This window comes from Nonomuraea polychroma, from assembly GCF_004011505.1.
Lineage (GTDB): Bacteria > Actinomycetota > Actinomycetes > Streptosporangiales > Streptosporangiaceae > Nonomuraea > Nonomuraea polychroma.
In genome coordinates this window covers 9,886,156-9,942,962 of record NZ_SAUN01000001.1, presented here as the reverse complement: position 1 = coordinate 9,942,962, position 56,807 = coordinate 9,886,156, and the positions used below count along the sequence as shown (strand labels likewise).

The 56,807-nt window shown below is 69.6% G+C and carries 56 protein-coding genes and 1 tRNA gene (1 of these 57 running past the window's edge); 26 read left to right on the top strand and 31 right to left on the bottom strand.

Going from position 1 to position 56,807, the window contains the following annotated elements:
• Positions 1 to 74: 74 nt before the first annotated feature.
• Entirely contained in the window at positions 75 to 302 is a 228-nt protein-coding gene (locus tag EDD27_RS46050) for a DUF397 domain-containing protein (RefSeq protein ID WP_127938770.1), read from the bottom strand.
• A 53-nt stretch (positions 303 to 355) separates the two neighbouring features.
• Positions 356 to 1,219, bottom strand: coding sequence for a helix-turn-helix domain-containing protein (locus EDD27_RS46045; protein WP_127938768.1), 864 nt, complete (start codon positions 1,217 to 1,219; stop codon positions 356 to 358).
• 778 nt (positions 1,220 to 1,997) lie between these two features.
• Between EDD27_RS46045 and EDD27_RS58155 the strand changes: the two genes are divergently transcribed.
• The 6 genes from EDD27_RS58155 (at position 1,998) to EDD27_RS46020 (ending at position 7,509) form a co-directional block, all read left to right on the top strand.
• On the top strand, positions 1,998 to 2,129 hold the full coding sequence (locus tag EDD27_RS58155) for a hypothetical protein (RefSeq protein ID WP_277750807.1): 132 nt from the start codon (positions 1,998 to 2,000) through the stop codon (positions 2,127 to 2,129).
• 1 nt (position 2,130) lies between these two features.
• Positions 2,131 to 2,778, top strand: a complete 648-nt coding sequence (locus EDD27_RS46040) for a hypothetical protein (protein WP_127938766.1) — start codon at positions 2,131 to 2,133, stop codon at positions 2,776 to 2,778.
• A 123-nt stretch (positions 2,779 to 2,901) separates the two neighbouring features.
• Complete coding sequence (locus EDD27_RS46035; protein ID WP_127938764.1) at positions 2,902 to 5,082, top strand: molybdopterin-dependent oxidoreductase; 2,181 nt, start codon at positions 2,902 to 2,904, stop codon at positions 5,080 to 5,082.
• Position 5,083: 1 nt separating this feature from the next.
• Complete coding sequence (locus tag EDD27_RS46030; protein WP_127938762.1) at positions 5,084 to 5,695, top strand: HD domain-containing protein; 612 nt, start codon at positions 5,084 to 5,086, stop codon at positions 5,693 to 5,695.
• A gap of 145 nt (positions 5,696 to 5,840) precedes the next feature.
• The gene (locus tag EDD27_RS46025) at positions 5,841 to 6,662 is read left to right on the top strand and encodes a Rieske (2Fe-2S) protein (protein WP_241564614.1); all 822 of its coding nucleotides are present in this window, start codon (positions 5,841 to 5,843) and stop codon (positions 6,660 to 6,662) included.
• Positions 6,663 to 6,690: 28 nt separating this feature from the next.
• Positions 6,691 to 7,509: an NAD(P)H-binding protein gene (locus EDD27_RS46020; RefSeq protein ID WP_127938758.1), complete on the top strand. Its 819-nt coding sequence runs from the start codon at positions 6,691 to 6,693 to the stop codon at positions 7,507 to 7,509.
• Here the strand turns inward: EDD27_RS46020 and EDD27_RS46015 are convergent.
• From EDD27_RS46015 to EDD27_RS46000, 4 genes are all read right to left on the bottom strand, one after another.
• Positions 7,502 to 7,723: a hypothetical protein gene (locus tag EDD27_RS46015; protein ID WP_127938756.1), complete on the bottom strand. Its 222-nt coding sequence runs from the start codon at positions 7,721 to 7,723 to the stop codon at positions 7,502 to 7,504. The genes EDD27_RS46020 and EDD27_RS46015 overlap by 8 nt on opposite strands.
• Positions 7,724 to 7,745: 22 nt before the next feature.
• Positions 7,746 to 8,501 (bottom strand): sulfite exporter TauE/SafE family protein, encoded by a 756-nt coding sequence (locus EDD27_RS46010; RefSeq protein ID WP_127938754.1) that lies wholly within the window; start codon positions 8,499 to 8,501, stop codon positions 7,746 to 7,748.
• Between the two features lie 11 nt (positions 8,502 to 8,512).
• Entirely contained in the window at positions 8,513 to 9,433 is a 921-nt protein-coding gene (locus tag EDD27_RS46005) for an SPFH domain-containing protein (protein ID WP_127938752.1), read from the bottom strand.
• Positions 9,434 to 9,521: 88 nt separating this feature from the next.
• On the bottom strand, positions 9,522 to 10,310 hold the full coding sequence (locus EDD27_RS46000) for an ABC transporter ATP-binding protein (RefSeq protein ID WP_127938750.1): 789 nt from the start codon (positions 10,308 to 10,310) through the stop codon (positions 9,522 to 9,524).
• 68 nt (positions 10,311 to 10,378) lie between these two features.
• Here EDD27_RS46000 and EDD27_RS45995 point away from each other — a divergent pair, with 68 nt between their 5' ends.
• Positions 10,379 to 11,095, top strand: a complete 717-nt coding sequence (locus EDD27_RS45995; RefSeq protein ID WP_164904090.1) for a hypothetical protein — start codon at positions 10,379 to 10,381, stop codon at positions 11,093 to 11,095.
• Here EDD27_RS45995 and EDD27_RS45990 read toward each other — a convergent pair.
• On the bottom strand, positions 11,082 to 14,207 hold the full coding sequence (locus tag EDD27_RS45990) for a protein kinase domain-containing protein (protein ID WP_127938747.1): 3,126 nt from the start codon (positions 14,205 to 14,207) through the stop codon (positions 11,082 to 11,084). The two genes, EDD27_RS45995 and EDD27_RS45990, sit on opposite strands and share 14 nt — an antisense overlap.
• Before the next feature lie 170 nt (positions 14,208 to 14,377).
• Between EDD27_RS45990 and EDD27_RS45985 the strand changes: the two genes are divergently transcribed.
• The gene (locus EDD27_RS45985) at positions 14,378 to 15,037 is read left to right on the top strand and encodes a hypothetical protein (protein WP_127938745.1); all 660 of its coding nucleotides are present in this window, start codon (positions 14,378 to 14,380) and stop codon (positions 15,035 to 15,037) included.
• Positions 15,038 to 15,040: 3 nt separating this feature from the next.
• Here the strand turns inward: EDD27_RS45985 and EDD27_RS45980 are convergent, their stop codons facing one another.
• Together EDD27_RS45980 and EDD27_RS45975 are read right to left on the bottom strand one after the other, a co-directional pair.
• On the bottom strand, positions 15,041 to 15,661 hold the full coding sequence (locus EDD27_RS45980) for a response regulator (protein ID WP_127938743.1): 621 nt from the start codon (positions 15,659 to 15,661) through the stop codon (positions 15,041 to 15,043).
• Positions 15,658 to 16,776: a GAF domain-containing sensor histidine kinase gene (locus EDD27_RS45975; RefSeq protein ID WP_206641955.1), complete on the bottom strand. Its 1,119-nt coding sequence runs from the start codon at positions 16,774 to 16,776 to the stop codon at positions 15,658 to 15,660. Before EDD27_RS45975 ends, EDD27_RS45980 begins: the two co-directional genes overlap by 4 nt.
• A gap of 109 nt (positions 16,777 to 16,885) precedes the next feature.
• Between EDD27_RS45975 and EDD27_RS45970 the strand changes: the two genes are divergently transcribed.
• From EDD27_RS45970 to serB, 4 genes are all read left to right on the top strand, one after another.
• Complete coding sequence (locus EDD27_RS45970) at positions 16,886 to 17,545, top strand: SDR family oxidoreductase (RefSeq protein WP_127938741.1); 660 nt, start codon at positions 16,886 to 16,888, stop codon at positions 17,543 to 17,545.
• Positions 17,542 to 18,555, top strand: a complete 1,014-nt coding sequence (locus EDD27_RS45965) for an S-adenosylmethionine:tRNA ribosyltransferase-isomerase (RefSeq protein WP_127938739.1) — start codon at positions 17,542 to 17,544, stop codon at positions 18,553 to 18,555. The genes EDD27_RS45970 and EDD27_RS45965 overlap by 4 nt, the downstream gene beginning before the upstream one ends.
• A gap of 98 nt (positions 18,556 to 18,653) precedes the next feature.
• The gene (locus EDD27_RS45960; RefSeq protein ID WP_127938737.1) at positions 18,654 to 19,217 is read left to right on the top strand and encodes a DUF11 domain-containing protein; all 564 of its coding nucleotides are present in this window, start codon (positions 18,654 to 18,656) and stop codon (positions 19,215 to 19,217) included.
• A 68-nt stretch (positions 19,218 to 19,285) separates the two neighbouring features.
• Positions 19,286 to 20,506 carry a phosphoserine phosphatase SerB gene (serB, locus tag EDD27_RS45955; RefSeq protein WP_127938735.1) on the top strand — a complete coding sequence of 407 codons (1,221 nt, stop codon included), beginning with the start codon at positions 19,286 to 19,288 and terminating at the stop codon, positions 20,504 to 20,506.
• Between the two features lie 69 nt (positions 20,507 to 20,575).
• Here the strand turns inward: serB and EDD27_RS45950 are convergent, their stop codons facing one another.
• Positions 20,576 to 21,043, bottom strand: a complete 468-nt coding sequence (locus tag EDD27_RS45950) for a SixA phosphatase family protein (RefSeq protein ID WP_241564613.1) — start codon at positions 21,041 to 21,043, stop codon at positions 20,576 to 20,578.
• Positions 21,044 to 21,471: 428 nt separating this feature from the next.
• Here EDD27_RS45950 and EDD27_RS45940 point away from each other — a divergent pair, with 428 nt between their 5' ends.
• Positions 21,472 to 21,948 (top strand): pyridoxamine 5'-phosphate oxidase family protein, encoded by a 477-nt coding sequence (locus tag EDD27_RS45940; RefSeq protein ID WP_338324702.1) that lies wholly within the window; start codon positions 21,472 to 21,474, stop codon positions 21,946 to 21,948.
• Positions 21,949 to 22,064: 116 nt separating this feature from the next.
• On the opposite strand, the gene EDD27_RS45935 is transcribed toward EDD27_RS45940, so the two are convergent.
• The 3 genes from EDD27_RS45935 to EDD27_RS45925 all read right to left on the bottom strand — a co-directional run bounded on the left by EDD27_RS45935 (position 22,065) and on the right by EDD27_RS45925 (position 25,686).
• Positions 22,065 to 24,377: a sodium-translocating pyrophosphatase gene (locus EDD27_RS45935; protein WP_127938729.1), complete on the bottom strand. Its 2,313-nt coding sequence runs from the start codon at positions 24,375 to 24,377 to the stop codon at positions 22,065 to 22,067.
• Positions 24,378 to 24,905: 528 nt separating this feature from the next.
• The gene (locus EDD27_RS45930; RefSeq protein ID WP_127938727.1) at positions 24,906 to 25,334 is read right to left on the bottom strand and encodes an ATP-binding protein; all 429 of its coding nucleotides are present in this window, start codon (positions 25,332 to 25,334) and stop codon (positions 24,906 to 24,908) included.
• A gap of 1 nt (position 25,335) precedes the next feature.
• Entirely contained in the window at positions 25,336 to 25,686 is a 351-nt protein-coding gene (locus EDD27_RS45925; RefSeq protein ID WP_020542579.1) for an STAS domain-containing protein, read from the bottom strand.
• Positions 25,687 to 26,096: 410 nt separating this feature from the next.
• Here EDD27_RS45925 and EDD27_RS45920 point away from each other — a divergent pair, with 410 nt between their 5' ends.
• On the top strand, positions 26,097 to 28,397 hold the full coding sequence (locus tag EDD27_RS45920) for a DEAD/DEAH box helicase (RefSeq protein WP_241564612.1): 2,301 nt from the start codon (positions 26,097 to 26,099) through the stop codon (positions 28,395 to 28,397).
• A 97-nt stretch (positions 28,398 to 28,494) separates the two neighbouring features.
• Here the strand turns inward: EDD27_RS45920 and EDD27_RS45915 are convergent, their stop codons facing one another.
• The 9 genes from EDD27_RS45915 to EDD27_RS45875 form a co-directional block, all read right to left on the bottom strand.
• A complete protein-coding gene (locus EDD27_RS45915) occupies positions 28,495 to 30,339 on the bottom strand; it encodes a hypothetical protein (RefSeq protein WP_127938723.1) in 1,845 nt (614 codons plus the stop codon).
• 642 nt (positions 30,340 to 30,981) lie between these two features.
• Positions 30,982 to 31,509: an Rv3654c family TadE-like protein gene (locus tag EDD27_RS58150; RefSeq protein ID WP_277750806.1), complete on the bottom strand. Its 528-nt coding sequence runs from the start codon at positions 31,507 to 31,509 to the stop codon at positions 30,982 to 30,984.
• Positions 31,510 to 31,855: 346 nt separating this feature from the next.
• Positions 31,856 to 32,176, bottom strand: a complete 321-nt coding sequence (locus EDD27_RS58145) for a TadE family type IV pilus minor pilin (RefSeq protein ID WP_127941406.1) — start codon at positions 32,174 to 32,176, stop codon at positions 31,856 to 31,858.
• 95 nt (positions 32,177 to 32,271) lie between these two features.
• Entirely contained in the window at positions 32,272 to 32,409 is a 138-nt protein-coding gene (locus EDD27_RS59110) for a DUF4244 domain-containing protein (RefSeq protein ID WP_127938717.1), read from the bottom strand.
• A gap of 457 nt (positions 32,410 to 32,866) precedes the next feature.
• Positions 32,867 to 33,733 carry a type II secretion system F family protein gene (locus EDD27_RS45895; RefSeq protein WP_241564611.1) on the bottom strand — a complete coding sequence of 289 codons (867 nt, stop codon included), beginning with the start codon at positions 33,731 to 33,733 and terminating at the stop codon, positions 32,867 to 32,869.
• 12 nt (positions 33,734 to 33,745) lie between these two features.
• Complete coding sequence (locus EDD27_RS45890) at positions 33,746 to 34,462, bottom strand: type II secretion system F family protein (protein ID WP_241564610.1); 717 nt, start codon at positions 34,460 to 34,462, stop codon at positions 33,746 to 33,748.
• A gap of 85 nt (positions 34,463 to 34,547) precedes the next feature.
• Positions 34,548 to 35,711, bottom strand: coding sequence for a TadA family conjugal transfer-associated ATPase (locus EDD27_RS45885; protein ID WP_241564609.1), 1,164 nt, complete (start codon positions 35,709 to 35,711; stop codon positions 34,548 to 34,550).
• A gap of 187 nt (positions 35,712 to 35,898) precedes the next feature.
• Positions 35,899 to 37,137, bottom strand: coding sequence for a septum site-determining protein Ssd (gene ssd, locus EDD27_RS45880; protein WP_241564608.1), 1,239 nt, complete (start codon positions 37,135 to 37,137; stop codon positions 35,899 to 35,901).
• A 596-nt stretch (positions 37,138 to 37,733) separates the two neighbouring features.
• Entirely contained in the window at positions 37,734 to 38,513 is a 780-nt protein-coding gene (locus tag EDD27_RS45875; protein WP_206641954.1) for a Fic family protein, read from the bottom strand.
• Between the two features lie 406 nt (positions 38,514 to 38,919).
• On the opposite strand from EDD27_RS45875, the gene acs reads away from it, so the two are divergent.
• The 4 genes from acs to EDD27_RS45855 all read left to right on the top strand — a co-directional run bounded on the left by acs (position 38,920) and on the right by EDD27_RS45855 (position 43,039).
• Positions 38,920 to 40,893: an acetate--CoA ligase gene (gene acs, locus EDD27_RS45870; protein WP_127938708.1), complete on the top strand. Its 1,974-nt coding sequence runs from the start codon at positions 38,920 to 38,922 to the stop codon at positions 40,891 to 40,893.
• Positions 40,894 to 41,257: 364 nt separating this feature from the next.
• Positions 41,258 to 41,689, top strand: coding sequence for a phage holin family protein (locus EDD27_RS45865; protein ID WP_127938705.1), 432 nt, complete (start codon positions 41,258 to 41,260; stop codon positions 41,687 to 41,689).
• Complete coding sequence (locus EDD27_RS45860) at positions 41,679 to 42,599, top strand: alpha/beta fold hydrolase (protein ID WP_127938702.1); 921 nt, start codon at positions 41,679 to 41,681, stop codon at positions 42,597 to 42,599. The genes EDD27_RS45865 and EDD27_RS45860 overlap by 11 nt, the downstream gene beginning before the upstream one ends.
• Entirely contained in the window at positions 42,596 to 43,039 is a 444-nt protein-coding gene (locus EDD27_RS45855) for a DUF309 domain-containing protein (RefSeq protein ID WP_127938699.1), read from the top strand. Before EDD27_RS45860 ends, EDD27_RS45855 begins: the two co-directional genes overlap by 4 nt.
• Positions 43,040 to 43,068: 29 nt before the next feature.
• On the opposite strand, the gene EDD27_RS45850 is transcribed toward EDD27_RS45855, so the two are convergent.
• On the bottom strand, positions 43,069 to 44,259 hold the full coding sequence (locus tag EDD27_RS45850) for a MarP family serine protease (protein ID WP_127938696.1): 1,191 nt from the start codon (positions 44,257 to 44,259) through the stop codon (positions 43,069 to 43,071).
• Positions 44,260 to 44,339: 80 nt separating this feature from the next.
• Here EDD27_RS45850 and EDD27_RS45845 point away from each other — a divergent pair, with 80 nt between their 5' ends.
• Positions 44,340 to 44,852, top strand: a complete 513-nt coding sequence (locus tag EDD27_RS45845; protein ID WP_127938693.1) for a HEAT repeat domain-containing protein — start codon at positions 44,340 to 44,342, stop codon at positions 44,850 to 44,852.
• On the opposite strand, the gene EDD27_RS45840 is transcribed toward EDD27_RS45845, so the two are convergent.
• Both EDD27_RS45840 and nth read right to left on the bottom strand, forming a co-directional pair.
• The gene (locus tag EDD27_RS45840) at positions 44,841 to 45,482 is read right to left on the bottom strand and encodes an NUDIX hydrolase (protein WP_241564607.1); all 642 of its coding nucleotides are present in this window, start codon (positions 45,480 to 45,482) and stop codon (positions 44,841 to 44,843) included. The genes EDD27_RS45845 and EDD27_RS45840 overlap by 12 nt on opposite strands.
• A gap of 117 nt (positions 45,483 to 45,599) precedes the next feature.
• On the bottom strand, positions 45,600 to 46,322 hold the full coding sequence (gene nth / locus EDD27_RS45835; RefSeq protein WP_127938690.1) for an endonuclease III: 723 nt from the start codon (positions 46,320 to 46,322) through the stop codon (positions 45,600 to 45,602).
• A 43-nt stretch (positions 46,323 to 46,365) separates the two neighbouring features.
• On the opposite strand from nth, the gene EDD27_RS45830 reads away from it, so the two are divergent.
• Both EDD27_RS45830 and EDD27_RS45825 read left to right on the top strand, forming a co-directional pair.
• Positions 46,366 to 46,839, top strand: coding sequence for a hypothetical protein (locus tag EDD27_RS45830; RefSeq protein WP_127938687.1), 474 nt, complete (start codon positions 46,366 to 46,368; stop codon positions 46,837 to 46,839).
• 127 nt (positions 46,840 to 46,966) lie between these two features.
• Complete coding sequence (locus tag EDD27_RS45825) at positions 46,967 to 47,647, top strand: Crp/Fnr family transcriptional regulator (protein ID WP_127938685.1); 681 nt, start codon at positions 46,967 to 46,969, stop codon at positions 47,645 to 47,647.
• Here EDD27_RS45825 and EDD27_RS45820 read toward each other — a convergent pair.
• From EDD27_RS45820 to EDD27_RS55040, 4 genes are read right to left on the bottom strand one after another with little or no spacing between them, the layout of a single operon-like run.
• Positions 47,629 to 48,420, bottom strand: coding sequence for an MBL fold metallo-hydrolase (locus tag EDD27_RS45820; RefSeq protein ID WP_127938682.1), 792 nt, complete (start codon positions 48,418 to 48,420; stop codon positions 47,629 to 47,631). The two genes, EDD27_RS45825 and EDD27_RS45820, sit on opposite strands and share 19 nt — an antisense overlap.
• Positions 48,417 to 49,220 (bottom strand): NUDIX hydrolase, encoded by an 804-nt coding sequence (locus EDD27_RS45815; RefSeq protein WP_127938679.1) that lies wholly within the window; start codon positions 49,218 to 49,220, stop codon positions 48,417 to 48,419. The genes EDD27_RS45820 and EDD27_RS45815 overlap by 4 nt, the downstream gene beginning before the upstream one ends.
• A gap of 47 nt (positions 49,221 to 49,267) precedes the next feature.
• Positions 49,268 to 49,726 (bottom strand): RidA family protein, encoded by a 459-nt coding sequence (locus tag EDD27_RS45810; RefSeq protein ID WP_127938676.1) that lies wholly within the window; start codon positions 49,724 to 49,726, stop codon positions 49,268 to 49,270.
• A complete protein-coding gene (locus EDD27_RS55040; RefSeq protein WP_164904088.1) occupies positions 49,723 to 49,878 on the bottom strand; it encodes a Sp36 family protein in 156 nt (51 codons plus the stop codon). Before EDD27_RS55040 ends, EDD27_RS45810 begins: the two co-directional genes overlap by 4 nt.
• A gap of 77 nt (positions 49,879 to 49,955) precedes the next feature.
• Here EDD27_RS55040 and bagA point away from each other — a divergent pair, with 77 nt between their 5' ends.
• Positions 49,956 to 50,957: an ATPase BagA gene (gene bagA, locus EDD27_RS45805; protein ID WP_127938674.1), complete on the top strand. Its 1,002-nt coding sequence runs from the start codon at positions 49,956 to 49,958 to the stop codon at positions 50,955 to 50,957.
• Positions 50,954 to 52,081, top strand: coding sequence for an ATPase BagB (gene bagB, locus EDD27_RS45800; protein WP_127938671.1), 1,128 nt, complete (start codon positions 50,954 to 50,956; stop codon positions 52,079 to 52,081). The genes bagA and bagB overlap by 4 nt, the downstream gene beginning before the upstream one ends.
• A 61-nt stretch (positions 52,082 to 52,142) precedes the next feature.
• On the opposite strand, the gene EDD27_RS45795 is transcribed toward bagB, so the two are convergent.
• Positions 52,143 to 52,439, bottom strand: coding sequence for a WhiB family transcriptional regulator (locus EDD27_RS45795; protein WP_020542548.1), 297 nt, complete (start codon positions 52,437 to 52,439; stop codon positions 52,143 to 52,145).
• Positions 52,440 to 52,681: 242 nt separating this feature from the next.
• Between EDD27_RS45795 and EDD27_RS45790 the strand changes: the two genes are divergently transcribed.
• On the top strand, positions 52,682 to 54,955 hold the full coding sequence (locus tag EDD27_RS45790; RefSeq protein WP_241564606.1) for a transglycosylase domain-containing protein: 2,274 nt from the start codon (positions 52,682 to 52,684) through the stop codon (positions 54,953 to 54,955).
• 367 nt (positions 54,956 to 55,322) lie between these two features.
• Here the strand turns inward: EDD27_RS45790 and EDD27_RS45785 are convergent, their stop codons facing one another.
• Complete coding sequence (locus EDD27_RS45785; RefSeq protein WP_127938666.1) at positions 55,323 to 55,781, bottom strand: GatB/YqeY domain-containing protein; 459 nt, start codon at positions 55,779 to 55,781, stop codon at positions 55,323 to 55,325.
• Positions 55,782 to 55,870: 89 nt separating this feature from the next.
• Between EDD27_RS45785 and EDD27_RS45780 the strand changes: the two genes are divergently transcribed.
• Both EDD27_RS45780 and EDD27_RS45775 read left to right on the top strand, forming a co-directional pair.
• The gene (locus tag EDD27_RS45780) at positions 55,871 to 56,734 is read left to right on the top strand and encodes a metallophosphoesterase (protein WP_127941401.1); all 864 of its coding nucleotides are present in this window, start codon (positions 55,871 to 55,873) and stop codon (positions 56,732 to 56,734) included.
• A gap of 65 nt (positions 56,735 to 56,799) precedes the next feature.
• Positions 56,800 to 56,807, top strand: a tRNA-Pro gene (locus EDD27_RS45775); it runs 66 nt beyond the window's last position.

Here is a 56,807-nt window from a genome sequence, read left to right as displayed (position 1 = left end):
CAGCCATGGCCCTGACGGGCCTTGCGGGGAGCGGCCCTGCGATGTTGCGTCCTCAACGTCGCCGGGCCGTTTCTTTAGGCGCTCGTCGTCGCCAGTGTCGTCAGGTCGAATTCACCTTGGCGAACGCCGGAGGTGAACGCGGCCCACTCCGCAGGAGTGAACACGAGGACGGGACCGTCCTGCTCCTTGCTGTCACGCAGCGCGACGTTGCCGTCAGCGAGCGGGGCAACCTCGACACAGGCGTCTGCGCCATTGCAGAAGGTGCTCTTCCGCCACGCCGCCTTCAAAGGGTGGTTGTGCATTATCTCCCCAAATGGCTAAAGGGGCTCCATTGCCCCTTGTTGAGGTAAGGCGGCTATTGCCGCCACAGCATGGCCTTGCGCTGGATGAGGACCCGGGACTCGTCCTCGTCGAGCGCCTCCGATCTGATGTGATCGAAAGCGATTTCGTATCCGGCCACACGTTGGAGGTCTTCAACGAAGTTGGCAGTATACAACTGTTCCAGGTATACGACGTCGTCGAATTCCGCAAACTGCAGATGAATAAAGGTGCCGGTGTTCACCGGATGAAGTGAGTCCAGGGTGAGGACGTGGACGCCGACATGCGGGAGCAGGGAAATCTCCAGGAGATGCTCCATCTGCTCACGCATCACCGACGGTTCGCCGAAGCGGCGCATCAGCGCCGACTCGTCGAGCACGACCGTGAGCCGGCAGGGCTCCGGCCGGTGCAGCACGCGCCGCTGGCGGTCGAGGCGGGCCTCGACCCGGCTGCGGACACCGCTGTGCGTGATGCGCGCGATGCCCCGGGAAGCCAGGATGACTTCCCGCGCGTAGTCCTCGGTCTGCAGGAGGCCCGGCACGATCTGCGGCTCCCAGGATCGCTGGGAGACCGCCTCCGCCTCTAGCCCCAGGAATCTGGTGTATTCCTCGGGCAGAGCGTCCTCGTAATCTTCCCACCACCCTCGCTGCTCCGCATCCCGCAACAGGCCGATGAGTTCATCAAGTTTGTCCCCATCGACCCGATAGAGCTTCACCAGCGCCTTGATGTCGTCGGTGCTGGGCATGGTCCTCGCGGCCTCGATGCGGCTGACCTTGCTCGGCGACCAGCCGAGCTCACTGGCCGCCTTGGCCCCGGTGAGCTTTCGCCGCTCGCGCAGCAAACGCAGCTCCTGGCCGAGCCGGAGCCTGCGTACCGTCGGGCTGCCTTGCTGCCTTGGCACCGTCCGCTCTCCTGCTTGTCGGGAAGGAAGGTGTAACCGGAGGGAATCGTTTGGAAGCTCAGCTTTTGAGGGACTAGTCGGCCAATCTTACACTGCAAGTTGCATGAGTAGTCGCGTTCGGCCTTGCCAGAAGGCTGTCACGGAGAGAGCGTAGGAGCAAGACAAGCTCCGTGAAGCCTTCTCGGTCGGATCAGGGTTTCCGCCCCTATCCCCCGGCCAGGGAGTCCTCGACACTTCTCGTGCAAGTTGCAGGGCAAGCCATAGGGCAAGAAGCGAAGAAAATGAAATCTTCCTTGCTTAAGGTATTGCAGCAACGCGGACCTCGGAGGACGATCGGTAGCGACGAGGGTTTCTCGAGTGTGAGGGAGGCCGGGCATGACGACACCGCCGCACGCACCGGGCCTTTCCCCTGTGGTCGCGCGCCCCTGCCGGGGCCGCATCGCCGGCAACGTCGCCGTCCCGGAAATGAAGCTCATGCCCAGGGAGGCCGTTTGCCGGAAGGATCTCGCAATCGACTGAAGCAGCCGGCGCTGACGAATCCGCCGCACGTTGACTCACCCCTGCAAGAAAAAGCCGGTCCGAGACCCACGACCAATGTCCCCGCATATGGGCTGCCACCCTGCGAAAGACCTGGTCATGAGCCCTCGGACCGGCTAAGAAGCCACCTCTAGAAATGCCGCGAAAGGGGTCTTCTATGTACTCACAAGGTACCAAGGGACTCAGTCGAATCAAGTCCCGGATCCGGGAACTCGTCGCATGGGCCGACCGCGAAATCTGCATGGAGCCCGACGAATTCGCACACCACGTCGGCTGGACCGTGAGCAGGACGGGGTTCGGGGCCCGTCGTTATCGGGATCCACGTTTCGACCAGCTCCGCCTGCCGCGCCGGGTGCACGAGGAGGTGACCTGACGTGCCGAGGAACCCACGCAACCAGATTTTCCCCGCCAACGAGGATCTCCCCGCCGCCCGGGGCGGCGGGCCTCTCGTCAGGCTCTGGCGGGCACGGGCCGAATTGCTGGTGGCCGCCACGCTGACGCTGGCCACGCTGACCTTGCTCGACGCGACGCGGGAGGGCCGGTGGGTGCCCTTCCTCCTGCTGACGAGCGCGATCTCGGCGCCGGCCGCCACCCGGACCGGGCGCAACTGGATCGCCGCCCACTTCTGGTGCGTGTTCTCCAGGCACCGCCTGCAGCGGGTTTGCCTGGAGACGACGATGCACACCAGGGCCGGGCGCATCCCGCTGGTGCTCTGGATCACTCCGACGACGACCGGCGAGAAGGCACTGATCCTGACGCGGGCCGGGATCAGCGCCGAGGAGTTCGAGGCGTACAGCGAGGAGATCGCGGCGGCCTGCTGGGCCAGGAGCGTGAACGTCTACCGGCACCGCACGCGGGCGCAGCTGCTGATCGTGGAGGTCGTCCGGCGTGACGAGGCCCCCGGGGCCGCCTCGCCGGGGCTGGACCGGCTCTACGGCAGGCGCGCCTGGGTCTCGCTCAGACCCGAACTCGAGGAGCCGCCCGATCTGCGTACACCGGTGAGATTGGCGCAGGTCGGCTGAGGACCCCGGGGTAAAGGGGCCTTCCCCGGGGGCGGAAGCCCCGGAGACCGCGGGGGCTCCGGGGCTTCCCCACGCGCGTGGCACGGGCCAAGATGAGTCCATCTGGCGAACTCAGGAGTCGTGATGACCTCGACCGTCCACCGGACATGCCCCCTCTGCGAAGCCGTCTGCGGCCTGACGCTGACCCTTGACGAGGGCGGGCACGTGACCAGCGTCCGCGGCGACAAGGACGATCCGTTCAGCAAGGGCTTCATCTGCCCGAAGGGGGCCAGCCTCGGCCGGCTCGACGAGGACCCCGACCGGCTGCGCAAGCCGCTGATCCGGGAGGGCGATCTGTGGCGGGAGGTCGGCTGGGACGAGGCCTTCGGCGCCGTCAAGGCGGCGCTGGACCAGGTGGGCGACCGCCAGTCCGTCGCCGTCTACCTCGGTAACCCGAACGCCCACAGCATGGCGGGCGCACTCTACGGCGCCCCGCTGATCAAGGCGCTCGGCACCCGCAACATCTACTCCGCCAGCACCGCCGACCAGATGCCCAAGCACGTGGCCAGCGGCCTGATGTTCGGGCACCCGCTGGCCATCCCGGTCCCCGACCTGGACCGCACCGACTACCTGTTGATGCTCGGCGCCAACCCGCTGGAGTCCAATGGCTCGCTGTGCACCGCGCCGGACTTCCCCGGCAGGCTGAAGGCGCTGCGCAGGCGCGGCGGCCGGCTCGTCGTGATCGATCCGCGCCGGACGCGGACCGCCGCACTGGCCGACGAGCACGTCTTCGTCCGCCCAGGGACGGACGCCTACCTGCTGTTCGGCCTCGTCCACACGCTGTTCGCCGAGGATCTGGTCAGGCCGTCCCACGAGGTCAACGGCCTGGATCAGGTGCGGGAGGCGGCCAAACACTTCCCTCCGGAGTCGGTGGCACGCCGTACCGGGGTGCCGGCCGAGGTGATCGTGCGGCTGGCCAGGGAGCTGGCGGCGGCGCGTACGGCCGCCGTCTACGCCAGGATCGGCACCTGCACCGCCGAGTTCGGCACGCTGGCCCAATGGCTGGTGGACGTGCTCAACGTGCTCACCGGCAACCTCGACCGGCCGGGCGGCGCGATGTTCCCGAAGCCCGCCACGGAGTTCGCGGCACGCCGCAGGCCATACCAGGTGGGCCGGTGGACGAGCCGGGTCCGCGGCCTGCCCGAGGCCAATGGCGAGTTGCCGGTGGCCACGCTCGCCGACGAGATCGAGACGCCGGGCGAGGGGCAGGTCAGGTTCCTGCTCACGATCGCGGGCAACCCCGTGTTGTCGGCGCCCCACGGGGACAGGCTGGACGCGGCCTTCGAACGGCTCGACTTCATGGTGAGTGTGGACCCGTACCTGAACGAGACCACCAAACACGCCAACGTCATCCTCCCGCCGCCGCGGGTGCTGCAGTCAGGGCACTACGACTTCGCGCTGCTCGGGTTCGCCGTACGCAACTACACGCGGTACTCGCCGCCGCTGCTGCCGCTGGACGGGCAGCCTTCAGAGGCCCAGATCCTGGCCAGGCTGGCCATGATCGCCTCGGGGCTCGAAGGGGACCTGGACGCGTTCGTCATCGACGAGATGTTGCGCAAGGCCACGGAGACACCCGGCTCCGGCGTCGAAGGACGCGACGTGGCCGAGCTTCGTGATGCGCTGGACGGCGAGAGCGGCGGCGAGCGCAGGCTCGACCTCATGTTGCGGCTCGGCCCGTACGGCGAGTGGGCCGGCAAGGGTGACCTGTCGCTGCGCAAACTGCTCGACCACCCGCACGGCCTGGACCTCGGCCCGCTGGAGCCCCGGCTCGACGAGGTACTCAAGACCGCCTCCAGGCTGATCGAGCTGGCGCCGCCGCAGCTCATCGAGGACGTGGAGCGGCTGCGGAGCAAGCTGGACGAGGAGCCGCCGGAGATCGTCCTGATCGGGCGGCGCCACCTGCGCTCCAACAACAGCTGGCTGCACAACGTGGGCTCGCTGGTCGGCGGCAGCAACACCTGCACGCTGCAGATCAACCCGGCCGACGTGGCCCGGCTCGGGCTCGACGGCGAGGCCGTGGTCCGCTCGGCGAAGGGCCAGCTCACGGTGCCGCTGGAGCCCACCGACACCATCATGCCGGGCGTGGTCAGCCTGCCGCACGGCTGGGGCCACGCGGGCAGCGCCCAGAGCGTGGCGGCCGAGCACGCGGGCGTCTCCGTGAACACGCTCACGGACGAATCGGCCATTGACGTTCCAAGTGGTAACGCAGTGTTCAACGGAGTTCCGGTCACGATTTCACCAACCGGGGTGATCACCGCACATTAGGGTGTCGCGCGTGACTATCGCGCCAGAAGAGGACCGCCTGAACGCCCAGATCTCCTTCGCCATCGAAATCGACAAGTTGAAGCGGATCATCCGCCGCAACCATCTCATCGACGGTTCGCGGCGGGAGAACACCGCAGAGCACTCCTGGTACGTGGGCACGCTGGCGATGGTCCTCGGCGAGCATGCCCCGCCGGGGACCGACCTCCAACGGGTGGTGGCCATGTTGCTGGTGCACGACCTGGTGGAGATCGACGCCGGCGACACGTTCATCTACGACCCGGTGGAGGTCGCCGCCCAGGCCGAGGCCGAGCGGGCCGCCGCCGACCGCATCTTCGGCCTGCTCCCCGCCGACCAGGCGGTGTGGGTGCGGGAGCTGTGGGACGAGTTCGAGGCCAGGAAGACGCCGGAGGCACGCTTCGCCAAGGCGCTCGACCGCTTCGCCCCGATCCTGGCCAATCACCACACCGAGGGCGGCACGTGGCCGCTGTTCAAAGTGAAGGCCTCGCAGGTCAGGGAGAAGGTGCGGATCATCGAGGAGGGCTCGCCCTCGCTCGGCGCGTACGCCCTGGAGCTGGTCGAACTCTCCGTGGCCAGGGGACACCTGTCCGAGTGATCTCATGGCGACCCTGTCCGAGTGACCCCCTCACGGCGGGGGTAGGGGACTTGTCGTGAAAGAGGAAGTACGAGCGAGGCGTCGGCAATTGCGCGGTTTCGCCGGACCGGTTGCCCTTGCCGACCGGCTCGAGAAATCGAAGTCCATGGATCGGCCGATCAGGGTGCTCGCCAAGGCGATACGCCGGCGCATCCGCACAGGCATGCTACGCGACCTGCTCCACGGCGTGCCCATCGGCGAGCCCCTGCACCCGCCGTTGGCCTCGGTCAGCCTGGGCTGCTGGATCTCGACGGCCGTGCTCGACCTGGCCGGAGCCGACCCCCGGGCCGCGAGGCTGCTGCTGGCCACCGGCGTGGCCAATGCGTTCCCCACTGCCGCCGCCGGGCTGACCGACTGGTCCTCGCTCCACCGCGAGCAGCAGCGGGTCGGCTTCGTCCACATGTTGTCAAATTTGACCGCGCTCAGCCTGTTCTCCGCGTCGCTGATCGCCCGGCTGCGCGGCCATGAGCGCCCCGGGAAGATTCTCTCCTTCGCCGGTCTGGGCGTCGGCACGCTCGGCGCCTACCTGGGCGGCCACATGGCCTACCGGCAGGCGGCAGGGGCCAACCACGCCCCGCAGGTGTCGCACCTGGTGCCGCTGGGCTGGCACGATCTGTGCCCGATCAAGGACCTGCCGGACGGGCGGCCGGTGGCGCGGCGGCTCGGTTACATCCAGCTCTTCGTGTTGCGCCAGGGCGACGGCGTGACCGTGATGGTGGACCAATGCCCCCATCTGGCCGGCCCGCTGCACCAGGGCAGGCTCGTCATGGACAACGGCGAGGCGTGCGTGGTCTGCCCGTGGCACGGCAGCACGTTCCGGCTGGGGGACGGCTCGGTGCGGCACGGGCCCGCGACCGCGCCCGCGCCCACGTTCGAGACACGGATCAGGCGGGACGGCACCATCCAGGTCCGGCCGGGCTTGACCTGAAGTTTGATTGAGGTTCTACGGTCGGTCCATGGGCAAGATTCTGGTGACCGGCGCGACCGGCAATGTAGGCAGGCATGTGGTCTCCCAGTTGGGGGAGGCCGGGCTGGAGGTGCGTGCGCTCGTCAGGGACCCTGAGCGGTCGCGGCTGCCCGTCGAGACGGTCCGGGGCGACCTGACGGCGGCCGAGACGCTGGAGCCGGCGCTGCGGGACGTCGAGAGCGTGTTCCTGCTCTGGCCGGGCTTCACGACGGGCAACGCCGCTGACATGGTGACGGTGATCGCCAAGCACGCGCGGCGCGTGGTGTTCCTGTCGGCGAACGTGGCGGATGAACCCGAGACGCATTATCACGAGATCGAGCGGCTGATCCGCCATTCCGGGCTCGGCTGGACGTTCCTGCGGCCGGGCGGCTTCGCGGCCAACACGCTGGGGTGGGCCGGGCAGATCAGGCAGGGCGTCGTGCGGTGGCCGTTCGGACAGGCGTCACGGTCGCTCATCCACGAGAAGGACATCGCTGCCGTGGCGGCGCATGTGCTCACGTCGGCGGGTCACAACGGTGCCGCATACGTCCTCACCGGCCCCGAACAGCTGACCCAGGCCGAGCAGGTCCGCCTGATCGGCGAGGTGATCGGGCGCGAGGTGCGCTGGGAGGAGCAGCCGGCGGAGGAGGCCCGCGAGCGGCTCATGGCCGCCTGGGGCGACCCGGCGTTCGTGGACGGCGCCCTGACGACGTGGGAACGCTTCGTGACGCATCCGGAGCAGGTCACCGACACCGTGCGGCGGCTGCTCGGCAGGCCGGCGCTGACGTTCCGCCAGTGGGCGCGCGACCACGCCGCCGACTTCAGCTGACCTCGTCCGCCGGGTGCTCCACGAGGGCGAGGATGCGGCTGGACATGAACCGAGCCGTGCGTACGGGGGTGCCGCTGCGGGTGACTTCGCTCACCTCGACGACACCCCGGCCCGTGGTCACCTCCACCCGCCGACCGGCCCGGGTGGCCTTGATCTCGTAAGTACGCGGCGTGCCGCCGGCGTCGATGACGATCTCCACCCGGTCACCCTTCATGTCCGGGTTATACCCATCACACCTATCCGTACACCAGTACGATAATTGCCGCGATCCCCACACACACAATGACTCCGCGCAACACGGGCGCCGGGATCCGCCGCCCCACCCGGGCCCCCAGGAACCCGCCCGCCACCGCGCCCAGCCCCACCCCGGCCACGGCCTGCCAGTCCACCTCCGCGACCAGCACGAACAACGTGGCGGCCACCAGGTTGACGATCAGGGCGAGGACGTTCTTGGCGGCGTTCACCCGCTGGAGGTGGTCGTCGAGGAAGCTGCCCAGCAGGCCGATCAGCAGGACGCCTTGGGCCGCGCCGAAATAGCCGCCGTAAACGCCCGCGGCCAGCACGCCCAGCCACAACTCCAGGCCCCCGTGCGGGTGCGCGTGCTCGCGCCGATCGGCCAGCCAGCGGTTGATCCACGGCTGCGCCACGACCAGCACGCAGGCCAGCGCGATCAGCGCGACGACGATGATCTCGAAGATGTCGGGGTCCAGGAACAGCAGGAGGATCCCGCCGATCAACGCTCCGGTCGCCGAGGCCGCGCCCAGGCGCAGCAGACGGTCGCGCTGGCCGAGGAGTTCGGGGCGGTAGCCGTACGCGCCGCTGAAGGAGCCCGGCACCAGGCCGATGGTGTTGGAGACGTTGGCCGTGACGGGATCGATTCCGATGGCCACCAGCGTCGGAAACGTGATCAGCGAGCCCGACCCCACGACCGCGTTGATGGCGCCCGCCACTACACCGGCCGCGCAGACCGCGACCAGTTCCCACCCCGTCACGAACCCTCCTTTTACGTATCTGGGCTCTTGGGGGGTGTGAACAGACCGCCAAGGCTCTCTAGGACCTTGCCCATCTCCGATGGGACGATCCAGATCTTATTTGCCTCGCCTTTGGCGATCTCCGGCAGGGTCTGCAGATACTGGTAAGCGAGCAGTTGCTGGTCGGGCTTCCCCTCATGGATGGCTTTGAACACCATCCCGATCGCATCCGCCTGTCCCTTGGCGCGCATGGCCTGCGCCTCGGCCTCGGCCTGGGCCCGTAGCACGGCCGCCTCCGCCTCGCCGCGCGCCCGCAGCACCGACGCCTGCTTCTCGCCTTCGGCCTGCAGGATCGCCGCCTGGCGCTGCCCCTCCGCGGTCAGCACGGCGGCACGCTTGTCGCGATCGGCGCGCATCTGCTTCTCCATCGAGTCCTGGATGGAGGCAGGCGGGTCGATGGCCTTAAGCTCGACGCGGTTGACGCGGATGCCCCACTTGCCGGTCGCCTCGTCGAGCACGCCGCGCAGCGCGGTGTTGATGTCCTCGCGCGAGGTCAGCGTACGTTCCAGGTCCATGCCGCCGACCACGTTGCGCAGCGTGGTGACCGTGAGCTGCTCGACGCCGACGAGGAAGTTCGCGATCTCGTAGGTGGCCTTCTTCGGGTTGGTGACCTGGAAATAGATCACGGTGTCGATGGAGACCACCAGGTTGTCGGACGTGATCACCGGCTGGGGCGGGAACGACACCACCTGCTCCCGCAGGTCGATCATGTCCTTGATGCGGTCGATGAACGGCACCACCAAGTTCAGCCCCGGAGTCAGCGTCCTGTGGTAGCGCCCGAGCCGCTCGACGATGGCCGCCGTGGCCTGCGGGATGATGCGGATGGTGCGGACCATTCCGAAGCCCACCGCCGCGACCACGACGAGGGCGACGATGAGCTGCTCGACGGACATGGCGACGCTCCGAAGCCGAGGGAACCGACTCCGTAGATCCTATTTGGTTTCAGCTGGCGGAGGCCTTTATGCGCATAAAGGTGATCAATCAGTAAGCGCGGGCGTACCAGCGGCCCTCCGAGCTGCGATCCAGCGTCAGCGGCACCCCGAACGTCTGGGAGAGGGTGTCAGACGTCATCACATGCTCGAGCGGCCCCTGCGCCACCACGGAGCCGTGCCGCAGCAGCAGCCCATGCGTGAACCCGGCGGGCACCTCCTCCACGTGGTGCGTCACCAGGACCAGCGTCGGCGAGCGGAAGTCGCCGGCCAGCAACGACAGGCGGCGCACCAGGTCCTCGCGACCGCCCAGGTCAAGCCCGGCCGCGGGCTCGTCGAGCAAAAGCATCTCGGGGTCGGGCATGAGGGCGCGGGCGATCTGCACCCGCTTGCGCTCGCCCTCGGACAACGTGCCGAAGCGCCGCCTGATCAGATGGGCCGCGCCCATCATGTCGATCAGCTCCACGGCCCTGGTCACGTCGTTGGAGTCGTATTCCTCGGTCCAGCGGCCCATGATCCCGTAGGAGGCGGTCAGCACCAGGTCGATGACCTTCTCCTCCGGCGGGATGCGCTCGGCCAGCGCGGCGCTCGCCAGCCCGATGCGGGGCCGCAGATCGAACACGTCCGCCTGCCCCAGCCGCTCCCCGAGCACCTCGACCACGCCCTCGCTCGGATAGAGCAACGTGGCGGCGACCTGCAGCAACGTGGTTTTGCCAGCGCCGTTGGGGCCGATGACGGCCCACCGCTCGTCCGCGTTGACCGTCCAGTCGATGCCGCGCAGCAGGGCCGCTCCGTCGCGCCTGACGGCGACGTCCTGGAGCCGCAGCACCTGACCACCCATCCCCGAACCTCCCTTTGGAGTCACCCTGGGGACAAACCTATTGCAGGGCGAACGCTTATCGTGGATCGGTGCGCCCTGAATCGCCTGTCTGTCCCACCCTGGTCGCCTGGGGCAACGCGTGGCTCGCCGGCCACGTGGGCCTCGACGAGGCGGCTGACCACGTGGAATCCGCCGGCGGGCCCGCCGTCGCGGGCGAGGTCCCGTTGCGTAAATACCTCGCAAACCTCCGCGCGGGCGGCATGCGCGAGTTGCGGCTCGCGCTGCCCGCGCCGGGCGACCCGCTCGGGTTGTCGGGTCCGGCCTCGTTCAACTCGGCCGCGGTCGACGCCGGGCAGGCCGCCATCGCCGTGCTCGACGACCACAACATCGGGCTGGTGCCGGCACCGGACCTGCGCGGGTCGTCCTATGTCGGGGTACGCCTGGACGTGCATGAGTCCGGGCCGATACGCCACGACCTGCCCTCGCTGTCCGAGGCCGAGCGTGAGTTGTCGGACGCGATGCGCTCGGCCACCGAGGCGCTGGCCTCCGTCGACGGGCCTCTCCAGAGCCGTCCCGCACTGGGGCGGCAGGGCGGCGAGCTGGCGCCCGGTTATCCCGCACGGGCGCACCGCGTCTCCACGCTGGCCACGCGACTGGCCGCGGTGCTGCGCCTGGCCGACGACCGAGGGCTCACCTCCGGTCAGATCGCCGCCCGCGGCGCCGCGCTGCGCGAGCTCGACCGCGCGGTACGACGTGCGCTCGTCGCCGCCCACCACGCGATCTTCGAGCCCATCAGGAGCCAGTAGCCGCGTCCCCGGCCTTCCACAAGCGGACCAGTTTGTCCTTGCCGGCCGAGACGAGGGCGACCCGGTCGTCGACGCGGACGATGCCGACGGCGTACACGCCGCTCTTGTGGGCCTTCACGGGCTTGCCCAGTGGCTTGCGGGCGTCCGGGTCCCAGAGCCTGATCGTGCCGTCGGTGCTGCCGGACAGCAGGACCGTCCGATCGCCCACGGTGCCGAAGGACAGCGAGTAGATGATCTTCTTGTGACCGGACATGGTGCCGATGGTCTTGCCGTTCTTCGGGTCCCAGATCCGGATTTTTCCGTCTTTGCCACCGGACGCCACGACCGTCTTGTCGTCGACCTTGCCGACGGTGACGGCGTACACGCCCTTGGAGTGGCCCTTGTACGCCTTCCCGTACGACTTGCGGCTGGACATGTCCCACATGCGCAACGACTCGTCCTCGCTGGCCGAGACCGCGATCGCGCGGTCGCCGATGTGGGTGGCGCTGAGCCAGTTCACCGGCTTGCGGTGGGCCCGGATGCTCTTGCCCGTGGCCTTGCGTTTGCCCAGGTCCCAGAACCTGAGGTAGCCGTCGGCGTCGCCGGTGACCGCCACCCACTTGTCCTTGACCTTGGTCACCGCGACGGCGTAGACGGCGTCGCCGTGCCAGCCGAGGATCTTGCCCTTGCGGGTCTTGAGATTCCACAGGCGGACACTGCCGTCGTAGCCGCCGGAGACCGCGACGGGGGTCTTGCCCATCATCGCGCCGGCCACGGCGTACACCTCCTGCCTGTGGCCCTTCATGGAAGCCAGGGACTTGTGCGTGGCCAGGTCCCACAGGCGAACCCGGCCGTCCTGGCCGCCGGTGACCAGCCAGGTCGTCTTGCCGCCCACGGACACGGCGGAGAACGTCTGGACGCCCTTCGTGTGGCCCTTGAGCGACTCCCCGTCCTGTTCGCCCACCACCGGGACCGTCTGCTCCTGGGGCTGGTCCTGGGTGGGCGTGGGGGTCGGCGTCACCACTGTGGGGGTGGGGGTCGGGGTCGCCGAACTCGCCTGGGTCGTCGCCGTCGTCGGGGTGGGGACCGTCGGACTGGCGGACGTGGTCAGCTGGGCGACGTTGTCCCCTCCGGGGCCGGACGTGGGCGCGAACATCTTCGGGCCGAAGTAGAGCACGCCGCCGGCCAGGGTGAGTGCCACGACCAGGGTGCCCGCCACCAGGGTGGCGCGCCTCCGCCTGGCGTTGGCCTCATCGGGCCGCTCCTCCACGGGGATGTGCCTGAAGAACGCGTCGTTGTCCGCACTGGGACGCGAATTGTCCGGCCACGCCGCACCGGCCCGGCCGGCTCCGTCCCGGCCCCGGTCACCCGCCTGACCATCGGCACCCGCCGGCCCGGCCGAGCCCGGCTGTCCGGGCTCTCTGAGGTGACCGGCCGCAGGGACCCGCCCAGGCGACTGCGCCTGCGGGGCGGCGCCCATCGGATAGGGCGGCGGCAGGTACTGCTGAGCCTGCGGCGGTGGGTTGTGCGGCTGCCCACCAGAAGGCTGTTGCGCCGCCTGTGGCCGCGCATAGGCGTCCCCTGAAGGGCTGGCCCACCCCGAGGCCGCACCCCCGCCAGCGGGCACCTGCCCATCGGGACTCACCCACCCGGATGCGGCAGCCGGCTGTCCTCCCTGACCTGCCCACCCCGAGGCCGAGAACGCTCCACCCGCCCCAGGACCCTCCGGTCCCGAAGCCTGCGGACCCGCGGGCTGCGGGCCCGACACGCCCGAGCTCCCGGCCTGCGGACCAGCGGCCCGCGGGCCGGACACGCCGGGGCCACCGCGCTGCGGACCGGCGACCTGCGGGCCCGACACGCCCGAGCTTCCGGCCTGCGGACCAGCGGCTCGCGGGCCCGACACGCCGGGGCCACCGCCCTGCGGACCGGCGACCTGCGGGCCCGACACGCCGGGGCCACCGGCCTGTGGATCGGTGGCCTGCTGACCGGAACGTTGCGGCCCCACGACATGCGGGCCCGAAGGACCTGCTCCACCGGCCTGTGGGGTGGAAGCGCGCCAGTCGGGGGTGGCGGGTGGTGGGGTGGCGGAGTCCGGGCCGGGCGCCCGGCCTTCCGGGCTCGCCCAGCCGACCCGGGGCGGCGCAGCCCCGGCGCGCGGCGGCCGGGGCGGAGGTCCTTCTGAACCGGCCCAGGAGGGCGCAGGAGGAGCCGGCGGAACGGGAGCGGGCGCCGGCGACGGGACGGGGTTGGGCGGGGTGCTTTGTTCGGCGGCGAACTGGGAGCCGGTGGTGAGGGCCACCTCGTCGTCGAGCCGGGACGACTCCCCCTGGTTCTCCAGCAGCGCGAACAGCGCGTCGGCCGCCGTCGGCCGATCCTCGGCCCGCTTGCTGAGGCACGCCTGCACGATCGGCCGCAGATCGTCGGGCAACACCGACAGATCCGGCTCCTCGTTGATCACCCGGTAGATCACCGCGGGCAGGCTGTCCTCCCCGAACGCGGGCCGTCCCGTAGCGGCGAACACCATGGTCAGGCCCCAGCTGAACATGTCGCTGGCCGGCCCGACTCGTTCGGCGGAGATCTGCTCGGGCGACATGTACGCCGGCGTCCCCACCACCCCGCTGCTGAGCGTCATCCCCGAGTCCAACGCCCGCGCGATACCGAAGTCGATCACCCGCGGCCCGTCGCTGCCGATCAGCACGTTGCTCGGCTTGAAGTCCCGGTGCACGATGCCCGCCCGGTGAATGGCGGCCAACGCGGTCACCGTGCCGACGGCCAGCCGGTACAGCGCGCCACCGGCACGCGGCCCGTCACGCTGCACCACGATCTGCAGTGACACGCCGTCGACCAGCTCGCTCACGATGTACGGCTGCTCGCCGTCCATGTTGGCGTCCAGCACCTGGGCGGTGCAGAACTGGGCGACCCGGCGCGCCGCGGCCACCTCTCGCAAGAAGCGCTCGCCGTCGATCCCCGGCTTGTCGAGCCGGGTTTTCAGTAGCTTGATCGCCACAAGCCGCCCGTCGGGCGCCTCCCCCTTGAAGACGATCCCCTGCGCCCCCTTGCCCAGGCGGCCGAGCAACCGGTAGCTGCCCAGGGTCTGCGGATCACCCGCCTGTAAAGGGTGCGTCTCCGGCACCTGGCCCTCCCCCTTGTGCTAATCCCCCGATCACAAGCGTGATGGGCCCACGCGAACCCCCGCAAGCCATCCCAGGTCACGAAAGATCATCGCTCTTTGCGAAAAATTTGCCCTTCGCAATAATCGTGGAGATGATCGGGGATTTCCAGCACCGTACGGGGAGCCGTCACATGCGCAGAAGCTTCAGCCTGTTCTTAGCCGGAGGTCTCGCCGCCGGCACCCTGGCCGCGCCCGGCCAGGTCAGCGCCGCCACCACCAGCACCACGACCGCGGTGACACCCACGAAGACGACGGCGCGGCCGGCGCCGTACTCGAGTTTCAAGATCTCGGTCAAGCACACCAAGCGCACCAAGCGCGGTGGCAAGATCACATATTACGTGAAGGCGAAGAACCTCGGCCCGCACTACGCCGACTACTACTGGATGGGCGGCGAGGTGCCGAAGGGCGTCGTGCCGACCCTGCGCTGGGGCGGTCCCAAGGGCACGAAGTGCACCTGGGAGGGCCGCTGGTTCTGGTGCTGGGGCCCGCTGCGCCTGGAGAAGGGCAAGACCGACTGGCTCAACTTCCAGGTGACGCTGAAGAAGGGCACCACGGGCACCGCCAAGGCCCGCGTCGGCGTGCTCTCGTTCGACGTGGACCAGGGCATGGAGAACATGAGCGAGGCCGAGCTCAAGCGCCTCGGCATCAAGGGCTACCACTGGCTCAAGACGGCCAAGACGACGATCGTCAGCCCGCCGCGCCCCGGGCGGAGCTACACCCCGCCGCCCCCGGTCAAGGAGTACAACCCGCCGTCCAGCCACGTCGAGTCCAACAAGAAGAAGGACACCTGATCTTCACCCCAGGCCGTGCCGTACCGCGTACAGCGCGGCCTGGGTGCGGTCCTGCACGCCCAGCTTCATCAGCACGTTGGAGACGTGGGTCTTGACCGTCTTCTCCGCGACGGCGAGGCTCCTCGCGATCTCCCTGTTGGACCGGCCGGCCGCGATGAGTGCGAGCACCTCGCGCTCCCGGTCGGTCAGCGGGACCGGCGCGGGCACGTCCGGGGCGCCGCCCGCGGACAACATCGCCTCGGCCGCTTCGGGCGCGAGCAGCACCTGGCCACCGTGCACGGCGCGAACCGCCTGGACCAGCGCGGACGGATCGACGTCCTTGTAGAGGAACCCGGACGCGCCCGCGCGCATCGCCGGCGCCACGTCCCCCCGATCGCTCACCGACGTCAGCACGACCACCCTGGTCGCGGTGCCGGCCAGCCGCTCCAGCGTGCCGAGGCCATCGAGCACCGGCATCTTCAGATCCAGCAGCAGCACGTCGGGGGCCAGCTCTCCGACCAGCTCGACGGCCTGTTCGCCGTCGCCGGCCTCACCGACGACCGTGATGTCGTCCTGCAGGTCGAGGAACGTCCGCAGCCCCTGCCGCACCACCGGATGATCGTCGGCGATCAGCACCCGGATCAAACGCCCACCTCCACGCGTACCGTGGTCCCGTGGCCGGGGGCCGACTCGACGGTCATCACGCCGCCGACCGACTCGGCCCTGTCCCGCATCGACACCAGCCCGAGACCGCGTGACTCCGCCTGCTCGAACCCGCTGCCGTCGTCGCTGACGGTCAGCACCAGCTTGCCGTCCTCATAGACCATCCGTACGAGGACGCGGGCGGCTCCCGAGTGCCTGAGCGCGTTGTGCAGCGCCTCCTGGGCCACCCGCAACACCGCGACCTCGACCGCCGAATCCAGCGGCGGCAGCTCGCCGCACTCGAACGCGACCAGGGACGGATGGAGCCTGTCGAGCATGCGGACGTGCTTGCGCAGCGTCTCCGACAGCCCGTGCCGGTCGAGCTCGGCCGGGCGGAGCTCCACGATCACGGCACGCAGCTCCGACAGGGCCTCGCCGGCCAGGCGCTGGACACGTTCGAGCTCCACGGCCGCCTTGCCGGGGTCCTGCGTCAGCATCGCCCCGGCGGCCTGGGCGGTGAGCCGGAGTGAGAAGAGCTTCTGCGTGACGGCGTCGTGCAGCTCTCTGGCCACCCGGTTGCGTTCCTCCAGCATGGCCAGCTCGCGACCGCGCTCGTAGAGCCTGGCGTTGGTCAGCGCGATCGCGGCGTGCGCGGCGAACAACGTGAGCAGCTCCTGGTCCTCCTGCGTGAAGCCGCCGCCGGGCGTGCGCTTGTTGGCCAGGAAGATGATGCCGAGCACCTGCTCGCCGTCGCGGATGGGGACGCCCAGGAAGTCCTTCATCACCGGATGCGCCTTCGGCCACCACTCGAACCTGGGGTCTTTGCGCAGGTCGGGGAGCCGGACGGGGGCGCCATCGCGGAGCATCGCGCCGAGCATGCCATGCTGCCGGGGCAGCGGCCCGATCGCGTCCCACTGCTTGTCGGTGATGCCCTCGGCGACGAACTCGGCGAACGACCCGTCGTCGTCGGGCACGCCGAGCGCGGCGTAGCGGGCGTCGAGCAGCCGCTGCGCCGAGCGTACGATGACCTGCAGCACCTCGCGGACCGACAGATGGCGGGTGACCGCGAGCACCGCGGAGCTCACCGCCTGCAGGATCTCGTCTCGGTCGGCCGTCACGAGACCACTCTATGATCCCCCGGCACCCCGGGTCCTAGGACGATGTGCCCAGGCCCGGACCGGTCCTCAGCCCGATGTCCGCGAGCCGTCGCGTTCCTAGCGTCGAAGCATGACGAACACCGCACTCATCACCGGCGCCTCCCGCGGCCTGGGTCTCGCGCTGGCGCGCTCGCTGGCCGCGTCCGGCTGGAACCTCGTCCTCACCGCCCGCGGGGCGGACGACCTGGAGAGGGTCGCGGCCGAGCTGGGCGCGACCGCGATCCCAGGCGACGTGACCGACCCGGCGCACGTCGAGCGGCTGGCCCGGGCGGCCCCGGAGCTGGACCTGCTGGTCAACAACGCCAGCGACCTGGGCGTGACGCCGCTGCCGCCGCTGGCGGGCTACCCGCTGGAAACGTTCAGAGCTCTGCTGGAGACGAACGTGACCGCTCCCCTCGCCCTCGTCCAGGCCACGCTGCCGGCGCTGCGCGCTTCCTCCCGCGGCGCCGTCGTGAACGTCACCTCGGACGCCGCCACCGGCGCGTACGAGGGCTGGGGCGGCTACGGGGCGAGCAAGGCAGCCCTGGAGCAACTGTCGAACGTGCTGGCCGCCGAGGAGCCCTCCGTTCGCGTCTGGTGGGTGGACCCCGGCGAGATGAACACCCGCATGCTGGCCGACGCCGTGGGCGCCGAGGAGGCGGCCGGCGCGGCCGACCCGGCGAAGGTGGCCGCGGCCCTGCACGACCTGGTGAGCTCCCGTCCGGCCAGCGGAAAAGTGAGCCTGCAATGACGGCGCCGACGCTCGACTTCGTGCTGCCGCCCGGCCTGACGGCCCAGGAGCCACCGGAGGCCAGGGGGATGTCCAGGGACGCGGTTCGCCTGATGGTCTCGCGCGGCGACCTGGAGCCCGAGCATCGCCGGTTCGCGGAACTGCCGGGGCTGCTCGACCCCGGAGACCTGATCGTGGTGAACAACTCGGCCACGCTGCCCGCGGCCGTCAGGCTGGACCGGCTGGCGGTGCACTTCTCCACGGCGCGGGAGGACGGCACGTGGCTGGTCGAGTTGCGCAGGCGTACTGCGAAGGCGTCCGAGCCGTACGGCGGGGGCGAGGCCGGGGAGTGGCTCCCGCTGCCGGGGCGGGCCACGCTGCGGCTGATCGAGCGGGAGACGCCGCGGTTGTGGCGGGCGGCGCTGGATCGTGACGTGGAGGCGTACCTGCGCGCGTACGGGGTGCCGATCCGCTATTCCTACGTGGAACGGGACTGGCCGATCGACGCCTACCAGACCGTGTTCGCGACCGTGCCGGGCAGCGCGGAGATGCCGAGCGCGGCGCGGCCGTTCACCACCGATCTCGTGACCGCGCTGGTGGCGCGCGGAGTCGGCATCGCGCCGATCACCCTGCACACGGGGGTGGCCTCGCCGGAGAAGGACGAACCGCCGTACGCGGAGCGGTACGAGGTGCCGGCCTCGACGGCGCGGCTGGTCAATCTGGCCCGCCGGAACGGCAACCGGGTGGTGGCGGCGGGCACGACGGTCGTACGGGCTCTGGAGACGGCTGTGGACGCGGCCGGGCGGGTGACCGCGGCAGCGGGCTGGACCAGGCACGTGGTCACTCCGGAGCGTGGCGTGCGGGCGGTCACGGGGCTGATCACCGGCCTGCACGAGCCGCGCTCCAGCCATCTGCTGATGCTCACGGCGATCGCGGGCGAGGAAGCGCTGGCGCGGGCGTATGAAGAGGCGCTACGGCAGGGGTACCTGTGGCACGAGTTCGGCGACACACACCTGATTCTGAAGAAATAGGCTTTACATAGATTTTGCCATCGTGATAGGAACAGCCGACATTTACGGGGGCTTGGCGATGTACGTCCCCGTGCCCAATTCCTCACCGGAGACGTTGAATGCGCAACTCCCTTCCCAAGGCCGCCTCGCTGGCATTGCTGGCCGGTGCCCTGCTCATCCCGGCTGTTCCCGCCGCCGCCACCACGACGGCTACCACGGCCACCACCGTGACCAAGGCTGCCGACCCCTTCTCGGCCTTCTCCGTCAAGGTCAAGGCGACCAAGACGGTCAAGGCCGGCGGGAAGATCAAGTACACCATCGTCGCCACCAACAAGGGCCCGCACTACGCGGACGCCTGGTTCCTCGGCGGCGAGTTCCCCAAGGGTGTCGACGTGAACAGCATCCGCTACGACACCAATCACTCCAAGATGAGGTGTGAGCTCGTCTCGGCCCGCGCGTTCTGGTGCCCGCCGACTGAGGTCATTGAGGTGGGTGACTCGGTCGTCATGAACTTCTACGCGAAGGTGAAGAAGAGCGCCAAGGGCACGCAGAAGGCGACACTCGGCGTGGTCTCGTACAACGTCGACCAGGGCATGGAGGACATGAGCAAGGAGGAGCTCGACCGGCTGGGCATCCCCGAGTTCGGCTACACGAAGAGCGTCACCACCAAGGTCGTTCGCTGACCCGTGCCCGGTCCGAATGGTGCACCTGCTGCGCGACCATCGGGCCGGGCGCAGTACCGTGACTGGATGTGGACCAGCGCACCCTCCTGATCACCCTGACCGGCCCCGACCGGCCCGGTGTCACGTCGCGTCTTTTCTCCGTCCTTTCCGGCTTTCCCGTGACAGTCTCGGACATCGAGCAGGTCGTCATCCGGGGCCGGCTCACCCTCGGCGTGCTCGTCACGTACGCGGGCGGCCCTTCGACCGGCACCGGCACCACGCTCGGCGCCATGTGGACCGCCGTCGAGCGGGTGGCCGAGGACCTCGGCATGGAGGTCGAGCTCTCCACCGGATCCCAGACCAAGGAGCAGCGCCGCCGCGGCCGCCTGTCGGTCAGCGTGCTCGGCGCCACGCTCCAGCCCGCCGCGATCGCGGGCATCGCCGGGCGCATCGCCGCCGCCGGCGCCAACATCGACCGCATCGAACGCCTCGCCCAGTGGCCCGTCACCTGCATCGAGCTGTCCGTCTCCGGTGCCGACCCGGACGCCCTGCGCATCGAGCTGGCCGCCGAGGCCGCCGCCCAGGAAGTCGACGTGGCCGTGCAGCGTACGGGCCTGTCCCGGCGGGCCAAGCGGCTGATCGTCATGGACGTCGACTCGACGCTCATCCAGGGCGAGGTCATCGAGCTGCTGGCGGCGCACGCCGGCTGCCTCGATGAGGTCGCCAAGGTCACCGAGCAGGCCATGCGCGGCGAGCTGGACTTCGCCGAGTCGCTGCGCAAGCGGGTCGCGTTGCTCGAAGGGCTGCCCGCCGAGGTGTTCGAACACGTGCGCAAGGAGGTCGTGCTCACGCCCGGCGCCCGTACGCTGGTCCGGACCTTGAAGCGGCTCGACTTCCGCTTCGCCATCGTCAGCGGCGGCTTCACCCAGATCACCGACGGGCTGGTCGAGGAGCTGGGCATCGACTACTCCGCCGCCAACGTCCTGGAGGTCGTGGACGGGCGGCTGACCGGCCGCGTCGTCGGCGAGATCGTCGACCGGCCGGGCAAGGCCCGGGCGCTGGAGCGCTTCGCGCGCGAGGCCCGCCTGCCGATCTCCCAGACCGTGGCCATCGGCGACGGGGCCAACGACCTGGACATGATCGCGGCGGCCGGGCTCGGGATCGCCTTCAACGCCAAGCCGGTCGTCCGGCAGGCCGCGGACACCGCGGTCAACACGCCGTACCTGGACTCGATCCTCTACCTGCTGGGGATCTCGCGGGACGAGGTGGAGGCGGCCGACGCCGAGGACGGCGTCCTCACGGCCGGCTGACCTCACGACTCGCTCTGCTCTTCGCCGGCCTGGTCCGCGGCTGGTTCTGCTTCGCGGCCTGGCCCGCGGCTAGCTCTCCTTCGGATCCCAGTGCGTGACCAGCCGGCCTTCACCCGGGTACAGGTCCGCCCACGCCGACTCCACCCGGATCACCGCGAACGCCCCTGGCCGGAACACGTAGTCGCCTCCGGCCAGGCCCAGGGCCAGCTCGTGCACTCCGGGGTTGTGGCCGCACAACACCACGGTGTCCAGGTCGGGATCGGACCGGCGGACCAGCTCCAGCAGCTCCTCCGGGTACGCCTCGTAAATGTCGCGCTCGTAGCTGATCTCCGCCTCCGGGAAGGCGATCTCGGCGGTGCGCTTGGTCCTGAGCGCCGGCGAGCAGAGGACCGCGTCCGGTTCCAGCCCGGCCGCTCTCAGCTCGTCTCCTGCCCGCTTGGCGTCCCGCTCGCCGCGGTCGGTCAACGGCCGCTCCCGGTCGGCCAGTCCGGGGATGTGGGCGGCTTTCGCATGCCGCAGCACGATCAACGTCCGCACCGGATCACCCTGTCTTCGAGGCCCAGATGGCCAATGCGACGAGCACGGCCAGGATGACGAGCATGGCCAGCAGAATCAGGCCCAGGGTCTTTGCGCCGTTGGGCTGCTTGTCATCTTCCACGCGCCCAGTTTCCCACCGAGGGCCCCCGGTGCGGCCGGAGCCCCAGTCCTGGCGCTCCACCCCTGCGCTCCACGCCCTGTGCCCTGCGCTCCACGCCCTGTGCCCTGCGCTCCACGCCCTGTGCCCTGCGCTCCACGCCCTGTGCCCTGCGCTCCACGCCCTGTGCCCTGCGCTCCACGCCCTGTGCCCTGTGCGCCACGACGGCGGCCCCAGAACCCGCCACCTCTCAGCGCTCCCTCGCAGGGCGGTCGACGCGGCAGATCGCCGAGGGCCTGGAGCGTGCCCGATGACCGCTACCCTGACCACCGTGAAACCTCCCGCCCGCACCCTGGACCGGCGCATCCGCGACACCCTGGACCGGCTCGAGCGCGACGTCGACGCCTGGTTCGCCACCGCCGATCCGGCCGCCGGCCTGCCATACCTGATGCCGCTGTCGTTCCTGTGGGACGGCCAGACCATGCTCATCTCCACGGCCAGGACCAACCCGACGGCCAGGTTCCTGGAGGCCACCGGCAAGGTCAGGGTGGCGCTCGGCACCACGCGCGACGTCGTCCTGATCGAGGCCGAGTTGCGTGAGGTGATACCCACCGCGGAGATCCCGGCCGAGGTCGGCGACACTTTCGCCGTCAAGACGGGCTTCGACCCGCGCAAGCTGCGCGGCGCCTACCCGTACTTCCGTATCGTCCCGCTCCAGGTGCAGGCCTGGCGCGAGGTGAACGAGCTCGCCGAGCGCGACCTCATGATCGACGGCAGGTGGCTCAGCCCTCCAGACACGGATCGGTGATCTCCCGCAGCCGCCGGACCCTGGCGGAACGGCAGCGCCCCGAGCCGCCCCTCACAACACGAAACACCCGCCCCCACGAGGGGGAGCGGGCGTCTCGGCTGTGGAGGGCGGTGGTGCTACGACGCCACCGGCTCCTGCTCGCGATTGTTGCTGGCCGGCTCGCTGGTCGCCGAACGCCGCTTGGACACGACGATGGCGCCGACCACGACGGCCACCGCCACCAGGGTGATGGAGATGCGCAGGACGGGGTTGCCCGCGTACAGCACCACCGCGGGCGCGACCAGTAGCGCCACCAGGTTCATCACCTTGATCAGCGGGTTGATGGCAGGCCCGGCCGTGTCCTTGAACGGGTCGCCGACCGTGTCGCCGATGACCGTGGCGGCGTGCGCCTCCGACCCCTTGCCACCGTGGTGCCCGTCCTCGACCAGTTTCTTGGCGTTGTCCCAGGCGCCACCGGAGTTCGCCAGGAACACGGCCATCAGCGTGCCGCAGGCGATCGCTCCGGCGAGGAACGCGCCCAGCGGCGCGTACCCGAGGGCGAAACCGACCGCGATCGGCGTCATGATCGCCAGCAGGCCGGGCGTGGCCAGCTCGCGCAGCGAGTCGCGAGTGCAGATGTCCACGACGCGCCCGTAGTCCGGCTTCTCCGAGCCGTCCATGATGCCGGGCTTGCTGCGGAACTGCTCCCGTACTTCGAAGACGACCCGCATCGCGGCCCGCCCGACCGCCGTGATCGCCAGTCCGGAGAACAGGAACACGACCGAGGCCCCGATGATCAGGCCGACGAGGACGTTCGGGTTGTCGATGCCCAGGCTGAAGTTCTGGAAGATGCCCAGCGCATCCTTGATCGACGCGTCGGCCTTGGCGAGCTCGCCCTCCACGGCGGTACGGAAGGCGCCGAACAGCGCGGTCGCCGCCAGCACGGCCGTGGCGATCGCGATGCCCTTGGTGATCGCCTTGGTGGTGTTGCCGACGGCGTCGAGGCTGGTGAGCACGCGGGCGCCCTCGCCGTCGATGTCGCCCGACATCTCGGCGATGCCCTGCGCGTTGTCGGAGACCGGGCCGAAGGTGTCCATGGACACGATGACGCCGACCGTGGTCAGCAGGCCGGTGCCCGCCAGGGCGACCGCGAACAGCGCGAGCGTCACGTTGCCGAAGCCAAGCAGGAACGCGCCGTAGACCGCGCCGCCGATGATCAGGGCGGAGTAGACCGCCGACTCCAGGCCGACGCTGATGCCGGCCAGGATGACGGTGGCGGCGCCGGTGCGGGAGCTCTCGCCGATCTCGCGTACGGGACGCCGGGTGGTCTCGGTGAAGTAGCCGGTCAGCAACTGGATGGCGCTGGCCAGCACGAGGCCGATGAGGACGGCGCCGATGGCGATGAGCCGCGGGTCGGCGTCGGACTGGACGACCGAGCCGGTCAGACCGGCGAAGTCGGCGGGCAGGTACAAGAACGCCGCCACGGCGACCAGCACCGCGGAGATCGCGGCCGAGATGAAGAAGCTGCGGTTGATCGCGGCCATGCCGTTGCGGTCGCCGTCACGCATCCCGGTGACGAAAATGCCGATGATCGCCGTGATGACGCCGATCATCGGGACGATCAGGGGGAAGATCAGCCCCTGCTCGCCGAAGGCCGCGCTGCCCAGGATGAGGCTGGCGACCAGCATGACCGCGTACGACTCGAACAGGTCGGCCGCCATGCCCGCGCAGTCGCCGACGTTGTCGCCCACGTTGTCGGCGATGGTGGCGGCGTTACGCGGGTCGTCTTCGGGGATGCCCTGCTCGACCTTGCCGACCAGGTCGGCGCCGACGTCGGCGGCCTTGGTGAAGATGCCGCCGCCGACACGCATGAACATCGCCAGCAGCGCCGCCCCGAACCCGAACCCTTCGAGCACGTGGGGCGCCTCGCCCCGGTAGATGAACACGACCACGGCCGCGCCCAGCAGACCGAGGCCCACGGTGAACATTCCGGCCACGCCGCCGGTGCGGAACGCGATGCGCATGGCGCGCTTCTCGCCCGAGTCTTTGGCCGCGGCGGCGACGCGGACGTTGCCGCGCACGGCCAGCCACATGCCCATGAACCCGGTCAGCGCGGAGAACACCGCCCCGACCACGAAGAAGATCGACCGCCCTATGCGGACGTCCATCTCCCCGGGTAGCAGCAACAACAGGAAGGGAATTATGACGACGAAGATCGCCAACGTGCGGAACTGGCGCGCGAGATAGGCCGCGGCGCCTTCTTGTACGGCACGGGCGATGTTCTGCATGCGCTCGGTGCCCTGGCCGGCGGACAGCACTTCGCGCACCAGGCCGCCGGCGACGGCTAGCGCGATCAGTGCGACCGCGGCGACCACGATCACGATGGTGAGATTGTTTGCGCTCAGGGCCAGATTGGACGCTGGCTCCGCTGCCAGCATGTGCCTGCTCATCGTTCTCCTCGGCAAGACCGGTCGTCCTGCCCGGGCGGTGCCTCCCGGCTACCTCGGCGGGTGTTGCGGCACCATCCGGGTTGTGGGTGCCGCTTCCGGTTGAATCCGCGTTCCGCCGGATCACCTTGGCCGGTGCCGGGAGTCTACGCAGGCAGTGAACGGATATGAAGGCTCCGAAGGTCACTAATTATGCACGCGTCTAGTAATCCCCTGCCCGTGCCCGGGTTTGCACCCTGACAACCGTAATTTCCCTCTGTTTACGGTCATGACAAGGTCTTGATACGGCCGGTCCGAAACCCAGTATGCAGAGGGCAGGCAAACGAGACGTGACCGTGGGCGATCCGAAGCCCACGGTCACGTCTGTGGCGAGACGGAGCCCACGGCCCACGCCTGAACTGAGGCAATGGTGCCCGTGCGCCGTAACGGCGGCCCGCCACTGAACGAGTCAGAAGCGTCTCCCTGGACAGACCTCAGCCCCGTGCGGCGGTTGGGGCCGGGCTGGGCAACCGTAAAGAAAACCAGGAAGGATTATTGGGACGGGATGCCCGCGGCGGGCCAGCTCATGCGGATGTCGGTGCCCTTCGGGCTGGGGAAGACTTCCACATCGTCGGCGAGTCCCGCGATGACCGCGAGGCCGAAGCCCGTCATGAACGAGTCAGACAGCATCCCCAGATCGAGAGGCTTCTCCTGCTGCTGGATCTCATCACTGGGGGCCTGATCGCTGACCGTGACCTCGAATCGCCCGGCGTCATCACGCAGCTCGATGCGAATGGGCTCGCCCGGGCAGTGGGCGCGGTGCGCCTCCACCGCCCGGGAACAGGCCTCACCCACGGCGAGCCTGACCTCGTCCAGCAGGGACTCCTCCACGCCGGTGCGGCGAGCTATCGCCGTCGCGACCAACCGGGCGGTCCGCACATGCGCGGGGAGAGCACTGAACGTCAGCTCGACGGTAGCCATGCTACTTGTCTTTGCCGTGAGCTTCCTTGGCTTCGTCGACCGAAGCGTAGATCCCGAAGACCTTGGTCAGTCCGGTGATCCGGAAGATCTTGAGAATGCGCTCCTGTGTGCAGACCAGCTCCAGGGAGCCGTCGTGCGCCCGCACCCGCTTGAGCCCTCCGACCAGGACGCCAAGGCCCGTGGAGTCGAGGAAGTCGACCTTCTCCATGTTGACGAGAAGGTGGAAGTTACCCTTGTTCACCAGGTCGATGAGAAGCTCACGCAATCTCGGCGCGGTGTAGACATCGATCTCACCCTCGACCTCGACGATGGTGAGTCGGTCCTCGTTGTGGTGATCCAACTTCAGATCCACAGATCCTCCAGCGCCTCGCCTGCGAAAGTACTCTTGCCAGCCTGGCAATCTGGAGTCTGGCCCCAGACTGTCCGACCTTGACGCGTGGGCATTCAACCACGCGCCTGGCTTGTGTCTATACGAAATCACGATTCCCGACGACTTTGCCCATCGATGCAAGACTGGAAACAGTGACTTCCACGGCATCCTCCCCACAACGAGCAGGTCCACTCCTCCGCCACCTGCTCAGTGTTCCTGCACGTCATGAGCGTGTCACCCATGTGGAGCATGTTCCAGCACGTCAGGCCGGTCAAGCCCGATGGCCCAAATGGACGCCAGAAGTGCTTGTTACGCGCTTGGCGAACCGAGGGGTGACAGGACTCTGGCCTCACCAATACGAGGCCGCCGACCTGGCGTTTCGTGGCCGAAACGTGATCATCTCCACAGGCACGGCATCCGGGAAGTCCCTGGCGTACCTCACGCCCGCGGTCGCCTCATGTCTCGACGGCGGCACGGTGCTGTACCTGACGCCGACCAAGGCCCTGGCCGCCGACCAGCTGCGCGGGCTGCGGGAGCTGCGCATCACGCAGGTGCGCGCGGCCTGCTTCGACGGTGACACGCCGTTCGAGGAGCGGACCTGGGTACGCCAACACGCCAACTACGTCCTGACGAATCCGGACATGCTCCATCGGGGGATTCTGCCGCGACACTCCCAGTGGTCCGCGTTCTTCCGCCGGCTGCGCATGATCGTCGTTGACGAATGCCACGGCTACCGCGGCGTCTTCGGCTCCCACGTCGCCCAGATCCTGCGCCGCCTGCGCCGCGTCTGCGCCCGGTACGGCTCGCGGCCGACCTTCCTCCTCGCCTCGGCGACGGCCAGCGAGCCGGGAGCGTTCGCGATGAGGCTGACGGGGCTTGAGATGGACGAGGTGACCATGGACGCCTCTCCCAAGGGTTCTACCACCATCGCGTTGTGGGAGCCGCCCCTGACGGAGCTACGGGGCGAGGGAGGGGCTCCTGTGCGGCGCACGGCGACGGCGGAGGCGGCGGATCTGCTGGCGGACCTCGTTCTGGCGGACGTCCGCACGCTCGCCTTCGTCCGTTCCCGGCGCGGCGCCGAGACGGTCGCGCTGTCTGCCCGCGCCAAACTGGCCGACGTCGCCTTCTCCACCCCCTTCACCGGTACGGGTACTTTCACCGATACGGGCACGCCCCAGGCAGCGGACGCGTCCGCCACGACCGACGACCTCGATGACACGACGTCAGCCACAACCCACGACCTCGGCGACACGACGTCAGCCACAACCGGCACAGCGTCCACGAGCGACTCCCATGCCACGGCAGGCGAGCCCTCCGCGGAGAGCTCTGCCCCTTGGGCGATGCGGGACCTCTCCGAGCTGGCCGACCTCCCCGACAAGATCGCCGCCTATCGCGCCGGCTACCTCGCGGAAGACCGCCGCCTCCTGGAGAAGGCGCTCCGCGAGGGCACCATCATGGGCCTGGCCACCACGAACGCCCTCGAGCTCGGCGTCGACGTCTCCGGTCTCGACGCCGTGCTGATCGCGGGCTGGCCCGGCACCCGGGCATCGTTGTGGCAGCAGGCGGGCCGCGCGGGCCGCGACGGCCGGGACGCCCTGGCCGTGCTGATCGCCAGAGATGACCCGCTGGACACCTATCTCGTGCACCACCCGCAGGCCCTGTTCGGCCAGCCCGTGGAGGCCATCGTCCTGGACCCCGGCAACCCGTACGTGCTGGGCCCGCACCTCTGCGCGGCGGCCGCAGAGATCCCGCTGACCGAGGACGACGTGCCCATCTTCGGGCCCACCACCTCCGATGTCCTCGACGAGCTGGTCAGCGCGGGCTTGCTGCGGAAACGGCAGGCGGGCTGGTTCTGGACCAGGCGGGAGCGCGCCACCGACCTCGCCGACATCAGGGGCGGCGGCGGCGCTCCGATCCAGGTTGTCGAGGCGTCCACGGGCCGGCTCCTGGGCAGCGTGGACGAGCCGTCCGCGCACACCACCGTCCACACCGGCGCGGTCTACATCCACCAGGGCGAGACGTTCCTGGTGGAGCTCCTCGATCTGGAGGCGGGGGTGGCCCTGGTCTCCAGCGCCAACCCCGATTACTCGACGTTCGCCCGGGATATAACCGACATCTCCATCCTCACCACCGAGCGGTCCCAGCCGCTGGGCCCCGGCACGCTGCACTTCGGGGAAGTGGAGGTGACCAGGCAGGTGGTCTCGTACCTCAAGAGGCGCATCCAATCAGGTGAGATGCTCGGCGACGAGCCACTCGACCTGCCGCCTCGCACCCTCCGTACCCGCGCGGTCTGGTGGACGCTGCCCGCCTCCGCCGTGGCCCCTCTCGCGGAAGCCGGCATCGACCTCGGCGGCGCCGCCCACGCCGCCGAACACGCCTCGATCGGGCTGCTGCCGCTGTTCGCCACCTGCGACCGCTGGGACATCGGCGGCGTCTCCACAGAGCTGCACGCCGACACCGGCCTGCTCACGGTGTTCGTGTACGACGGCCACGAAGGCGGCGCCGGTTTCGCCGAACGCGGCTACGCCCGCGCCACGGACTGGCTCACGGCCACACGCGAAGCCATAGCGTCCTGCGAATGCGAGCGCGGCTGCCCTTCCTGCATCCAGTCCCCCAAATGCGGCAACGGCAACGAACCCTTGCACAAACGCGGCGCGATCCGTCTCCTGAACACTCTCTTGGCCGCCGAATGACCAGCACCGAACGGCCACGACCCGCCACCGTGAGCAGCTGAGCCGCACCAACCCGACACGTCAGCGACCGGGGAGGCACAGCTCCGTTCGCCGTGTGCTAGCTGTGACTGCCCTTGTGCCGGCGCACCGCATAGACGCGCTTGTCATCATCGCCGTCATCGCCGGCGTGGTCGTCATCATCGTCGTCCGCGGCCCAGAAGTCGGCGGCCCCGGGCTGCGGCCGCTCCCAGAACCCGCTGTCCTCCATCGACCTGGGCGAGGGCGGAAGGTAGTCGTCCCAGCGATCTTCGATTCGTATGTCGGTGTGGAGAACGGAAACGGAAGCCTCAGGCACCTCCGTAACGGCCGAACTGGGCAAGGCGATCCGAACCGGCTCCTGACAGCTCACGTGCCCTTCGTCGGCAGCGCCGGTTTCCCCGGCCAGCACCTCGCCACCGTCTGACGGCACGCCGGCGGCAGGCGACTCCTTGCGGAGCAGAACCGCCTGGGGAAGCTCCTCGGCACGGTCGGCAGGGGATGACCCCTGTGCCCGCCGACTGCCGGAAGAGGAGGCCTCCACCTGCCCCACATCCAAACGATCGCTTTCCCCGGTCTCCGGGCGATCGACCTCCCCAGCCTTCAGACGGTCGACGTCCACAGCCTCCGGACGATGGATCTCGACCGCTTCCAGACGGTCGACGTCCACAGCCTCCAGCCGATCGACGGACGATGCACTGATAGCCGGGAACCGACCGGCCGAGGACCGATCTTGAGCGCCCGTACTCGCGACGGATGACGTTGCCCGGCCACGTGGCAGATCGGCCTTGGCCCCTGAGAGATCGGCCGAGGGCACTTTCGAGGCAGCCGAATGGTCGGGAACACGGGTCTTGGCCACGGCAAGGATCACGGCGGGTCTGCGCCGAGGAGGTGTCGAGGTGAGTGGTGCGCCGTCGTCATCGCCCCGCACCGCATCAGCCGCCGGCTCGCCTGCTCCCCCCGAACCCGCGGCCGTCCTGGAAGCCATGGCAGCCGGCGACTGGAGGCGCCGAGTTCCCTCTGCGGCGAGTGCGCGCCGCCGGGCCCAAGCCCCCGCGTGGGCGCCGCGCAGCAGCAGGAGCAGGCCACCCACGATGTAGAGCCCGTATTGGCCGAGACTGCCGATCGGGGACTCGTCCGACTGGGCCTTCACGCCACCCGCTTGGACAGGCGCGGCATCCGTGCCGTCTTCCTTGGTGCCCGCCGGGGTCAGGCCGCCCGTCTCGCTCTGGCCGTCGGCGGTCGGGATCGGAAGGTTGCCGTCGGCGTCGGTATCGGGGATGGCGGGCAGTTGGGAGGTCGTCGGCTTCCGGGTGGTCGGCTTGTTCGTGGGCAGGGTCTGCTTCTTGGCGGGCAAGGTCGGCAGCGGGTCGACATTCCTGGTGCCCTTCGGCGTCTCCCGGGTCTTGGCCGTTTTCTTCTTCGGCTGGGCGGCGGGCGGGGCGGGGATCGTGACGACGGCGGGGCCTGATGCGTCCGACCCGATCGACCCGCCGTCGCCGTCACCCCTGAACGCCTTGACGGTGAAGCCCACTTTCTGCCCCGCCGCATTGGCCGGCACGGCGACCGCCGCCTCGCACGTGCCGCCGGCGCACGCGCTGTCCACAGGCAGCCGCCCCACAACGCCGGACCGGCTGTTGGCCAGCTCGTACGACTGCAGGTCGGGCTCGGATCCCTTGCTCCAGGTCACGAGGATCTTCTTGGTGCCCTGCAGCCGGGCCGCCACGTTGCTCGGCGTCTCGGCGGGCCGCCGCAGCTTGAATGTGCTGGTCGCGTAGCTGGTGCCGGTGAGCTCGCCTTTGAGCGTCACGGTGAAGGTGCCGTTGGGGGCGTTCCCGGCGTCGAACGTACCGGAGATCGTCTGGTTCGCTCCGCCATCGGCCACCTTCTGCGTGGGCGTCGACGGACCTTCGACGTACAGCCCCACGCGGAGCTGGATCAATCCCGTACGTGCGGAAACCGTGACGGACGAGTTCGAGATGACCTGCCCGTCGGAGGGCGAGGTGATCTCCCCGGCCGCCCCGGCCTGCCTCCCCGCGAAGGTCGCGGAGGTCACGAAGGTCGCGGAGGTCGCGGACGACGTGGACGACGTGGACATGGTGCCCGACGTTGCCGCCTCAGCGGAGCCGCCTAGCACGATGGATCCGACCGCGACGATCCCCGCGGTCACCACTCTGCCAACTACCGTCACGACGCTTCCCTCCATCGAGAGCCTCGCGCCGCCCGGCCGCCCCGCTGAGAGCGTTCGGACGACGACCGGAAGTGCAGTCCGTCCGGCGATACGGTCACCGACCGCCCCTGGGACCCGCACCTTAGCGACTTCGTTCCGGCTCTCCCAGACCCTTTGTCGCAGACGGCATGGACCGAGGGTGAGCGGAACGTTACGCGAGATATCCAACTCTTGGACACCTTGTCCAAGAAGTCGTGACTCGATTGCGACATTGCCTCACACTCCGCATAGGCCGCTCCACACCCATCCCTCCCCGCAGACCCACCGCATGCCGTCTCACATGGATCGCCGCATGTCGATTGGCCAGGTACGGCCGGGCCGTCCGGCCACGCGGACGACTCAGCGCGGATGCCGAAGGGCGGCATCCGCGCTGCCCCCTTCCGCCCCTGCCGGGCCCGCTCGCGATCTGCCGGTCACGGTGCGTGTGCCGACTATCGGCAACGAGATCGACAACGAGGTCCAGACGTCGGCCACCTCATCGTTGATCTCGCATCCGGTCAGCTCGACGCCGTTCTGAGTGGCCAATGCAGCAGCTTCGGCGCACGCGCCTTGTGGATCGAACAGTGCCAGCCTGGCGGCAGCCAAGGCACTCAGATCAGCGGCGGTGTTGACGCGATGGCGCGCCACGCGCACGGCGCCCACCGTGGCGAACGCTGTGGCGACGGCCATCAGGAGTCCCATGAGGGCCACGCCCCATAGCGTCGCTGACCCTCGTTCCCTGGAACGGATCGCTACCTCCCCTTGCCGGTGCTGAGGGCGGAGGCCATGGAGCCGTGACGGATCAAATGCCGCGACGTCGTCATAGGACAGTCGAACCCGCCGGAGACGCCGGACGGTGGATCGATGTCTCCCGGCTCCATGGCTCATCCCACATCTCTTCATCTGGTACGTCTGGTCATGTCTCTTGTGGTCTCGTAGGTCTCGTGAGCCCCGTCCATGTCTCATAGGTCTCGCGCGGCCCCGCTGTTCTCGTGCGTCTCATAGCCCCGCCGCTCTCGTGGGTCTCACAGCCCCGCCGCTCTCGTGGTCTCACATGGCTCGTATGTCGGAGCGGTCGTCATGGCCCGGAAGGCGGGCCGGTCGTCACGGCTCATATGTCGGGGCGGTCGTCATGGCCCGTAAGGCGCAGCAGTCGCCAGGGCTCGCAAAGGCTGGGCGGTCGTCATCTCTCGCAGGGGCGGGGCGGTCGTCAGTGCCCGTAAGGCGGACGTCGTCATGGTTCGGTGTCGGCGGTGGCCGAGGCGGATACGCGTACTGCCGGCAGCGAGGATCCCCATGCTGGTCGCACTCGTACTGTGATCTGCACTTTTGTGGTCTCTGGGTCACGGGTCACGGCTACTTGAGCGTCTGGGCGTGTGGCTGAGCGAGCGACGTCGCGAACCTGGTCCAGCGGCTCGCCTCGCGCGGCGGCACGGGCCGCCGCCCGGGCCGCGTCCACGCATTCCAATTGGGCGCCTACGGCCTGGATGGCCCATAGCGCGGCCGCCAGGACGACCATGAGCGCCGGCAACATCGCAGCGGTCTCGGCCGTCACCGAGCCGCGCGATGCCCGCCGCCGACCGTCCGCCACGGCGGTTCGCGCGAGCCCCAGGCCCTGCGTCGCGCGTATGACCTGCACGGGGCGGAGGGTCACCCGTTCGTGTTGAGAGCGCGGTCGATGAGGGACGACAACATTTCCTGGACCTCCGGGCTGCTCACCACCTTGAAAAGGAGTGCGGCGAACGCGCACGCCGCGATGGTGCCTACCGCGTACTCCGCTGTGGACATGCCTCGCTCGCGGTTGGCAGCCGCATGGTGCAGCCACCTGTTAGGCCGCCGCCGTCGCGAGCCTCGGGATGCACCGTGGTCCTCGGAAACGGCAGGCGCGGGATCACGCTTGGACTCCGGCTCGATGTCACTTGCGGGCTCATGAGCTGTGGGGACCGCTTTTGCGGCGTTGCGGGGTGCGGTTGTCTCCGAGTGCAGGGTGGGCGTGGGAGCGCTCGAGGTCGGGTCCGTCTTGCCGGGATGCGCCTTGCGGGCTGCCGCGCTGTGCTGCGACGTTGTGGTTGGGGGCGCTACTGGGATGGCGCTGATGGTGTCTGGCGTGGTGGCGGGACTGTGCATCGTGCCTCCAGGTGCTCGGTGGAGCCGGAGTCTGGTCCGGCGGGAGACCTAGGTTCGCCGAGATGAGGTCGGGTTCGATGGGCCGAGCGGCGTTCTGTGGATGAACGAGGAACAGCCGCTAGGGGAGGACGATCGTGGAGGCGAGGCCGGCTATCACGGGGATGATGCCGAGGAGGACGAACGCCGGCAGAAAGCACAGGCCCAAGGGCGCTACCGCCTTGACGCCGACGCGCCGGGCCGAGGCGACGGATGCGGCTCGGGCGGCCTCCCGGGCGTCGTCGGCCAGGCGGGTCAGGACATCCGCTACTGGGGCGCCGCTCTGAGCTGCTCGGGTCATGGCCCGGGAGAGCCGGCCCAGTGCGGGGTCCTTGGCAAGGACGGCCCAGGTGGGCTCGGGGTCGGCGCCCAGGCGTAGCTGGCTGCTCACCCAGGTGAGCCGCTCGCCCAGTGGGCCACCGATCGCGTTGGCGGCGATCTCGGTGGCGGCGCTCACCGGGCGTCCGGCGAGCAGGCAGGCGGTCATCAGGTCAGCGGCGAACGGCAGATCGGCGGCGATTCGTTCGTGCTCGTGCTGGGACTGCGCAGGTTTCCTCCTGTGGAGGTAAATCCCGGTGGCGGGAGTGATCAGGAGGCCGGCCAGGATGCCGATCGTGCCGCCGATCAGCGCGGCGGTCGCCAGCCCAGCGCAGGTGGCGGTGATGAGCGTCTTGCGGGTGATCGGTCGTGCCTGGTCATGGGTGGGATCGAGCCAGCTCGGGTGAGGTTGCTCGATGTTGGGTGTAGGGGTGGGTTGGCCGGGAGGGGTGCGGGGGGCTTGGTGCGAGGAGGAAGCCGGTGACAGAGGGACGGTACGGCTACGAGCGTCCTCCTGCGGAGGGCACAGCCGGGCCAGCCGTTCGCGCGGTGTCCTTGGTGAGAGCCACAACCACGTGGCCATGCCGGCGCACAGGGCGGACAGCAGGAGCAGGAGCAGGAGCAGGAGCATCGGCAAGATCCTTCAGCCTTGTGCTCGGGCGGCCATTCGGCTGGTCCACCACAGGCCACAGGCGTCGAGGATGATTCCCGTCACCAGGCAGGCGAAGCCGGGGAGGCTGCCGAGCAGGAAGTCCAGAGGGTGCATGTTCAGGGCAGCGGCCATGAGGAGGCCGAGGGCGGGAAGTGCGGCGAGCATCCTGGCCGTGGTGCGGGGCCCTGCCAGTTGTGCCGCGACGTCCTGACGGTGCGCCTGAGCCGCGCGTAACGTGCTCGCTACGCGCTCGACCAGGGCCGCCAGGCCCGCGCCCACCGTGACGCTCACGTCCCAGCACGCGGCGAGCTGGCGCAGGCCCTCGCCGCCCTGCGGTGGGGCCGAGGCGAGCAGAGCCGCGGCAACGTCGCCGCCGTCTCTGGCGGCCGCGACGATCGGACGTAGGGCCGCGGGGTCGGGGAAGTCGACTGCCGCCACGGCTCTGGTCAGCGCCTCTCCCGGGGTGCGGCCTGCGGACAACTCGGCGGAGAGCGCCTGGCACAGCTCGATCGATGCCAGGCGCCAGGCTTGGGCTCGGCGTCCCGGACTCTGCCGGGTGAACAGCCCGGGCAGGGACCGCCACCGGGGCTCGCGGTGGTCTGCGGTCAGTTTGGCAAGGCGGGTCGTGGCGGTGGTCGGGCCTGTCCACAACCACAGTGCGCTGGCTGTGGACAACGCGGCGACCACCACGGCGGCGTCTGTCACCATCGAGGGCCTGCCTTCGCCCGGGTCATCAACATCGGTCTTGTCTTCGTCGGCCGGCGGTGGATGGCCGCCCAGCGCGATGCGCGGGTCATCGGGAGCGGGTGTCCTGCTGCACGGCCTTGGTGAGGGCGTCGTAACCCGGTCCGATCCGGGAGTCGCCCTTCATGTCGAAGGTCAGCGCGGGGAGCGCCTCGACGAAACCTGCCGGCGTTCTGGAGAGCAGGCAGATCTCGGCGATGCGTCTTCGGCCGTCCCGGCGATCGCGGGTCAGGTGGATGACGGCGTCGAGAGCCGCGGACAACTGGCTGTGCACCGCTTCCCTGCTCAACCCGGCCGCGCAGCCCAGCGCCTCCAGCCGGGGTGGGACGTCCGCCGCCGTGTTCGCGTGCAGCGTGCCACAGCCTCCTTCATGGCCGGTGTTGAGCGCGGCCAGCAGGTCCACCACCTCGGAGCCACGCACCTCACCGACCACCAAACGGTCCGGACGCATCCGCAAGGCCTGCCGTACCAGGTCACGCAGGCCCACACCGCCCGCACCCTCCAGGTTCGCCGGGCGGGTCTCCAGGCGTACCACGTGCGGGTGCAGCGGTCGGAGCTCGGCCGAGTCCTCTACCAGGAGAAGCCGTTCGCCGGGGTCGGCAAGCGAGAGCAGGGCCGACAGCAGCGTCGTCTTGCCTGTTCCGGTGCCGCCGGTCACGAGGAAGGCCAGCCGGGCGGCCACCACGGCGGTCAGCACGGGCATCGCGGAAGGGGTGATCGTGCCGGCTGACACCAGATCCGCCAGGGTGAACGTGCGGCGCGGCGGGAGACGTAGTGACACGCACGTGCCGCCGGGGGCGACGGGCGGGAGAACGGCGTGGAGGCGTACGCCGCCCGCGAGCCTGGCGTCCACGTAGGGGGAGGCGTCGTCCAGTCGTCTGCCCGCGGCGGCCGCCAAGCGCTGGGCCAGCCTGCGGACTGCCGGGTCGTCGGCGAAGGTGACCGACGTGCGGCTCAGGCCGCCGCCGTCGTCGATCCACACCTCGCGAGGGCCGTTGACCAGGACGTCCGTAACATCGGGCCGAGCCAGGAGCGGCTCCAGAGGGCCCGCGCCTATCAGGTCCGCGCACAGGGCCCGGGCGACGGCGAGGATCTCCGCGTCGCCGTACACGGCCTTCTCGGCTCTGAGAGCGACGGCGACCTGGGCGGCGCTGGGCTCGGCGCCGGTGCGGGCCAGGCGTACGCGGACGGCCTCCACCAACTCCGGGGACACGGCGCACGTCGGCTCGGAAGGGGAGGAGGAGACAGCCGGTTGCCTGGCCGGCGAAGGCATGGTGGTGGTGGGCGTCAGGGTGCTCGCCTCCTATCGGGAATCTTCGGAATGTTGGTGCCGGGTGCCGGTCAGGGGCTGATGGGGATGGGCTGCTGCCGGTTTGGGGGTTGTGCTCGGTGGGAGCAGGTCACGACGGCAGGACGTCGCGGAGGAGGGATGCGCACAGGCCGCCCAGGACGGTGCGCGGGCCCAGTTTCGGCAGCTCGCCGCGATTGAGGGTGGCGGTCAGTCTTGGCTGGTCGGGGAGGGTGCCCGCACACGGGATGCCCAGCGATGCCACGGCCAGATCGTCGTCCACCACGCCGGGGCGGAGGATCGCGCGAAGGTCCGAGGTGTGCTTGCGGGCCTCGCACAGGACTTGGACCGCGGAGAGGATGCCGCGTACGTCGGCAGCCGCCACGAGGAGGGTGGCATTGGCCCTGGAGAGCGCCTCGACGGCTGCCGGGTCGAGCCGGCGGGGGAGGTCCACGACCACCAGGTCGAAGCCTCTCTGGCCGGATTCGAGGACCGATCGCATGGCCTGGGCCGGGATCGCGGCCGCCTCGCCCCTGTGGAAGGACAGGACTGCCAGGTCGCCGAACGACGGCAACGCCGCCTGCAGGGCCACGCTGCCGATCCGGCCCTCCCGGGCCACCAGGTCTCCCCAGCGCGCGCCCGACGCCTCCTCGTGGCCCAGCAGCGCGTCCATGCCGCCACCCAGGGGGTCGGCGTCCACCAGGAGCGTACGGAGGTGGCCACTGCCGGATGCGTGAAGAGCGAGGCAGGCTGACAGGACACTCGCGCCCACTCCCCCTCGGCCGCCGATCATGCAGATCACCGCTCCGGAGCGCGGCTCCGGCTCCATGGCGTCCGCGAATCGCTCCACCAGGTGGCGTTCGTCGGCGGGGAGGGTCACGACGGCTTGGGCGCCTACTGCGACGCATTTTCGCCAGGTGTCCGGGTCCTCGACGTCGCGGGTGACGAGGAGGACCTGGTCCCGGGCGGGAGGCGACGAGGCGGCCACGGCGTCCGCCTGGTCGGCGCCCACCGCTATGAGCGGGGCGAGGTTCCAGTAGGGGCGGGCGTGGGCCGGGACGTGGGCCACGTCGAGTTGCGCGCCGGCCGCGGCCGCGATGCGGACCAGGTCGTCCAGTAGGGCGTGGTCCTCGGTGATGACGAGGGGGCGGTGCATGTCGGTGTCGGCCTCCCGTTTCGATGGGAGGGACAGCATGTGGCAGGTGGCGGCGGCGGCGAGAAGGCGAACGACGTTCTGGGGACAGCCGGCGCCAATGGTGTCGCGGCTGTGGACGACCACCGGATCCAGGAGCCCGACCGAACGGCCGCCCTGCCCATCTGGGACTGCCTGGACGGCGGGGAAGGACGGCACGGGCCGGAAAAGGGGCGACCCCCGCCGGGGGGGAGAGCGGGGGTCGCCTGATCGGTCCGGCTCCGGGGGGGTAGAGCCGGTCCCGTTTCAGAAGAAAGCTTTCATCACTTCACCAGAGCCTGGCAAGGGACCGGCAAACCAATCCCGTGCAAGGTCGCTCTAGTTTCGAGGCGATACCACCGTATGCTGCCCGATCGGATCGAGTTTCGTCGAGGAGCAATCTCGCATTTTCGCCAAGTTTTTTCGCTGAATGATAACGATCACGTAAAGACAATCACGGAGAGTGATCGTCACAGGTTGGTAACCAGGTCGGCACGCCCAAGAGCGCCCACGCCGCCCGCAGACCCGTCCCACGACGGGGTAAAGGTCTTGGTCCGAGGGGTTCCCATCAGGGCGAATCCGTCGTAGAAAGGTGTCACGGACCAATTGTCCGGGTGCATCAGCCGGGCACCCACGCGCGACCAGCCGCGGGAGGCGCGTCGTGACGGGCTTGACCCGCTCCGACGGATAGAGTTGCACGCTTGGTAACCCGGTGTGATGCACCGGCAGACGGCGTCTCTTGACTGAGACGCCGTCAGCTATGTCAGCCGCTCTGGCTAGCCCCTTTGCATGGCCTCGCAGATGGCGGTCGTCTCGCGCACACCGAGACTTACCGCGGAGGCACACTGCTGTACCCACTGGCCGACGCCCTCCGGCGTGCCGCTCAGGTAGGCCCGCAGCCCCTCCGCGTACGGCAGCTCCACGTGCCCCACCTCCACGGCCACCAGGGATTTCGGGTCCAGCCCGTACTCGACCAGGGTCAGCCGCTCGGCCGCACGCGCGACCACCCCGTCCGCGGAGCCGAACGGCCGCAACACGGCCAGCTCGGCGTGCACGACGGCGGCCAGCACGATCGCGGGGGCCTTCGTAGGACGTTCCAGCAGATCCATCAGCCCGTCCATGCGAACAGCGGTCTCCTTGGCGTCCGGCGCCGGGCCCAGCCCAAGCGGGTCAGGGGCCTCGTCCTCCGCACGCGGACGGCCCAGCGCGGCCTGCGGCGCGAGGCCGGCCGCCGCGACCGTGTGCAGGCGCGCCAGCACCTGCCGCGGCGCCTTACGCCAGGTCGGGCCCATGCGGCCCATCTCGGCCGACGCCCGCAGCGCCCCCTGGACGAGCGGGTCGTGGATCTCGTCTCTGCGCAGGGCGTCGAGAGGTACGTCGGCTCCTTCGACGGCGGCCGATGCGCGCGCGCCGCGCAACGACGACTCCGCGGACACGGCAGGGCTCGCCCGTCGCAGCACCCGGTGGCGGTAGAGCCTGTCGACGGCCTGGCGGGCCTCCTCCACCGCCTCCGGCACGCCGGGGATTCGAGCGATGACGGCCAATGGGTCACTCACGGAAACCGACCTTACCCGCGGGTACGGTCTGCTCACTCAAGGCCTGCCCGAGGCTGACTGAATGGCTCCGCAAGGCCGACGTCCCGGTCGCCACCGGGCACGCCGCCGGCGCCGTACCGCACAACTGGTAGGGACCGGGCGGAAAGTCGCGGGAAAGGACGACCGGACCGGCCGACGGCCGAACAACGGTCATCCCAAGGGGTCCATAAACCCGAGCCGACCCCGTCGCATATTCTCCTGATTTCAGGATGACAACATTTCAATAGCATTTGTCATGCGACCCGATAAGCGCGCTCCGTCCCTCGAACTCCACGGTACAGACCTGTCTAGACCTCTTGTGTACGGATGCCGTGAGCTGGTGAAGTGGGACACGACCTATCCAACCTGGCCAAAGAAGGAGCACGAGGTGGCCCCGGAGACCCCTGGCACCGAACCCCAGGCGCTGTCCAACCTGCTGCAGGAGAACCGCCGGTTCGCACCTCCGGCTGACCTGGCGGCGGCCGCGAACGTGACCGCAACCGCTTATGACGAGGCCGCCGCGGACCGTCTCGCCTTCTGGGAGCGTGCGGCCGAGCGGCTGACCTGGGCCAAACGGTGGGACAGGACCCTTGAATGGAACGCCCCCTTCGCCAAGTGGTTCATCGGCGGCGAGCTCAACGTCGCCTACAACTGCGTCGACCGGCACGTCGAGGAGGGCCGCGGCGACAAGGTCGCCTATTACTGGGAGGGCGAGCCTGACGGCGACACCCGCACCCTCACCTACAACGACCTGAAGACCGAGGTCAGCAAGGCCGCCAACGCCCTCCAGGAGCTGGGCGTGGGCAAGGGCGACCGGGTCGCGATCTATATGCCGATGATCCCCGAGCTGCCCATCGCGATGCTGGCCTGCGCCCGCATCGGCGCGGTCCACTCGGTGGTGTTCGGCGGGTTCTCGGCGAGCGCGCTGAAGAGCCGCATCGACGACGCCGACGCCAAACTGGTCATCACGGCCGACGGCGGCTACCGCAGGGGCAAGCCGAGCGCGCTCAAGCCGACCGTGGACGAGGCCGTCGCCGAGTGCCCGCAGGTGGAGCACGTCCTCGTCGTACGGCGCACCGGCCAGGACGTCCCCACGAACGGCAAGGACGTCTGGTGGCACGACGTGGTGGAGCGCCAGAGCGACCAGCACACCGCCGTGCCCCACGACGCAGAGGACCCGCTGTACATCCTCTACACCAGCGGCACCACCGGTAAGCCCAAGGGCATCCTGCACACGACCGGCGGCTACCTGACGCAGACGGCCTGGACGCACCACGCGGTCTTCGACCTCAAGCCGGAAACCGACATCTACTGGTGCACGGCCGACATCGGCTGGGTGACCGGCCACTCCTACATCGTGTACGGCCCCCTCGCCAACGGCGCCACCAGCGTCATCTACGAGGGCACCCCGGACACGCCGCACCGCGGCCGGTTCTGGGAGATCGTGCAGAAATACAAGATCACGATCCTCTACACGGCCCCCACGGCGATCCGGACGTTCATGAAGTGGGGCGACGACATCCCCGCCAAGTACGACATGTCTAGCCTGCGCATCCTGGGCTCCGTCGGCGAGCCGATCAACCCCGAGGCGTACGTCTGGTACCGCGAGCACATCGGCGACAACCGCTGCCCGGTCGTCGACACCTGGTGGCAGACGGAGACCGGCGCCATCATGATCAGCCCGCTGCCCGGCGTGACCTCGGGCAAGCCGGGCGCCGCGATGCGCCCGCTCCCCGGCATCACCGCGGACGTGGTCGACGACCAGGGCAACAGCGTGCCCGACGGCGGTGGCGGCTTCCTCGTGGTACGCGAGCCGTGGCCGTCGATGCTCCGCACGATCTGGGGCGACGACCAGCGGTACATCGACACGTACTGGAGCAGGTTCGAGGGGATGTACTTCCCCGGCGACGGCGCCAAGAAGGACGAGGACGGCGACCTGTGGCTGCTCGGCCGCGTGGACGACGTCATGCTGGTCTCCGGCCACAACATCTCCACCACCGAGGTGGAGAGCGCGCTGGTCAGCCACCCGAAGGTGGCCGAGGCGGCCGTGGTGGGCGCGACCGACCCGGTGACCGGACAGGCCATCGTGTCGTTCGTGATCCTGCGCGGCAGCGCGGAGGAGAACGAGGACATCGCGTCCGACCTGCGCAACCATGTGGCCAAGACACTCGGCCCGATCGCCAAGCCGCGCCAGATCATGGTGGTGCCCGAGCTGCCCAAGACCCGTTCCGGCAAGATCATGCGCCGCCTCCTGCGCGACGTGGCCGAGAACCGCAGCATCGGTGACGTCACCACCCTGGCCGACAGCACGGTGATGAACCTGATCGCGGACAAGCTCCCCTCGGCGAAGTCCGAAGACTGACGTCACTCCACAGAACGGCGCATGTCCCGAAAAATCGGGACATGCGCCTTCTCGTGGGGCGCTCCTCCCAGCCTCGCCGACCGACGGGTTGCCGCGGACGTGCTCGTGGTGAGGCATGGAAGGGCGAGGCATTGCAGCGGAAGGGGTCGTGCCAAGGCCCCAGGTGGCGAACGCGCTCCGTCGAGGGGGCGGAACCGCACGACCCCGGCCTGGGCGTTATCTTCTCCGATCGGGTAGATCTGGGAGTCTAAGGAGGCTCCACCGCCGGGACATCGCGGCGATAGGCAGCACGTTCGGCTACGCGAGCGTCGCAATGCGCTGGATGATGATTGACACGGCCACCAGGCCTCGATAGGAGACGTTCATGCCGCAGACTCCCGAGGAAGAATCCCTGGGCTCCCTGGTCGCCCAGGCGAGCAGTCACATCTCGGACCTGGTCCGCTCGGAGATCGAGCTGGCCAAGGCCGAGTTCAGGTTCGACGCCAAGCGGGTCGGCATGGCGGGGGCCCTGTTCGCCGCGGCCGCGTTCAGCGCGCATCTGTGTCTGATCCTCGCCTCGTTCACCATCGCCTACGTGCTCGCCCAGTGGCTGCCCAACTGGCTGGCCTTCCTCATCGTGACCGTGGTTTACCTGGCGGGCGCGGGTGCCGCCGCGTTCTTCGGGTACCGGCGGCTCAAGGGTCTGGCCGGGATGAAGCGCACCGCCAGGTCGATCAAGGACCTGAAGGAGATCGCCTCTCCCGATGAGCACCTCCCCGCCGTACGCCCCGAGCCGGTGACCCGTGATGGCACCTGACGAGTCGGTCGTCCAGATCCCCGGGCCGTGGACGCACCGCACGGTGCACGCGGGCGGCACCCGCTTCCACGTCGTCGAGGCCGGCGAGGGACCGCTGGTCCTGCTGCTGCACGGGTTCCCGCAGTTCTGGTGGACCTGGCGACACCAGCTCGCCTCCCTGGCGCAGGCCGGATACCGGGCGGTCGCGGCCGATCTCCGCGGTTACGGCGGCAGCGACAAGCCGCCGCGCGGCTACGACCTGCCCACGCTGGCCGCCGACGCGGCCGGCCTGATCCGGGCCCTGGGTGAGACCGGGGCGATCGTGGTCGGGCACGACTGGGGCGGGCTGCTGGCCTGGACGATGGCCGCGCTCGACCCCAAGAGCGTGCGACGGCTGGTCATCGTGTCCTCGCCGCATCCGCTGCGGCTGCGCAGCGCCCTGCTGACCGACCCGTTCGGCCAGCTCAAGGCCAGTGCCCAGGCGCTGGGTTTCCAGCTGCCGCTGCTGCCGGAGCACCGGCTGAGGCGCCGCGAAGGGGCGATGGTCGGGCGGTTCCTCGACGAATGGTCGCGGCCCGGCTGGCCGGAGCCCGAGGAGGCGCGCACCTACCGTGAGGCGTTCAGGATCCCGGCCGTGGCGCACTGCGCGCTGGAGTACCACCGCTGGTTCGGCCGCTCACAGCTGCGTCCCGACGGCCGCCGCTACGCCCGCGCCATGCGCACCGAGGTCGAGGCGCCCACGTTGCACCTGCACGGCGCGCTCGACCCGAGGGTCCTGCCGCGTACGGCCCAGGGCTCGAGCCGCTACGTGGCGGCCCCGTACCGGTGGCGGCTGCTCGAAGGAGCGGGCCACTTCCCCCATGAGGAGATCCCTGACGTGTTCGACACCGAGCTGCTGGGCTGGCTGGCCGACCCGGAGCCCGACCGATGAGAGACCGCGATCCCGAGGGCAGGCCGCGCAACGCCAGACCGCGTGACGCGTTCGGCAGGCCGCTCCCCTACGGCTCGCCCGGCGTGGCCAGGGTTCCCGACGACTACGCGCCCACGACCGAGCAGGCTCTGGCCGACGGCCGCAGGTTCCTGAGCGAAGGGCTGCCGTTCAACGCGCACGAGGTGTTCGAGGGCCGCTGGAAGTGTGCCCCCGACGAGGAGCGCGACCTGTGGCAGGGCCTGGCGCAGATCTGCGTCGGGCTGACGCACCTGCAGCGCGGGAACGGGCGCGGCGCCGTGACGCTCTTCAGCCGCGGCGCGGCCAAGGCGCAGGCGTACGGGGGCGCGTACGACGCGGTGGGCAAGGCCGCCTCTCACCTGAGCCACGACAGCGACGCGGACGCGGCGATCGCCTTGATCCTGGAGAAGCTCCCCAGCTGACCGGCGAGGGAGTGCCGTCGTCTGGCGACCTAGTCGCACTCCTGCGTGCTGGCCGGCGTGGTGTCGTTGCGGCCGGCGGAGGCGTCCGGGGCGACCTCCTCGGCCGTCAGGACGTAGCCGGTCTCGGCCTCGTTGATCGCCGCGGCGAAGATCACGCCGTAGACGCGGCCGTCAGGGGTGAGCAGAGGGCCGCCCGAGTTGCCGGGCAGCACCTCGCCGCGGATCGCGTACACCTTGCGGGTGACGGTGTTCTCCCGGTAGATGTCGGGCCCTTCGGCGTCGAGCCGGCCGCCGATCCTGGCCGGTACGGCGGTGAAGCCCTTGCCCTTCGGGAAGCCGGCGATGATCGCGCCGTCACCCCGGCTGCCCTCGCCGTCGAAGGTGAGCTGCGGCAGGTCCAGCCCCGGTACGTAGAGCACGGCGATGTCGCGGCGCGGGTTGTAGCGGACGACCGTGGCCGCGTGCCGGACGTTGTTGTGGTCGATCACCTGCAGGTCCCTGGTCACGCCCGCGACCACGTGCGCGTTGGTCATGATCCGGCCGGCGGCGTAGACGAAGCCCGTGCCCTCGATGTGCTTGTTGCAGCTCTCCGCGTTGCCCTGCACCTTGACGATCGCCCGACGGGCCCGGTTGAGCCGGTTGCCCTGGAACACGCTCTGGTCCGGCGGCGGCACGTCGATCAGCGTGCCCGCGCCGATGGCGTCGAAGACGGGCGGGAACTCCGAGCGGTCGATGAACTTCTTGAACGGCTGCTGCCAGTTGCGTGCCGCCTGCGGGATCGCGTCGTCGACCGTGGTGAGCAGCGCGGAGTTCTTGACCTGGTCGACGAGCGGGGTGAAGGCCGTGGAGATGATCAGCGAGCCGATCAGCCAGGCGAAGACCAGCACGGACAGCGCGCTGGCGAAGGTGCCGCCGACCGCGTCGGCCATCTTCGCGGGCTCCCACGTGACGTGGCTGCGTACGACGGCGCCGATGGTCGAGGAGGCGAACTGGCCGATGGTGGCGGACAGGAACACGATCACGATCGCCAGCAGTGCCTGCGGCGTGTCACCGTCCACGACGGCCTTGGAGATGGGCGGCGCGATGAACACACCCAGCACGGCTCCGCCGGCGAACCCCACGAAGCTCATGACCCCGATGATGAAGCCTTGGCGATATCCCGATATGCCGAAGGCGATCATGAGGCCGATCAAGATGAGGTCAAGCAGATCACCGCGCACGCTTCAAAGGTAGCCAGCGATACGGTCAAGCGTGCACGTCTTCCGCCAGGACGGCGTCACCCCTGGCTACCTTGAGCGGTATGCCGCCGGCCGAGGGAACAGTGCGCGATCTGATCGACGCAGCTCTACGGGACAGCGATCCCGACGGCCCGCTGCGCTGGCACGTCATCTCCGTGCTGCGTCAGCGCGGCGATCTGGAGTCCTTCATCGAGGCGCGGCGGTTGTGCGCCTCCGAGATCGTGCCCGAGCGGCTGCTCGGGGTGGACATCATGGGGATGTTGGGGCCGTTCGTGGACCGTACGCTGCCGGTGCTGCGTTACCTGGCCGCCAGCGAGGACGACGCCATGGTGCTCTACTCGGTGCTGATCGCGTTCGGCCATCTGGGCGACCCGCGCTCGCTGCCGTCCGTGATCGACCTGGCCGGCCACGACGACGCCAGGGTCAGGTACGGCGCCGCGTACGCGCTGCAACACGTGCTCGGCGACCCGCCGGACCCGGCGGGCCTGGACGCGCTGCGCATGCTGGCCGACGACAGCGATGCCGACGTGGCGGGTTGGGCCTCCCTGGGCGTGACGCTCCGGTCAGCGCGCTAGCTTGACCACGTCAGGAGGCAGTTCCTCGATCCGCGAGGAATCCCACGGCCTTTCGAGCCCCGCCTCGCGTAGCACCGAGTCCAGGATCATCGCCGTGAACCCCCACACCAGCATGCCCCGTACCCGGAACGCCGGTCCCGCCATGCCGCTGGGGTGCCGCAACATGATCCGGTTGTCCGGGTCGACCAGCTCGGCGATCGGCACCCGCTCCACGGAGTCGACCTCATCGGGTGAGGCCGCGTGCACCGCCGACGGCTCACGCCACCATGCGATCACCGGCGTGACCCGGTTGTCGCTGTGATTGAGGTAGAGCTCCGACAACGTGCACAACACGTCGACCCCGCGCGGGTCGACCCCGGTCTCCTCCTCCGCCTCGCGCAGAGCCGCCTCGATCGGGCCGCCGTCGTCCGGGTCCACGCCGCCGCCGGGGAAGGCGGGCTGGCCCGCGTGCCTGCGGCCGCGCGTGCTGCGCTGGATGAGCAGCACGTCAGGCCCGTGCGGCCCCTCTCCGAACAACATCAGCACCGCCGCGGCCCGCCCGCGCCCGGCGGGGGGTCGCATGTATCGGGGGACTTGGGTCTGCTGCGCTTGCGCCGCCAGTCTGTGGAGCCAGTCGGGCACTTGGGTCACGCATCCTCCAACACGCCGGGGCTTCCGTCACTTCCCCACCCCTACACCACCACACTTCGGCCGAGGTCCCCTTGAGGACGTACAGGGGCGCCGCTGCGCCGGTGGGTTCTCCGTCGGTCAGGAGAAGGGGCCGGGTCTGACGAGCTTCTGGGCCTCGGCGGCCGCGGTGGGGCCGGTGCCGTACGAGGGGCAGAGGGCGGTCAGCGGGCAGACGCCGCAGGCCGGGCGCCGGGCATGGCAGATGCGGCGGCCGTGCCAGATCACCCGGTGCGAGAAGATCGTCCACTCCCGCTTGGGCAGCAACTCGCCCACGACATGCTCGATCTTGACCGGGTCGGTCTCCTCGGTCCAGCCGAAGCGGCGCACCAGCCGCTGGAAGTGCGTGTCGACCGTGAGCCCCGGCACGCCGAACGCGTTGCCCAGCACCACATTGGCGGTCTTGCGGCCCACCCCAGGCAGCTTGACCAGGTCCTTCAGCTTGCCCGGCACCTCGCCGCCGTGCCGCTCGCAGATGGCCTGCGCCATGCCGATGATGCTGTTGGTCTTCGCGCGGAAGAATCCGGTCGAGCGGATGATCTCCTCCACGTCGGACCGGTCCGCAGCGGCGTAATCCTCGGCCGTCGGATATTTCGCGAAGAGGATGGGGGTCACCATGTTGACCCGCTTGTCCGTGCACTGCGCGGAGAGGATCGTCGCGACCAGCAGCTCGAGGGGGTTGCGGAAGTCGAGCTCGCAGTGCGCGTCCGGGTACGTCTCCGCGAGGATGCGGTTCATCTTGCGCGCCCGCCGCACCAGTGCCAGCTGGGTCTCCGGCTTGCGCCCCGCCGGGTTCGTCGCCATGCCGCAAGGGTAGCCATAAAGGTTTGAACCCTGGACCGCCTCGATGACGTACAACCTGGCGACACGGGAGGCGGTGGCCATGAGCGGTCAGGGCGCGGCGCTTGCGGACTTCGTTCGGCACTCGGGACCGTTGCGCGGGCAGGCGCTGCACCGCCTCGCCATCGCCTGCGCCGCCGCCCTGGCCAGGCTGCACGGACGCGGCACGTCCGGGCTGCGGCTCACCCCAGAGAGCGTGGCGCTCGGCACGCGCGGTCAGGTGCTCATCGGCCGGCATCCGACCGCGGGCGGTTCGGTGGCGGAGGACGTACGGGCCTGGGCCGACCTCGTGGTGTTCGCCGCGACCGGCGTCCAGGACGGCGATCGCGCGGTCCTGCCTCCCGCGTTGCGCATCGCGGTCGAGCAATGCCGCCATCCCGACGCGGCGGCCCGCCCGAGGGCCGCGGACCTGCTGCGCGTCCTCCTCGGCCACACCGTGGCGGCGGCCGTGGCCTCTGTCGACGACCTGCTCGCCTCCTAACCAGGGGCTTCCGGTAGTTTTCCCCTGGATACGGCTCATCGTTACGAACCAGAACACTCCGGCATTCCCATAGCCTGTGTGTGCCGCTTCGAGTGGGGTGAGTCACAATGGCAGCAGAGGAGGCAGAGTGAACACCGAAGATGTGCTGGGCAAGGCCCCCCTGTTCGCCGCGCTGGACCGCGAGAGCGCCGCGGCGCTGCGCACCAGCATCACCGAAGTCCAGCTGTCCAAGGGACAGACGCTCTTCCACGAGAACGAGACCGGCGACCGGCTCTACGTCGTGCTCGAAGGCAAGATCAAGCTTTCCCGCACCGCGCCCGACGGCAGGGAAAACCTGCTGAGCGTGCTCGGGCCGAGCGAGATGTTCGGCGAGTTGTCGTTGTTCGACCCGCGGCCGCGCACGGCCACGGCGACGGCGCTGACCGAGGTGCGGCTGGCAGGCCTCGGCCACGACGATCTGCGCCCGTGGCTGACCGGCCGTCCCGAGGTGGCGCTGCACCTGCTGCGCGCGCTCGCGCAGCGGCTGCGCCGCACCAACGACGTGCTGGCCGACCTGGTGTTCACCGATGTGCCAGGACGGGTGGCCAAGCAGCTGCTCGACCTGGCCGAGCGGTTCGGCACCAGGACCGAGGACGGCCTGCGGGTGCACCACGACCTCACCCAGGAGGAGCTGGCCCAGCTCGTGGGCGCCTCCCGGGAGACGGTCAACAAGGCCCTTGCCGACTTCGCCCAGCGCGGCTGGCTGCGCATCGAGGCCAAGGCCGTGGTCATCCTGGACATGGACCGGCTCTACAACCGCTCCAGATAGTCCAGCTGCGCCCGCACCGACATCTCGGCGGCCGCCCAGAGTGACCTGTCGACGTCGGCGTACACGATGCGGACGATCTCGCGCGGCGTGCGCGCGCCCTGTGCCTGCGCCGCCCTGATCTGGTCGAGCCGCTCGCGCCGGTGCGCGATATAGCCGTCCAGCGCCCCGATCGGGTCCGGGAGCACGGGGCCGTGCCCGGGCAGCAGCGCCTGCGCCTCCAGGCCCTCCGCCGCCGCCCTGAGCCGGTCGAGGCTGCGCAGGTAGTCGGCCAGGCCGCCGTCCTGGGCGATGATCGTGGTGCCCCGGCCGAGCACCGTGTCGCCGGTCAGCATGGCCCGGTCGGCGGGCAGCCAGAAGCACAGCGAGTCGAACGAGTGGCCCGGGGTGCCGTACACGTGGATCTCCAGGCCGGCCACGGTCACCACGTCGCCGTCCGCCAGGCCCTCGTCGCCGAGCCGGTGGCGCGGGTCCAGGGCGCGTACGGGGGCGTGCACCATCCCGGCGAAGCTCTTGGCGCCGCCGCTGTGGTCGAAGTGCCCATGGGTCAGCAGGATCTGGGTGACGCGGCGGCCTACCAGGTGGTCACGGACGCGGCGCAGGTGCCGGTCGTCGTCCGGCCCGGGGTCGACGACGATCACCTCTTCGCCGGCGCCGATCACCCACGTGTTGGTGCCGTCGAGCGTCATGATCGACGGGTTGGGGGCGAGCAGGTTCTCGGCGTGCTCCGTACGCGAGCCGTCGGGCGTGTCCAGCGGAATATGCAGGCCGCTCATGTTGTCACCAGCCGCATCTCGCCCTCGATCTCCACGGCCCGCGGCATGATGGTCACGATCTCCCGGTGCGCGGCCAGGACGCCGGCCACGCTGTCGTACCCCGACAACTCGGACAGCGTGTGGTACGTCGGCGGCATCAGGAAGATCTCCCCCCGGTGCGCCGACTCGATCGCCTCGGCCGGGCGCCGCCACGCGACCTGGTCGGCCTCGCCGCCGACGTCGCGGGTGCGCTGGCCCTCGGGCAACACGGCGACGAAGAACCGGGTGTCGAAGCGCCGTTGCTCGATCTCCGGCGTGATCCAGTGCGCCCAGGGCTTGAGCAGGTCCGACCGGAGCACCAGGCCGCGCCTGGCCAGGAAGTCGGCGAAGGCCAGGCTCCGGTCGATCAGCGCCAGCCGGTCGGCCTCCCAGTCGTCCCCCGTCGTGTCCGCGACCACGGAGTCCGGGCCTGGTCCGGCCAGCAGCACGCCGGATTCCTCGAACGTCTCCCGTACGGCCGCGCAGACCAGGCCGCGCGCGACCCGCTCGCTCGCGTGGAACACCGTGCCCCACTCCGCGGGCGACGGCCCGGCCCACGCCACGGCCTGGTCGGTGTCGCGGGCGTCCACCGACCCGCCGGGGAAGACGTACGCACCCGCCGCGAAGGCCATGGTCGACTTACGCCGCAGCAGATAGACCTCGACCCCATCCCTGAGAATCACCACCGTGGCGGCGTCCCGTGTGGGCACCGGCTCCACCCGTCCGGCGAGAATCTCCCTGGCCCGCGCGGCAAGCTCGGCTGGAAGCGGAAATCCGGTCACATGACCTCCTTCTAGAACATCACTCGGTCATGGTGACATATCCCCGCTCAGGCGACTTCGGCGATCACCTCCACCTCCACGGGCACGTCGAGCGGCAGCGCGGACACACCCACCGCGCTACGCGCGTGCTTGCCCGCCTCCCCGAACACCTCGGCGAACAACTCGCTCGCGCCGTTGCCGACCTTCGGCTGCTCACTGAACGCCGGATCGCTGGCCACGAACACGACGACCTTGACGATGCGCCTGATGCGCCCCAGATCGCCGACCTCCGACTTGAGCGCGGCGAGGACGTTGAGCCCGCAGATACGGGCCATCTCGGCGCCTTCCTCGGTGGTCAGCTCCGCACCCAGCTTGCCGGTCCTGGCGGGCTTGCCGTCGACCAGGGGCACCTGGCCGGAGGTGTAGACGAGGTCGCCCGTGCGTACGGCCGGCACGTAGGCCGCCACCGGCTTCGGCACCTCGGGCAGCGTCAGGCCGAGCGCCTCGAGGCGCTCCTCGGGCGTCACTGCTTCTCCCGCTTGAAGTAGGCGACCAGCTGCTCGGGCGAGGCGCCCTGCAGGATCTGGACCAGCTCCCAGCCGTCCGACCCGAAGTTGTCGAGGATCATCTTCGTGTTGTGGATCAGCACCGGGGCTGTGAGGTACTCCCATTTCTTCATGACGGTCACATTAGTGTGAGCAATCTCAAAGGGTGGTCACCGGCTTTCGACAAGTGACCGTTCGGTAGCCTCGAAACGTGGACTCTCCGGACACGGACTGGGCCGGCGTACGGCTCCACGTCGTCACTGGAAAGGGCGGCACGGGCAAGACGACCGTCGCCGCCGGCCTCGCCTTGGCACTGGCCTCGGGCGGGCGCAAGGTGCTCCTGGTGGAGGTGGAGGGCAGGCAGGGCATCGCACAGATCTTCGACCTGCCGCCGCTGCCTTACGAGGAGCGCAGGATCGCCGTCGCGCCGTCCGGCGGCGACGTGTACGCGCTGGCGATCGACCCCGAAGAGGCCATGCTCGAATACATGGAGATGTTCTACGGGATGCGCAGGGCCGGCCGGGCGCTGACCAAGATGGGCGTCGTCGACTTCGCCACCACCGTGGCGCCGGGCTTCCGCGACGTGCTGGTCACCGGCAAGACCACGGAGGCGGTCCGCAGGCGGGCCAAGAACGGCCGCCGGGTCTACGACGCGGTCGTGCTGGACGCGCCGCCCACCGGCCGCATCACGCGCTTCCTGAACGTCACCAAGGAGGTCGCCGGGCTGGCCAAGGTGGGGCCGATCAAGAACCACTCGGACCTCGTCAGCGGTGTCGTGAAATCTCCTGAGACGGCGGTGCATTTCGTGACGCTGCTGGAGGAGATGCCCGTTCAGGAGACACTCGACGGCATCGCGGAATTGCGTGCGGCCGGGCTGCCCGCCGGCGGGATCTTCGTCAACATGGTCCGCGAATCACTGCTCCCCCAGTCGGCTCTTGACACGGCTGTCAAGGGCCGGTTCGACGTCGGGGAGCTCGTGCTCGGGCTCAAGGCGGCAGGGCTGGCCGACGGCGCGGAGGCCACGACGCTGGCCGAGGCGCTCGCCGACGAGGTGGCCGAGCACGCCCGCCGTACCCAACTGGAAGAGGCCGAGCGCGAGTCGCTGGCCGAGGCCGGCCTGAAGAGGTACGAGCTGCCGCTGCTGGCCGACGGCGTGGACCTGGCAGGACTGTACGAGCTGGCAGAGAGCATCCGCACCCAGGGAGCAGCGTGAAGAAGCCCGCCCGACTGGACATCGACGCGATCCTCGACGACCAGGGCACCAGGATCATCGTCTGCTGCGGCGCCGGCGGCGTGGGCAAGACCACCACCGCGGCGGCGCTCGGGCTGCGTGCGGCCGAGCGCGGCAGGTGCGCGGTCGTGCTGACCGTTGACCCGGCCCGGCGGCTGGCCCAGTCGATGGGGCTCACCGAGCTGGACAACACTCCGCGGCTGATCAGCTCCCCAGATGGCGACGGCCAGCTCTACGCCATGATGCTCGACATGAAGCGTACGTTCGACGAGATCATCGAGGCGCACGCCGATCCCGAGCGGGCCCGCCAGATCCTGTCGAACCCTTTCTACCAGTCGCTCTCCTCCAGCTTCTCGGGCACGCAGGAGTACATGGCCATGGAGAAGCTGGGCCAGCTGCGCCGCTCCGACGAGTGGGACCTGATCATCGTGGACACGCCGCCGTCACGCTCGGCGCTCGACTTCCTCGATGCTCCCGAGCGGCTCGGGCGGTTCCTGGACGGCCGGTTCATCCGGCTGCTGACCGCACCGGCCAAGGCCGGGGGGCGCAGCGCGTTCCGGCTGCTCAACGCCGGGTTCGGGCTGATGGCCGGGGCCATGACCAAACTGCTCGGCGCGCAGGTGATCAAGGATCTGCAGACGTTCGTGTCCGCGCTCGACGCCGTGTTCGGCGGGTTCAGGCAGCGTGCGGACATGACGTACCGGCTGCTGCAGGCCCCCGGCACGGCCTTCCTCGTGGTGGCCGCGCCGGAGCGCGACGCGATGCGCGAGGCGTCCTACTTCGTCGAACGGCTCGCCGAGGAACGTATGCCCCTGGCCGGCCTGGTGGTCAACCGGGTGCACATGTCCCCCGCCGTCGCGCTCTCAGCGGCCCGTAGCGCCGCCGCGGCCGAGGACCTGGAGTCCCGGGGCGAACACGAGCTGACCGCCGCCGTGCTGCGGCTGCACGCCGGTCGGATGCAGCTCACCGCCCGCGAGAGCCGCGAGCGGGAACACTTCGTCTCGGCCCACCCCACGGTGCCCGTGGCGCAGGTCCGCGCCATGTCCGAGGACGTTCACGATCTTGCCGGATTGCGGCAGATCGGCGAGCTGCTGGCGAGCACGTAGAAATCTCATAGAAGTACGGCCGGCGGACGGCGCCGGCCGTACACGGCTCGCCGGGCTTGGATCAGCCCGCGATCAGCTCATTGGTTCGCTCGTACTCTTCCTTCGCCGACTCGAGCAGCTCTCGCCACGAGTCCACGTCGGGCCGCCTTCGCAGCAGCGCGCGACGTTCCCGTTCGGTCATACCGCCCCACACCCCGAACTCGATGCGGTTGTCCAGCGCATCGGCGAGGCACTCAGTACGGACCGGGCAACCCCGGCAGATGAGCTTCGCCCTGTTCTGCGCGGCGCCCTGCACGAACAGGGCATCCGGATCCGCACCTTTACAGGCGGCACGGGAGGTCCAATCCGTGATCCACATTTTCGACCCCACTCCCCTTAGGTGGTCAGTCGTCATTTGGGGCCGACGGGCGCGGGCGCCGAGCCTCCGTATTCAGTTGCCGCAGAGGAGAACGTACGCAACGAGACGTTCGGGCCGACAGACCCCAGAGGACCAAATTCTCGCGGCCATCTTGACCGGGAATGACTAGTCACCCCCGCCAGTCAAGGCGAAATGGGCCCCGGATACCGAAAACGTCAGGCTTTCCACGTACTCTTGGTAGCGTGCAAGCGCAGCGCAAAGATCGCTCCAACCCCGTCTTGGCCCTCCTGCGTCTGATCATCGCGGGGACGGCCGCGGGGGTGCTCGCGGCCGCCGTGGCCCTGCCTGCGGTCGGCGGCGCAGGAGTGTCGGCGAAGAGCGCGGTCGAGGCCCTGGACCTCAAGCCCGAAGAGCTCGACGAGCCTCCTCTTCCCGAGCGCACGATCCTGCAGGACTCCAACGGCAAGGAGATCGGGCGCTTCTACTACGAGAACCGCCAGTCCGTGTCGCTCGACAAGGTCGCCCCGATCATGCGGACGGCCCTGATCGCGATCGAGGACTTCCGTTTCTACCAGCACGGGCCGATCGATGTGGAAGGAACGGCCAGAGCGCTCGTCAAGAATTTGACGCAGGGCGGCGTGACGCAGGGCGGCTCGTCGATCACCCAGCAGTACGTCAAACAGGTGCTGGTCAACAAGGCCGAGACGCCGGAGGAGCAGGCGGCGGCCATCGCCCCCACGGTCTCCCGCAAGCTGGCCGAGCTGCGCTACGCAATGGCGATCGAAAAGAAATACACCAAGGACCAGATCCTCGAGAAATATCTGAACATCGCCTACTTCGGCGCCGGCGCCCACGGCATCCAGGCCGCGGCCAAGCGCTTCTTCGACAAGCCCGCCTCCGAGCTCACCCTCGTCGAGGCCGCCACGCTGGCCGGCGCCGTACAGAACCCCGCGAGGACCGACCCCAACGTCGGCCCCGAGTCGCGGCAGCGCCTGCTGGACCGGCGCAACACCGTCCTCGACCGGATGCTCGAGCTCAAGATGATCACGCCGCAGGAGGCCGCCGAGGCCAGGGCGAAGAAGCTGGGCTACAAGGACGTCGAGTTCCCCGGCGGCTGCGAAGCCAGCAAATATCCCTACTTCTGCCTCTACGTCCAGTACGAGATCCTCAACAACGAGGAGTTCGGCAAGAACCCGGACGAGCGCAGGAAGCTGCTCCAGCGGGGCGGTCTGACGATCAAGACCACGATCGACCCCAAGATGCAGGCGGCCGCGGACAAGGCCATCAAGAAGTACGTCTCCCGCAAGGACAAGCCCGTGGCCTCGCAGGCCATGGTCGTCCCCGGCACCGGCGAGATCAAGGCGATGGCCGCCTCGCGGACGTTCGGCGGGAGCAAGAAGAAGAACGAGATGAGCTACAACATTGTGGCCGACGCGGCACACGGTGGCGGCACGGGCTTCCAGCAAGGCTCGACCGCGAAGGTCTACACGCTGGCCACGGCGCTCGAGGAGGGCATGAAGTACGGCGACGGCTTCCCCTCCCCAGCGGGCTACAAGGCCAACGGCTACAGCGCGTTCAAGAACTGCAAGGGCCAGAACGTCGGCGACCCGTCGCACACCGTGCGCAACTCCAGCGAGAGCAGCGCCGGCTTCAAGACCCTGGAGAGCGGCACCTGGGGCTCGGTCAACACCTTCTTCGTGAAGCTGCAGGAGAGGGTCGGGCTCTGCAGCGTGGTCAAGATGGCCAAGAAGCTCGGGGTCAAGCGGGCCGACGGGCAGAAGCTGTCGGAGGTGGAGACGTTCACGCTGGGGGTCAACGAGGTCGACCCGATCACGATCGCCAACTCCTACGCGGTGTTCGCCTCCCGCGGCAAATACTGCAAGCCGCTGGCCATCACCGAGATCAAGGACAGGAACGGCAAGGCCAAGCAGTACAAGCCCAAGTGCTCGCAGGTCCTGGAGGAGGAGGTCGCCGACGCGGTCAACGGCATCCTGTCCGGGGTCTTCACCAAGGGCACGATGCAAGGGGTCGGCGGCATCGGGCGGGACGCGGCCGGTAAGACCGGGACCACTGACGACTACATGTCGGCCTGGTTCGCCGGCTACACGCCGAACCTCGCCTCCGCGGTCAGCCTGGGCGACCCGCGCGGCGCGGCCGGCCACAGGCTGACGAGCATCACGATCGGCGGGACGTACTACCCGCAGGTCTTCGGCGCCACGATCTCAGGGCGGATCTGGAAGGACTCCATGATCGCGGCCTTGAAGGGAATCGAGGCGGTCGAGTTCACGGCGGTGGACCGGTCGCGGTTCGGCGGGTGCACGGAGCACTGCGCGCCCAAGCCCAAGAAGGAGAAGAAGGACGAGGAGGGGCCCGGAGACGGGGACCCGTTCGACATCTTCGACCCGCCGGACAACGGCGACGGGCCGCCTGGTGACCGCGGCGGCCCGGGCAACGGCGACGGCCCGGGCGGCAACGGCCGCGGCGACGCCGGCCCGGTTATCTCCCCCGGCGACTGATCCGGCCACCCACCACGGGCCCGCGCAAGAGTCGCCGCGGGCCCGTACGAGGGTCGCCACGCCGCAGGAGGTGATCGACGCCGCGGGCCCGTACGAGGTCACTACAGGCCCGCACGAGGGCCACCACGGGCGGCAAGCCCAGCCACGGGCCTCCGACACCGTCGTCTGACCGCCGTCCGTCCGTTTGATCGCCGCCGCCGCTTCCCGCACCTCATCGCGATCGCCGTCGCCGCCGCTTCCCGCACCTCTACTCTCGGCCCCCTGCCGAGGGACCTGCACCGAAGCGTGCTGGGTAGGACGAGCGCCAGCAGGGAGGGGCCGGCGGGTGAGGCTGTCAGCCGACGGGAAAGGCAGGCAGGTGGGACCGTCAGCCGGCGGCCAGGCGGGCCCGGACGGTGGCGGCCACCCGACCCCCCTCAGCCCGGCCCGCGACCTTCGGATTGACCGCCTTCATGACCTGCCCCATGGCCTGCGGCCCGGAGGCGCCGACCTCGGCGATGGCGGCGTCCACGAGCTGAACCAGCTCCTCGTCGGACAGCTGCGCCGGCAGGTATTCCTCCAGCACCGCCTGCTCGTCCAGCTCCGCCTGGGCCTGCTCGGCGCGCCCGGCGTTGCTGAACGCCTCCGCCGCCTCCCGCCGCTTCTTGGCCTCCTTGGTCAGCACCTTGATGATCTCGTCGTCGGACAGCTCCCTGGCCTCCTTGCCAGCGACCTCCTCGACGTTCACCGCGGCCAGTGCCATGCGAATCGTCCGGAGACGTACCTCGTCCCGGCTCTTCAGCGAGGCCGTCAGATCGGCCTTCAGCTTGTCTTTCAATGCGCTCATGCGGTCCATCTTGCCGCCTGCGCCAACACCTCGCGCCGGTTGTCGGGCATCATGGGTGGGTGAGGAAAGCCGTCGCAGTACCTCTGTCCATGCTCGGTCTCGGCCTGGCCGGGCTGGGTTACGCCTCCGTGGTCGAGCGCAACTGGTTCCGGCTGCGCCGCTTCGACGTGCCCGTGCTGGAGCGCGGCCAGCGTCCTGTGCGCATCCTCCACCTGTCGGACCTGCATCTGACGCCACGCCGTACGATGCTCATCAACTGGGTTCGCTCGCTCGGCGCGCTCAAGCCGGACCTGGTGGTCAACACCGGCGACTCGATCGCACACCCGGACGCCGTGCCCTCACTCCTGCACGCCCTGGAGCCCCTGCTGTCGCGCCCGGGCCTGTTCGTCTACGGCTCCAACGACCTGTACGCCCCGCAGCCGAAAAATCCGGCCCGCTACCTGTGGCGCACCTCCAGGAACGAACGCCGCCAGCACGTGCCCAACCTGCCCTGGGAAGAGCTGGGGGCAGGCATGGCAGCCGAGGGCTGGCTGGACATGAACAACACCACGGCCCGCATCAAGGTGGCCGACCTGGACGTGGCAGTGGCCGGCATCCACGACTCCCACATCTCCCGCGACCGCTACGACCTGGTGGCCGGTCCCGCCCCTGCGGACGCCGACCTCCGCCTGGGCGTCATGCACTCGCCGGAGCCCCGCAACATGAGCCTCTTCGCCGCCGACGGCTACCAGTTCCTCCTGGCCGGCCACACTCACGGCGGCCAGCTCTGCATCCCCTTCTACGGCGCCCTGGTGACCAACTGCGGCATAGACCGGGCCCGGGTGAAGGGCCTGAGCCGCCACGACACAGCCTGGCTCCACGTGTCCGCCGGCCTCGGCACCTCTCCTTACGCCCCTGCCCGCTTCGCCTGCTTCCCCGAGGCCTCCCTCCTCACCCTCGTGCCCCGGAGATAAAGGCGGTCACAAGCACCTTGAGAGTCCGCTAGACTTTTCCAAGCACGCGCAAGACCGGCGTGCGCCGGGGTGT

Coding starts and splice junctions, on each gene's coding strand:
- EDD27_RS46050 (WP_127938770.1), bottom strand. CDS start 302: ATGCACAACCACCCTTTGAAGGCGGCGTGGCGGAAGAGCACCTTCTGC.
- EDD27_RS58155 (WP_277750807.1), top strand. CDS start 1,998: ATGGAGCCCGACGAATTCGCACACCACGTCGGCTGGACCGTGAGCAGG.
- EDD27_RS46035 (WP_127938764.1), top strand. CDS start 2,902: ATGACCTCGACCGTCCACCGGACATGCCCCCTCTGCGAAGCCGTCTGC.
- EDD27_RS46025 (WP_241564614.1), top strand. CDS start 5,841: ATGGATCGGCCGATCAGGGTGCTCGCCAAGGCGATACGCCGGCGCATC.
- EDD27_RS46020 (WP_127938758.1), top strand. CDS start 6,691: ATGGGCAAGATTCTGGTGACCGGCGCGACCGGCAATGTAGGCAGGCAT.
- EDD27_RS46015 (WP_127938756.1), bottom strand. CDS start 7,723: ATGAAGGGTGACCGGGTGGAGATCGTCATCGACGCCGGCGGCACGCCG.
- EDD27_RS46005 (WP_127938752.1), bottom strand. CDS start 9,433: ATGTCCGTCGAGCAGCTCATCGTCGCCCTCGTCGTGGTCGCGGCGGTG.
- EDD27_RS46000 (WP_127938750.1), bottom strand. CDS start 10,310: ATGGGTGGTCAGGTGCTGCGGCTCCAGGACGTCGCCGTCAGGCGCGAC.
- EDD27_RS45985 (WP_127938745.1), top strand. CDS start 14,378: ATGCGCAGAAGCTTCAGCCTGTTCTTAGCCGGAGGTCTCGCCGCCGGC.
- EDD27_RS45970 (WP_127938741.1), top strand. CDS start 16,886: ATGACGAACACCGCACTCATCACCGGCGCCTCCCGCGGCCTGGGTCTC.
- EDD27_RS45965 (WP_127938739.1), top strand. CDS start 17,542: ATGACGGCGCCGACGCTCGACTTCGTGCTGCCGCCCGGCCTGACGGCC.
- EDD27_RS45960 (WP_127938737.1), top strand. CDS start 18,654: ATGCGCAACTCCCTTCCCAAGGCCGCCTCGCTGGCATTGCTGGCCGGT.
- EDD27_RS45935 (WP_127938729.1), bottom strand. CDS start 24,377: ATGAGCAGGCACATGCTGGCAGCGGAGCCAGCGTCCAATCTGGCCCTG.
- EDD27_RS45930 (WP_127938727.1), bottom strand. CDS start 25,334: ATGGCTACCGTCGAGCTGACGTTCAGTGCTCTCCCCGCGCATGTGCGG.
- EDD27_RS58150 (WP_277750806.1), bottom strand. CDS start 31,509: ATGAGCCATGGAGCCGGGAGACATCGATCCACCGTCCGGCGTCTCCGG.
- EDD27_RS59110 (WP_127938717.1), bottom strand. CDS start 32,409: ATGTCCACAGCGGAGTACGCGGTAGGCACCATCGCGGCGTGCGCGTTC.
- EDD27_RS45895 (WP_241564611.1), bottom strand. CDS start 33,733: ATGCTCCTGCTCCTGCTCCTGCTCCTGCTGTCCGCCCTGTGCGCCGGC.
- EDD27_RS45890 (WP_241564610.1), bottom strand. CDS start 34,462: ATGGTGACAGACGCCGCCGTGGTGGTCGCCGCGTTGTCCACAGCCAGC.
- EDD27_RS45865 (WP_127938705.1), top strand. CDS start 41,258: ATGCCGCAGACTCCCGAGGAAGAATCCCTGGGCTCCCTGGTCGCCCAG.
- EDD27_RS45860 (WP_127938702.1), top strand. CDS start 41,679: ATGGCACCTGACGAGTCGGTCGTCCAGATCCCCGGGCCGTGGACGCAC.
- EDD27_RS45855 (WP_127938699.1), top strand. CDS start 42,596: ATGAGAGACCGCGATCCCGAGGGCAGGCCGCGCAACGCCAGACCGCGT.
- EDD27_RS45845 (WP_127938693.1), top strand. CDS start 44,340: ATGCCGCCGGCCGAGGGAACAGTGCGCGATCTGATCGACGCAGCTCTA.
- nth (WP_127938690.1), bottom strand. CDS start 46,322: ATGGCGACGAACCCGGCGGGGCGCAAGCCGGAGACCCAGCTGGCACTG.
- EDD27_RS45830 (WP_127938687.1), top strand. CDS start 46,366: ATGACGTACAACCTGGCGACACGGGAGGCGGTGGCCATGAGCGGTCAG.
- EDD27_RS45820 (WP_127938682.1), bottom strand. CDS start 48,420: ATGAGCGGCCTGCATATTCCGCTGGACACGCCCGACGGCTCGCGTACG.
- EDD27_RS55040 (WP_164904088.1), bottom strand. CDS start 49,878: ATGAAGAAATGGGAGTACCTCACAGCCCCGGTGCTGATCCACAACACG.
- EDD27_RS45795 (WP_020542548.1), bottom strand. CDS start 52,439: ATGTGGATCACGGATTGGACCTCCCGTGCCGCCTGTAAAGGTGCGGAT.
- EDD27_RS45785 (WP_127938666.1), bottom strand. CDS start 55,781: ATGAGCGCATTGAAAGACAAGCTGAAGGCCGATCTGACGGCCTCGCTG.
- EDD27_RS45780 (WP_127941401.1), top strand. CDS start 55,871: ATGCTCGGTCTCGGCCTGGCCGGGCTGGGTTACGCCTCCGTGGTCGAG.